51 protein-coding genes (2 of these 51 running past the window's edge) are annotated in these 56791 nt (G+C 71.5%); 29 read left to right on the top strand and 22 right to left on the bottom strand.

The features are described 5' to 3' along the window. The 4 genes from GA0070619_RS18460 to GA0070619_RS18445 all read left to right on the top strand — a co-directional run. Positions 1-166 carry the end of a DUF742 domain-containing protein gene (locus GA0070619_RS18460; RefSeq protein ID WP_088949212.1) on the top strand. The gene continues 221 nt to the left of window position 1, outside the view, so the window shows 166 of its 387 coding nt (coding positions 222-387); its start codon lies beyond the left edge, outside the window; the stop codon is at positions 164-166. Next, positions 147-758, top strand: a complete 612-nt coding sequence (locus GA0070619_RS18455) for a GTP-binding protein (protein WP_088949211.1) — start codon at positions 147-149, stop codon at positions 756-758. The genes GA0070619_RS18460 and GA0070619_RS18455 overlap by 20 nt, the downstream gene beginning before the upstream one ends. Before the next feature lie 85 nt (positions 759-843). Next, entirely contained in the window at positions 844-1179 is a 336-nt protein-coding gene (locus tag GA0070619_RS18450) for a YciI family protein (protein ID WP_088949210.1), read from the top strand. A 4-nt stretch (positions 1180-1183) separates the two neighbouring features. After that, positions 1184-2452 (top strand): RNA polymerase sigma factor, encoded by a 1269-nt coding sequence (locus tag GA0070619_RS18445; RefSeq protein ID WP_412535384.1) that lies wholly within the window; start codon positions 1184-1186, stop codon positions 2450-2452. A gap of 10 nt (positions 2453-2462) precedes the next feature. On the opposite strand, the gene GA0070619_RS18440 is transcribed toward GA0070619_RS18445, so the two are convergent. Further along, positions 2463-2651 (bottom strand): DUF397 domain-containing protein, encoded by a 189-nt coding sequence (locus GA0070619_RS18440; RefSeq protein ID WP_088949209.1) that lies wholly within the window; start codon positions 2649-2651, stop codon positions 2463-2465. Then, the gene (locus GA0070619_RS18435) at positions 2642-3409 is read right to left on the bottom strand and encodes a DUF5753 domain-containing protein (protein WP_088949208.1); all 768 of its coding nucleotides are present in this window, start codon (positions 3407-3409) and stop codon (positions 2642-2644) included. The genes GA0070619_RS18440 and GA0070619_RS18435 overlap by 10 nt, the downstream gene beginning before the upstream one ends. A gap of 349 nt (positions 3410-3758) precedes the next feature. Here GA0070619_RS18435 and GA0070619_RS18430 point away from each other — a divergent pair, with 349 nt between their 5' ends. Together GA0070619_RS18430 and GA0070619_RS18425 are read left to right on the top strand one after the other, a co-directional pair. After that, the gene (locus GA0070619_RS18430) at positions 3759-3953 is read left to right on the top strand and encodes a hypothetical protein (RefSeq protein ID WP_231927096.1); all 195 of its coding nucleotides are present in this window, start codon (positions 3759-3761) and stop codon (positions 3951-3953) included. Positions 3954-4074: 121 nt separating this feature from the next. Then, positions 4075-4302 (top strand): hypothetical protein, encoded by a 228-nt coding sequence (locus GA0070619_RS18425; RefSeq protein WP_088949207.1) that lies wholly within the window; start codon positions 4075-4077, stop codon positions 4300-4302. 77 nt (positions 4303-4379) lie between these two features. Here GA0070619_RS18425 and GA0070619_RS18420 read toward each other — a convergent pair whose 3' ends face one another. Further along, complete coding sequence (locus GA0070619_RS18420; protein ID WP_088949206.1) at positions 4380-7232, bottom strand: aconitate hydratase; 2853 nt, start codon at positions 7230-7232, stop codon at positions 4380-4382. A 279-nt stretch (positions 7233-7511) separates the two neighbouring features. Between GA0070619_RS18420 and GA0070619_RS18415 the strand changes: the two genes are divergently transcribed. After that, positions 7512-8171 (top strand): DedA family protein, encoded by a 660-nt coding sequence (locus tag GA0070619_RS18415; RefSeq protein WP_088949205.1) that lies wholly within the window; start codon positions 7512-7514, stop codon positions 8169-8171. 65 nt (positions 8172-8236) lie between these two features. Here the strand turns inward: GA0070619_RS18415 and GA0070619_RS18410 are convergent, their stop codons facing one another. The 3 genes from GA0070619_RS18410 to GA0070619_RS18400 all read right to left on the bottom strand — a co-directional run bounded on the left by GA0070619_RS18410 (position 8237) and on the right by GA0070619_RS18400 (position 10721). After that, complete coding sequence (locus GA0070619_RS18410; RefSeq protein WP_088949204.1) at positions 8237-8899, bottom strand: C39 family peptidase; 663 nt, start codon at positions 8897-8899, stop codon at positions 8237-8239. Between the two features lie 846 nt (positions 8900-9745). Next, positions 9746-10468, bottom strand: a complete 723-nt coding sequence (locus GA0070619_RS18405; RefSeq protein ID WP_088949203.1) for a dienelactone hydrolase family protein — start codon at positions 10466-10468, stop codon at positions 9746-9748. Between the two features lie 64 nt (positions 10469-10532). Then, positions 10533-10721 (bottom strand): hypothetical protein, encoded by a 189-nt coding sequence (locus tag GA0070619_RS18400; protein WP_088949202.1) that lies wholly within the window; start codon positions 10719-10721, stop codon positions 10533-10535. Positions 10722-10740: 19 nt separating this feature from the next. On the opposite strand from GA0070619_RS18400, the gene GA0070619_RS18395 reads away from it, so the two are divergent. From GA0070619_RS18395 to pulA, 5 genes are all read left to right on the top strand, one after another. Continuing rightward, positions 10741-11472, top strand: coding sequence for a hypothetical protein (locus tag GA0070619_RS18395; protein ID WP_088949201.1), 732 nt, complete (start codon positions 10741-10743; stop codon positions 11470-11472). A 37-nt stretch (positions 11473-11509) separates the two neighbouring features. Then, a complete protein-coding gene (locus GA0070619_RS18390; RefSeq protein WP_088949200.1) occupies positions 11510-11899 on the top strand; it encodes a hypothetical protein in 390 nt (129 codons plus the stop codon). A 136-nt stretch (positions 11900-12035) separates the two neighbouring features. Continuing rightward, positions 12036-12716: a hypothetical protein gene (locus tag GA0070619_RS18385; RefSeq protein ID WP_088949199.1), complete on the top strand. Its 681-nt coding sequence runs from the start codon at positions 12036-12038 to the stop codon at positions 12714-12716. A gap of 89 nt (positions 12717-12805) precedes the next feature. Next, positions 12806-13495, top strand: coding sequence for a cellulose binding domain-containing protein (locus GA0070619_RS18380; RefSeq protein WP_088949198.1), 690 nt, complete (start codon positions 12806-12808; stop codon positions 13493-13495). Between the two features lie 110 nt (positions 13496-13605). After that, positions 13606-19101, top strand: coding sequence for a pullulanase-type alpha-1,6-glucosidase (gene pulA, locus GA0070619_RS18375; RefSeq protein ID WP_088949197.1), 5496 nt, complete (start codon positions 13606-13608; stop codon positions 19099-19101). 99 nt (positions 19102-19200) lie between these two features. Here the strand turns inward: pulA and GA0070619_RS18370 are convergent, their stop codons facing one another. The 3 genes from GA0070619_RS18370 to GA0070619_RS18355 all read right to left on the bottom strand — a co-directional run bounded on the left by GA0070619_RS18370 (position 19201) and on the right by GA0070619_RS18355 (position 25052). After that, entirely contained in the window at positions 19201-20847 is a 1647-nt protein-coding gene (locus GA0070619_RS18370; protein WP_088949196.1) for a hypothetical protein, read from the bottom strand. Between the two features lie 302 nt (positions 20848-21149). Next, positions 21150-23027, bottom strand: a complete 1878-nt coding sequence (locus GA0070619_RS32495) for a right-handed parallel beta-helix repeat-containing protein (protein ID WP_157744048.1) — start codon at positions 23025-23027, stop codon at positions 21150-21152. A gap of 543 nt (positions 23028-23570) precedes the next feature. Beyond that, the gene (locus tag GA0070619_RS18355; protein WP_088949194.1) at positions 23571-25052 is read right to left on the bottom strand and encodes an aminopeptidase P family protein; all 1482 of its coding nucleotides are present in this window, start codon (positions 25050-25052) and stop codon (positions 23571-23573) included. 128 nt (positions 25053-25180) lie between these two features. Here GA0070619_RS18355 and asnB point away from each other — a divergent pair, with 128 nt between their 5' ends. Further along, on the top strand, positions 25181-27142 hold the full coding sequence (asnB, locus tag GA0070619_RS18350; RefSeq protein ID WP_088951893.1) for an asparagine synthase (glutamine-hydrolyzing): 1962 nt from the start codon (positions 25181-25183) through the stop codon (positions 27140-27142). A 98-nt stretch (positions 27143-27240) separates the two neighbouring features. Here the strand turns inward: asnB and GA0070619_RS18345 are convergent, their stop codons facing one another. After that, positions 27241-28335 carry a lytic polysaccharide monooxygenase gene (locus GA0070619_RS18345; protein WP_088949193.1) on the bottom strand — a complete coding sequence of 365 codons (1095 nt, stop codon included), beginning with the start codon at positions 28333-28335 and terminating at the stop codon, positions 27241-27243. A 354-nt stretch (positions 28336-28689) separates the two neighbouring features. Between GA0070619_RS18345 and GA0070619_RS18340 the strand changes: the two genes are divergently transcribed. Then, a complete protein-coding gene (locus GA0070619_RS18340) occupies positions 28690-29880 on the top strand; it encodes an XdhC family protein (protein ID WP_088949192.1) in 1191 nt (396 codons plus the stop codon). Positions 29881-29993: 113 nt separating this feature from the next. Then, positions 29994-30950, top strand: coding sequence for a PfkB family carbohydrate kinase (locus GA0070619_RS18335; RefSeq protein ID WP_088951892.1), 957 nt, complete (start codon positions 29994-29996; stop codon positions 30948-30950). 1 nt (position 30951) lies between these two features. Here GA0070619_RS18335 and GA0070619_RS18330 read toward each other — a convergent pair whose 3' ends face one another. Continuing rightward, positions 30952-31782 carry an MBL fold metallo-hydrolase gene (locus GA0070619_RS18330; protein WP_088949191.1) on the bottom strand — a complete coding sequence of 277 codons (831 nt, stop codon included), beginning with the start codon at positions 31780-31782 and terminating at the stop codon, positions 30952-30954. Then, positions 31779-32183, bottom strand: coding sequence for a thioesterase family protein (locus tag GA0070619_RS18325; protein ID WP_088949190.1), 405 nt, complete (start codon positions 32181-32183; stop codon positions 31779-31781). Before GA0070619_RS18325 ends, GA0070619_RS18330 begins: the two co-directional genes overlap by 4 nt. 161 nt (positions 32184-32344) lie before the next feature. On the opposite strand from GA0070619_RS18325, the gene GA0070619_RS18320 reads away from it, so the two are divergent. After that, entirely contained in the window at positions 32345-33424 is a 1080-nt protein-coding gene (locus tag GA0070619_RS18320; protein WP_231927095.1) for a phosphatase PAP2 family protein, read from the top strand. A gap of 142 nt (positions 33425-33566) precedes the next feature. Here GA0070619_RS18320 and GA0070619_RS18315 read toward each other — a convergent pair whose 3' ends face one another. The 3 genes from GA0070619_RS18315 to GA0070619_RS18305 form a co-directional block, all read right to left on the bottom strand. After that, positions 33567-35048, bottom strand: a complete 1482-nt coding sequence (locus GA0070619_RS18315; RefSeq protein WP_414855607.1) for a PH domain-containing protein — start codon at positions 35046-35048, stop codon at positions 33567-33569. A 163-nt stretch (positions 35049-35211) separates the two neighbouring features. After that, the gene (locus GA0070619_RS18310; RefSeq protein ID WP_370453096.1) at positions 35212-35766 is read right to left on the bottom strand and encodes a PH domain-containing protein; all 555 of its coding nucleotides are present in this window, start codon (positions 35764-35766) and stop codon (positions 35212-35214) included. A gap of 224 nt (positions 35767-35990) precedes the next feature. Further along, positions 35991-36221 (bottom strand): hypothetical protein, encoded by a 231-nt coding sequence (locus GA0070619_RS18305; protein WP_088949188.1) that lies wholly within the window; start codon positions 36219-36221, stop codon positions 35991-35993. A 240-nt stretch (positions 36222-36461) separates the two neighbouring features. Between GA0070619_RS18305 and GA0070619_RS18300 the strand changes: the two genes are divergently transcribed. Genes GA0070619_RS18300 through GA0070619_RS18290 form a run of 3 tightly spaced genes read left to right on the top strand, consistent with a single transcriptional unit; the run spans position 36462 to position 39495 of the window. Beyond that, on the top strand, positions 36462-37568 hold the full coding sequence (locus GA0070619_RS18300; protein ID WP_088949187.1) for an AAA family ATPase: 1107 nt from the start codon (positions 36462-36464) through the stop codon (positions 37566-37568). Further along, the gene (locus tag GA0070619_RS18295; RefSeq protein ID WP_088949186.1) at positions 37547-38548 is read left to right on the top strand and encodes a DUF58 domain-containing protein; all 1002 of its coding nucleotides are present in this window, start codon (positions 37547-37549) and stop codon (positions 38546-38548) included. Before GA0070619_RS18300 ends, GA0070619_RS18295 begins: the two co-directional genes overlap by 22 nt. After that, complete coding sequence (locus GA0070619_RS18290; RefSeq protein WP_088949185.1) at positions 38545-39495, top strand: VWA domain-containing protein; 951 nt, start codon at positions 38545-38547, stop codon at positions 39493-39495. Before GA0070619_RS18295 ends, GA0070619_RS18290 begins: the two co-directional genes overlap by 4 nt. Before the next feature lie 358 nt (positions 39496-39853). On the opposite strand, the gene GA0070619_RS18285 is transcribed toward GA0070619_RS18290, so the two are convergent. From GA0070619_RS18285 to GA0070619_RS18270, 4 genes are all read right to left on the bottom strand, one after another. Beyond that, on the bottom strand, positions 39854-41086 hold the full coding sequence (locus GA0070619_RS18285; protein WP_088949184.1) for an acyltransferase family protein: 1233 nt from the start codon (positions 41084-41086) through the stop codon (positions 39854-39856). Further along, on the bottom strand, positions 41083-41979 hold the full coding sequence (locus GA0070619_RS18280; protein ID WP_088949183.1) for an alpha/beta hydrolase: 897 nt from the start codon (positions 41977-41979) through the stop codon (positions 41083-41085). The genes GA0070619_RS18285 and GA0070619_RS18280 overlap by 4 nt, the downstream gene beginning before the upstream one ends. Positions 41980-42078: 99 nt before the next feature. Continuing rightward, positions 42079-42741, bottom strand: coding sequence for a response regulator (locus GA0070619_RS18275; RefSeq protein WP_088949182.1), 663 nt, complete (start codon positions 42739-42741; stop codon positions 42079-42081). Next, positions 42738-43967 (bottom strand): sensor histidine kinase, encoded by a 1230-nt coding sequence (locus GA0070619_RS18270; protein ID WP_157744047.1) that lies wholly within the window; start codon positions 43965-43967, stop codon positions 42738-42740. Before GA0070619_RS18270 ends, GA0070619_RS18275 begins: the two co-directional genes overlap by 4 nt. A gap of 154 nt (positions 43968-44121) precedes the next feature. Between GA0070619_RS18270 and fabG the strand changes: the two genes are divergently transcribed. The 4 genes from fabG (at position 44122) to GA0070619_RS18250 (ending at position 47628) form a co-directional block, all read left to right on the top strand. After that, positions 44122-44877: a 3-oxoacyl-ACP reductase FabG gene (gene fabG / locus GA0070619_RS18265; protein ID WP_088949180.1), complete on the top strand. Its 756-nt coding sequence runs from the start codon at positions 44122-44124 to the stop codon at positions 44875-44877. A gap of 36 nt (positions 44878-44913) precedes the next feature. Beyond that, positions 44914-45681, top strand: a complete 768-nt coding sequence (fabI, locus tag GA0070619_RS18260; protein WP_088949179.1) for an enoyl-ACP reductase FabI — start codon at positions 44914-44916, stop codon at positions 45679-45681. A gap of 123 nt (positions 45682-45804) precedes the next feature. After that, on the top strand, positions 45805-46833 hold the full coding sequence (locus tag GA0070619_RS18255; protein ID WP_088949178.1) for a ferrochelatase: 1029 nt from the start codon (positions 45805-45807) through the stop codon (positions 46831-46833). Between the two features lie 15 nt (positions 46834-46848). Then, positions 46849-47628: an HAD-IIA family hydrolase gene (locus tag GA0070619_RS18250; protein WP_088949177.1), complete on the top strand. Its 780-nt coding sequence runs from the start codon at positions 46849-46851 to the stop codon at positions 47626-47628. A gap of 31 nt (positions 47629-47659) precedes the next feature. Here the strand turns inward: GA0070619_RS18250 and GA0070619_RS18245 are convergent, their stop codons facing one another. Then, positions 47660-48454, bottom strand: coding sequence for a hypothetical protein (locus GA0070619_RS18245; protein WP_088949176.1), 795 nt, complete (start codon positions 48452-48454; stop codon positions 47660-47662). Between the two features lie 128 nt (positions 48455-48582). After that, entirely contained in the window at positions 48583-49158 is a 576-nt protein-coding gene (locus tag GA0070619_RS18240; protein ID WP_231927094.1) for a TetR/AcrR family transcriptional regulator, read from the bottom strand. A gap of 122 nt (positions 49159-49280) precedes the next feature. Between GA0070619_RS18240 and GA0070619_RS18235 the strand changes: the two genes are divergently transcribed. Then, on the top strand, positions 49281-50183 hold the full coding sequence (locus tag GA0070619_RS18235) for an alpha/beta hydrolase family protein (RefSeq protein WP_088949174.1): 903 nt from the start codon (positions 49281-49283) through the stop codon (positions 50181-50183). A gap of 75 nt (positions 50184-50258) precedes the next feature. After that, positions 50259-51071, top strand: a complete 813-nt coding sequence (locus tag GA0070619_RS18230; RefSeq protein WP_088949173.1) for a DUF3097 domain-containing protein — start codon at positions 50259-50261, stop codon at positions 51069-51071. A gap of 22 nt (positions 51072-51093) precedes the next feature. On the opposite strand, the gene GA0070619_RS18225 is transcribed toward GA0070619_RS18230, so the two are convergent. Next, positions 51094-52395 carry a serine hydrolase domain-containing protein gene (locus GA0070619_RS18225; protein ID WP_088949172.1) on the bottom strand — a complete coding sequence of 434 codons (1302 nt, stop codon included), beginning with the start codon at positions 52393-52395 and terminating at the stop codon, positions 51094-51096. A 131-nt stretch (positions 52396-52526) separates the two neighbouring features. Between GA0070619_RS18225 and GA0070619_RS18220 the strand changes: the two genes are divergently transcribed. The 4 genes from GA0070619_RS18220 to GA0070619_RS18205 all read left to right on the top strand — a co-directional run. Next, a complete protein-coding gene (locus GA0070619_RS18220) occupies positions 52527-53000 on the top strand; it encodes an NfeD family protein (RefSeq protein WP_088949171.1) in 474 nt (157 codons plus the stop codon). A gap of 5 nt (positions 53001-53005) precedes the next feature. After that, entirely contained in the window at positions 53006-54112 is a 1107-nt protein-coding gene (locus GA0070619_RS18215; protein WP_088949170.1) for an SPFH domain-containing protein, read from the top strand. A gap of 133 nt (positions 54113-54245) precedes the next feature. Then, entirely contained in the window at positions 54246-55013 is a 768-nt protein-coding gene (locus GA0070619_RS18210) for a hypothetical protein (RefSeq protein WP_088949169.1), read from the top strand. Between the two features lie 196 nt (positions 55014-55209). Beyond that, a protein-coding gene (locus GA0070619_RS18205) for a transglycosylase domain-containing protein (protein ID WP_231927093.1) crosses the window boundary here: on the top strand, positions 55210-56791 show its 5' portion. It continues 617 nt past the right edge of the window; only the first 1582 of its 2199 coding nucleotides appear in the window; it begins with the start codon at positions 55210-55212; its stop codon lies off the right edge, out of view.

Raw genomic sequence — 56791 nt, 5'->3', positions numbered from 1 at the left:
CGCCGAGATAGCCGCCCATCTCGACCTGCCGGTGGGCACCATTCGGGTGCTCCTCGGTGATCTGGCGGCCCGCAGCCTGGTCCAGGTCCGCGAGCCGCAGACCACGGCCGGTCTTCCCGACAACAGCATCTTCGAGGCGGTAATCAATGGACTACGGGCACTCTGACCGGCCGGCGGGAGCCCCCCCACTGCCCACCGCGATCAAGATCCTGGTGGCAGGTGGATTCGGCGTGGGTAAGACCACGATGGTCGGCGCGGTCAGCGAGACCCGACCGTTGCGCACCGAGGAGGTGCTGACGGAGTCGGGGGTCGGCATCGACGACCTGTCCGGGGTGGAAGGCAAGACCACCACCACGGTGGCCATGGACTTCGGCCGCATCACCATCAGCGACGACCTGGTGCTGTACCTGTTCGGCACACCCGGCCAGGACCGGTTCTGGTTCGTCTGGGACGAGTTGGCACTGGGGGCGATCGGCGCGGTGGTGCTGGCCGACACCCGTAGGCTCGCCGACTGCTTCCCGTCGATCGACTACTTCGAGGGCCGGGGCACGCCGTTCGTGGTCGCGGTGAACTGCTTCGAGGGCGCCCGGTCGTACCGGCTCGACGAGGTGCAGACCGCGCTGAACCTGGACCCGGGTGTGCCGGTGCTGCTCTGCGACGCCCGGCAGCGGGAGTCCAGCAAGGAGGTGCTCGTCACGCTGATGGAGCACGCCATGAAGACCCGCGAGGCCCGCCGCCGTGCCGCCGGAGGAAACTGACCGAGATTTTTTGCGGAAGGGTGTCCGGAACGCTCCCGCCCGAACGTCATGCTGGCGACACCCCGAGAAACCAGGGAGCGACCAGATGAAGTACATGATGTTCGTTTGCAGCGACACCGAGCCGGACAACGACCCGACGGAACTCCCCGACATCCACAAGTGGGTGGCGGAGAACGACGCCCGTGGTCGCCGCCTCACCGGCAACGTGCTGGCTCCGACCACCGCGGCCACCACGGTCCGGGTACGCGGCGGTGAACTGCTCGTCTCCGAGGGGCCGTTCGCGGAGACCATGGAGGTGATCGTGGGCTTCGACCTGCTCGACTGCGCGGACCTGGACGAGGCGATCGAGGTGGCGCGGACGCACCCGATGGCCCACGAAGGGCGGCTGGAACTGCGCCCGTTCGCGGACCTGTCCGCCTGACGAGTTGTCCACACCGCAGCCCCGGCCGGTACGCCCGCCCGCACCGGCCGGCGCGGTGGCGGCTGCGGCGGCGCAGGCCGTCGGCGACGCCAGCGTCGAGGCGTACCCCCGGATCGTCGCGACCCTGATCCGGGTTACCGGGGACTGGGCGCTGGCCGAGGACTGCGCCCAGGAGGCGCTGGCCGTCGCACTGGAGCGCTGGCCCGCCGACGGTGTGCCGGGCAACCCGGGCGGCTGGCTCATGACGGTGGCTCGCAACCGGGCGCTCGACGTGCTGCGGCGGGCCACTGTGGAACGCCGCAAGCTGCACGACCTGGCGCTGCTCACGCCGCCTGAGGGGCAGCCCGACCCGGAGGTCCCGGAGGACGTGGTGGACGACCGACTGCGCCTGATCTTCACCTGCTGCCACCCTGCGCTGGCGATCGACGCCCGGGTGGCGCTGACGCTGCGAACCGTCTGCGGTGTGCCGACCGGCGACATCGCTCGACTCCTGCTGGTCAACGAGTCGACAATGACCCGACGGCTGACCCGGGCCAGGACCCGCATAGCGCAGGCCGGTATTCCATACCGGGTGCCCAGCGGGCCGGCGCTGACCGAGCGGCTGCCCGGCGTCCTCGCCGTGTTGTACCTGCTGTTCACCCGGGGCTACGTCGTCGACGGCGAGCCGGCCTTCGCCGACGAGGCGGTCCGGCTGGCCCGGCTGCTCGACCGGTTGATGCCGAAGCAGTCCGAGGTGGCCGCGCTGCTGGCACTGTTCCTGTTCCAGCACTCCCGCCGCGACGCCCGTCGGGACGCCGCAGGCAACCTGCTCACCCTGGAACGGCAGGACCGCGCGCGGTGGGACCGTGCGGCCATCGCCGAGGGCCTGGACGCCCTTTCTCGGGTACGCCACGACGGGCCGTACGCCTGGCAGGCCCGGATCGCCGCCTGCCACGCCACCGCACCGTCCGCCGACGCCACCGACTGGCCTGCGATCGCACGGGCCTACGACGCGCTGATCGGCATCCGGCCCTCACCGGTGATCGCGCTCAACCGCGCGGTCGCGCACGGCTACGCGTACGGGCCGTACGCCGGGTTGGGCCTGCTCGACGCGGCGCAGGCCGGGGGAGGGCTGGACGGCAACCCGCTCGCCGTGGCGGTGCGGGCCGATCTGGTCGCCCGGCAGGGTGACCGGCTGCGGGCCGCCGCGCTCTTCAGGGAGGCCGCGGCGATGGTCGGCTCGGACGCCGAACGCCGTGCGCTGCTCGACCGGGCCAACGAACTCGCCGGGTAGGGCAGTGGGGTCAGCCCCGCTTGGCCATAGCCAGGAATCGGGCCCAGGCCGTCGGGTCGAAGGCGAGCGTCGGACCGGCCGGGTCTTTGGAGTCACGTACGCCGATGACGCCCGCGAGGTTGTCGGCCACCTCGACACAGTTTCCGCCGTTGTTGCCACTCTTGGTGCTCTTGCGCCACCGAGCGCCGGTCAGGTCCATGATGCCGCCGCTTCTCTGATGAAATTGAGGGACTGCGCACGCGACAGGGCTCCGTCGCGAATGCGCTCCCACCGTCGATCCAGGCTAGCAAGATCGGCGGTCTTGTCGATGAGCTGCGCCTGCGCCTGGCTGTCGACGTGCGCGACCCGCCCTCCGTCCGGCATCTCCGCCACCGTGAACGGCCCACCGAGGCCCGGGTACATGCCGACGTCGGTGGGCACGACGAACAGCGACACGTTCGGCAGGGCTGCCTGTTCGGCCAGCCGCTCGCACTGCTCGCGCATCATGGCCCGGTCACCGTCGAGGGTGCGCCGGAGAATTCCCTCGTCGAGGACCGCGACGATTCGCAGTGGGCGTTCCCGCCGCAGGATGGCCTGCCGGCTCAGCCGAGCCTCGGCGAGATCATCGGCCTCGGCCGGCGTCAACGCCTCGCCGACAAGCGTCGCCAGCGCGTACGCCTTGGTCTGAAAGAGACCCGGTATCCACGCGAACTCGAACCACCGCAGCGACACCGCCTCACGCTCGATCTCGGCCCAGGGCCGGAACCAGGCCGGCGTCCGGCGCTTCAACACGTCCGGCCACAGCTCTTCAACGTTCCTACCGAGCACCTCGGCAACCCGGGCGCGATGACGCGTCTGGGGAACTCGTCCCGTGCTCGCCCACTTCGCGGCCGTCTTCGGATCGACACCAATCTCAGCAGCAAGACTGTCCGCTGTGTGGCCCCTCTCGACCATCGCCGCCTGTACGACTCGATTCATTCCCAGACCCTTCAGAACGTTCCAGACGTCGGAAGGAAATAGTTCTACGCGGTGTGATGGCTTGGCAACTCTCGGCAGGGTGTGTTGAGACAGCGTCGAGGAGGGAGCACGAATGCCCGAGGACAGGCCCCGGAACCACCCGAAGCCGACGGGCGGCCCGCCACCGGTCAGGCCGAGCCTGCCCCGCCCGACCGGGCCACGGCACCCTCCGTACCGTGGCCCTGGTCGCGCGCCGAACGTCGTACCCGAATCACGCTGGCGCTCCCGGTGCGGCCCGCCGGTCGCGCACACCGCCGACGGCCCACTCTGGACGTGCGACGCCTGCGGTCAGGACTGGCCCTGCCCCACAATGCGAGCGACCCCGACGGACTTCGCCCGCCGAGCGACCCTGATCCCCGAGTTCTCGCGGATCACCCGCCGGGCGATCCGCGACCTGCGCGGCCAGCCGGGCGGCCCCGATCCGGTCGCCATCGTCCGCCGTTTCCTCTGGTTCCTGCCCCTCACCGACGAGGAGGCCCGTGCGGTCGCGCTGCGGCTGCGCTGAGGGCCCACCCCGTCGGGCGCCGGGCCGTGATCGACCGGGCCGACGACCTCATCCGCGAGCGGATGAGAGTCCCTGTCGCGCATCCCTGTTGGGCGCAGCCGGCGACCGATATGGTCGCCACATGGAATTGCCGTTCGTCGTTGCTCTGCGCGGTTATGACATGCGTCAGGTCGAGAACCTCTTTGCCGAGGTCGATGGGGCTCTGGCTACTGACAGCGCTGTGTCACGGGCTGCCGCGCGAGACGCGCTGCGGGCGGCCAGCCTGCGACGGCGGCTACGTGGCTACGATGTCCGGGAAGTGGATGCGGCGATAGACCAACGGCTGGCTGCCCTCGCGCTCCCGCTCTGACCGCGAGCCTTCCTCGACTTGAACGGCGAAGGCCGCCCCCGCCGGAGCGGGAGCGGCCCTCGACCAGCCGTACGCGATCAGTTGGCGATCATGCGGCGCAGCACGTACTGCAGGATGCCGCCGTGCCGGTAGTAGTCCGCCTCACCGGGGGTGTCGATCCGCACCACGGCGTCGAACTCCACGCCGGTGTCGGTGCTGACCTGCACGGTGCGCGGGGTCTCGCCGTCGTTGAGCGCGGTCACCCCGGTGATGGTGAACGTCTCGGTGCCGGTGAGGCCGAGCGACTCGGCGGTGACGTCCACCGGGAACTGCAGCGGCAGCACGCCCATGCCGATGAGGTTGGAGCGGTGGATCCGCTCGTACGACTCGGCGATGACCGCCCGGACGCCCAGCAGCATCGTGCCCTTGGCCGCCCAGTCCCGCGACGAGCCCGAGCCGTACTCCTTGCCGGCCAGCACGACCAGCGGGATGCCGGCCTCCTGGTAGGCCACGGAGGCGTCGTAGATCGAGGTCTGCTCGCCGGTGAGGTGGTTGACGGTGAAGCCGCCCTCCACCCCGGGCACCAGCTGGTTGCGCAGCCGGATGTTGGCGAAGGTGCCCCGGATCATCACCTCGTGGTTGCCCCGGCGGGAGCCGTACGAGTTGAACTCGTGGCGCGGTACGCCGTGCTCGGCGAGGTACGTGCCGGCAGGGGAGTCGGCCTTGATCGAGCCGGCCGGCGAGATGTGGTCGGTGGTCACCGAGTCACCCAGCTTGGCCAGCACGCGGGCACCGGCGATGTCGACGACCGGGCTCGGCTCCTGCTGCATGCCCTCGAAGTACGGGGGCTTGCGCACGTAGGTGGAGTCGTTCTCCCAGGCGAAGGTGTCACCGGTCGGGGTGGGCAGCGACTGCCACCGCTCGTCGCCGGCGAAGACGTCGGCGTACGCGGCGCTGAACCCGGTGGCGCCGATCGCTTGGGCGATGACGTCCTGGATCTCGGCGCTGTTCGGCCAGATCTCACGCAGGTAGACCGGGTTGCCCTCGGTGTCCTCACCGATCGGCTCGTTGGCCAGGTCGATGTCCATCGTGCCGGCGAGGGCGTAGGCGACCACCAGCGGCGGGGACGCCAGGTAGTTCATCTTGACGTCCGGGTTGATCCGGCCCTCGAAGTTCCGGTTGCCGGAGAGCACCGAGACCACCGACAGGTCGTGTTCGTTGACCGCGGCGGACACCTCCTCGGGCAGCGGGCCCGAGTTGCCGATGCACGTGGTGCAGCCGTAGCCGACCAGGTTGAAGCCGAGCTTGTTCAGGTACGGCGTGAGGCCGGCCCGCTCGTAGTAGTCCATGACGACCTTCGAGCCGGGCGCCAGGGTGGTCTTCACCCACGGCTTGCTGGTCAGGCCCTTGTCGACGGCATTACGGGCCAGCAGCGCGGCACCGATCATCACCTGCGGGTTGGACGTGTTGGTGCACGAGGTGATCGCGGCGATCACCACGGCGCCGTGGTCCAGCTCGTACTCGACACCGTCGGCACCGGTGACCCGGACCGGGTTGCTGGCGCGACCGCCGGCACCGACCGCGGCGGTCTCCAGGTCGCGCGGCTCGTCGGCCGGGTCGCTGAACTCGTTGGCCGGCGGGTCGCTGGCCGGGAACGACTCGGCGCTGGCCTCGTCGGCCGGGCCATTCGCGCCGCGCGGAAGCTCCTCGCGGGGTACGCCCGGCTTGAGGTCACGCTCACCGACGGAGTCGTCCGCGACGTAGTCGGTCAGCGCGGAGCGGAACAGCGTCTTGGCGGCGCCCAGCGGCACCCGGTCCTGCGGGCGCTTCGGGCCGGCGAGCGACGGCTCGATGGAGCCCAGGTCCAGCTCCAGGCGCTCGGAGTAGTCCGGCTCGGCGTCCGGGTCGTGCCAGAGGCCCTGCTCCTTGGCGTACGCCTCGACGAGCGCGACCTGAGCGGCGTCGCGGCCGGTCAGCTCCAGGTAGCGGATCGTCTCCGCGTCGATCGGGAAGATCGCCACGGTGGAGCCGTACTCCGGGGACATGTTGCCGATGGTGGCCCGGTTGGCCAGCGGCACGGCGCCCACGCCGGGGCCGTAGAACTCCACGAACTTGCCGACCACACCGTGCTTGCGCAGCATCTCGGTGATGGTCAGCACCAGGTCGGTGGCGGTGGTGCCGGCCGGCATCTCGCCGGACAGCTTGAAGCCCACCACCCGGGGAATCAGCATGCTGACCGGCTGGCCGAGCATCGCGGCCTCGGCCTCGATGCCACCGACGCCCCAGCCCAGCACACCCAGGCCGTTGACCATCGTGGTGTGCGAGTCGGTGCCGACCACGGTGTCCGGGTAGGCCTGGCCGTTGCGCTCCATGATGGTGCGGGCCAGGTACTCGATGTTGACCTGGTGCACGATGCCGGTGCCCGGCGGGACGACCTTGAACTCGTTGAACGCGGTCTGGCCCCAGCGCAGGAACTGGTAACGCTCCTTGTTGCGCTCGTACTCCAGCTCGACGTTGCGGGCGAACGCGTCCTCGCGGCCGAACAGGTCGGCGATCACCGAGTGGTCGATGACCAGCTCGGCCGGGGCGAGGGGGTTGACCTTGCTGGCGTCGCCGCCCAGGTCTCGCACCGCCTCGCGCATGGTGGCCAGGTCGACCACGCAGGGCACGCCGGTGAAGTCCTGCATGAGCACCCGCGCCGGGGTGAACTGGATCTCCACGCTCGGGGCGGCGGTGGAGTCCCACGCGCCGAGCTGACGGATGTGGTCGGCGGTGATGTTCGCGCCGTCCTCGGTCCGCAGCAGGTTTTCCAGCAGGACCTTCAAGCTGTACGGCAGCCGGGCGTGGCCGTCCACCTTGTCGATCTTGAAAATCTCGTAGCTCGCGTCTCCGACGCGTAGCTGGGTCTTCGCACCGAAGGTGTCGAGGCTCGCCACGTCGTACTCCTTCACACCAGCGACCGTGAGTAGTCCTGAGCAGTCTGTCGCACCGGTCGGGGGGCCGCCGAGGTTAGGTGACACTTACCGCCGATTCCGCTCTCAACAAAACCGTACGTCCGTCTTGCTAGTTCTGCAACCCGGCTGGCGCCTTCCACGGTTCACCACCACCCCTAGCCTCCTAGGACGCCCTACGGGGCGTGGGTCGTGCCACCTGAACCGGACCGCTGCCGCGGTGCACCCTGCGATCGGGCCGCCACAGGTAGGGTTCGAGGCCGGCCGGAAGGGGTCACCGTGTTCGATGTCCAGCACTGGCTCGAGTCGCTGCCGCCGATCGCGGTCTACCTGCTCGTCGGCGGGGTGATCGGCGTGGAAAGCATGGGCGTGCCCCTGCCGGGCGAGATCGTCCTGGTCAGCTCCGCCCTGCTCGCCGCCACCGGCGTGGTGGAACCGGAGTGGGTGGCCACCGCCGCGGCCACCGGCGCGATCGTCGGTGACTCCATCGGGTACGCCGTGGGCCGCCGGGGTGGCCGTCCACTACTCGCCCGACTGGGTCGCCGCTTCCCCCGCCATCTCGGCCCCGCCCAACTTGCCCGCGCGGAACAGAGCTTCGCCCGGTACGGAGTCTGGGCCGTGTTCTTCGGTCGCTTCGTGGCACTCCTGCGGATCCTGGCCGGGCCGCTCGCCGGGGCGCTGCACGTGCCGTACCGGCGGTTCCTGCTGGCCAACGCGGCCGGAGGGCTGGTCTGGGCGTTCGGCACCACCTACCTGCTGTTCACCGTGGGCCGGGCGGCCGAGCACTGGCTCAAGGACATCTCCTGGGCCGGGCTGGTCCTCGCCGTGCTCGCCGGCCTCGCCAGCACCTGGTGGCTGCGCCGACGAGCCCATCGGCTGGAGGCCGCCGAGCCCCCGGCGCCCGACACCGAGCCGGCGCGCGCCCACAGCGACACCTGACCTGGACGTGCCGAAGGGCCGGGCCCCGTGGTGGGGTCCGGCCCTTCGCTTCGTGTCAGTCGCGGTCAGCTGGTGGCGTAGCCGCGGGTGGCGATCCAGTCGGCGAGGTGTTCGACGGTGACCTCGTAGGAGGCGGTGTTCGGGTTGGCGGAGTCGGCGATCTTCACGATCTGACCGTTGTCGCGGTAGCCGACGACGCTGATGTAGTGCCCGCCCTCGAAGGAGTGGATAGCACCGTCGGTGTCGGTGGTGGTGCCGGCGATGTTGGCGACTACTGCCCGGCCGTCGTCAACGGTGCGGACGATGTCGGCGCGCAGCTTGTCGGTCTGCTTGGCGTCAGCATCCGGGGTGCTGATCTCCACGGACCGGTAGGCGTCGTTCTTGCCGGTCTCCTTGTTCAGCACGGGGGTGATGTCGTTGATGGAGTTGGTGCCGGCCTCGGTGGTGCCCATCTCCTTGGCCATGGCGTCGACGCTGATGTCCTTGCCCTGCACACTCAGGGCGTTACGGGCGGCGGCGGGTCCGCAGTAGTAGAAGTTCGGCTGGGCCTCGTAGCGCACGCCCAGCTGACGCTCACCAGACGGCTTGCGGTCAGACTGCGTCTGCGACGCCGGCTTGCTGGTGTTCGGGGCGGCAAAGGCGGTGGTGACGGGTCCGACGATGGCGCCGCCGGTGAAGGCCAGGCCAGCAGCGGTCAGAGCGGTCTTACGAATCAGATCGGTACGCATGATGGCGTGCTCCTCTGCGATTGGGGGTGCACGGCACGCCCGGGGGGTGGGCGTGCCGTACGTGCAAGGGGGGAAAGTTTTGGAGGTTCTTGCCCGGCGGCCATGGGGGGCCGGCGTCGGGGAAGGGTGTAACGGTGCGGGGCGGCGGGTCATTCCACCTGGCCCCGGCTTGTGGTGCTCGGGGGTGCGGGGTGTGTAACCGGCCGGGCCGGCGAGTCATTCCGCCGGGCTTCCGGCCTGCGTGCTCCGGGGGATGTAACCGGGGCGGCCGGTCGGGTGTTCCCGGCGGCTGCCGCGCCCCACGGCCCGAAGTCGCGGTGGCATGCCAGGTATAACGACCCCGCCCGGCCCACGATTCCGCCCCCAGGGTGGCCCCGACCACGGGACACCCACGCCGAACCGGACATCCACCCCACGGCCGGATCCGCCGAACCGGACACCACACCCCGCAACCCCGGGCGCCGACAATCCAAGATCCGCGCACTTTCGGGGAAAGTGCTGCCTCACGTCGCGGCGAGACAGCAAGTTCCCTGATGTTGCGCGGATCTTGACCGGGGTGGTGATCCGGACAGTCACGCCGGGGACGTCAAACGCGACGCATCACGCCAAGGTCGCGCTCGATCCAGGAAACAGGCCCCATTTGGCGCCGACGAGGCCACTACAACCTGGATCGAGCACGATCATGGGAGACCCAGAGGGCCGTTGACCGCGGACCGAGGACCGAGGGCCGCCGACCGAGGGCCCAGAGCCGTCGACCGAGGGCCCAGAGCCGTCGACCGAGGGCGGCCGACCGAGGGCGGAGAGCCGTCGACCGAGGTCCGCCGACCGACAGACCTGCGGAGTGGGTCAGGTCGCCTTCAGCAGGTCGAGGACTGCGTCTCGTGCGGTCACGACGGCGGCCTCCGACTGTGGGTTGTGGTCGAGGATGTCGAAGCTGTGCTGACCGTCCGGTATTTCGATCACCTGTATCGGCCAGCCGTGGGCGGTCGCCGCCGGGAGGAACGCTTCGATCCCGGCCAGGACCGGTGGGATGTCCCGTCCGGCCCGGGTCAGCACCAGAGGGACGTGCGCACCGGAGTCGAGTGCGTCGACGGGCAGGAACCGGGGGTCGACCTCCCAGCCGGGGAAGGGGACGAGCAGCGGGTAGGTGAGCGCGATCCCGCGTAGCCATGGTGGTGCCGCGCGCAGCCAGTCCGCTGCGAAGAGGCCTCCGCCGGAGAAGAACCACAGCACTACCCGCTCGGGGTCGACGCGCGGGTCGGCGCGGACCTGCTCGACCATCGCGGCGATGTCGTCGGCCGCGGCGGGGAGGGCTGACAGGTCGGTTACCTGGTAGCTGATCACTGCGGTGACCACGCCGCTGTCGGCGAGCAGTGCGCCGTAGCCGCGGTAGAGAAGCCAGTCGCGCGGGTCGGCTGCGTCGGGCGGCAGTGGGGCGCCGTGCACCACCACGACGGCGGGGGCGGGGTCGGTGCGGGTGGGCAGGTGCAGGTCGACGTTGCCGTGCCGTTCGACCGGCGCAGCAGGGGGGGACAGGACGAAGGGCCGTTGTGCGACAGGCGTCGTCATGCCCCGATGATATCGATCATGCGCCTGCTCAGGTGCCCCGTCGACGATCCACAGGGGTGGGTGGTCAGGCGGGGTCGCTGGGCTTCGTGGCGTCGCCGGCCTGGGCGTGTCGTTCCAGCAGCCGCTGCCGGATCTCCTCCGGGGTGTACGCGCGTCGGCGCCGTTCAGCGCGCGCGATGACCACGCCGGAAGCCGCGACGCCGGCGAGGCCGGCGAGCCCGAGAACCTTCCACCACCGCATTCGTTGCCGCATCGGCCTAGGCTAGACCCTCATGAGCATCAGCCTGGATGAGGCCGTCGAGTTGACCCGCACCGGTGACGTGTGGGTGTTCCGGGGTCGCAGCGTGCCGGACCGGGCGATCCAGTTCACCACCAACAGCCCGGTCAACCACGTCGGGATGGCGGTGGTGCTCGACGACATGCCGCCGTTGATGTGGCACGCGGAGCTGGGCAGGTCGCTGCCCGATCTGTGGTCGGGCACCCACCAGCGTGGGGTCCAGTTGCACGACCTGCGGGACGCGGTCGGCGTGTGGGCCAACCGGTACGGTCAACGGGCCTGGCTGCGGCAGCTCGACCCGCCGGCCGACGGGGAGATGGAGCGGGCGGTGCTGCGGACGATCGCGCGGTTGGACGGCACGCCGTTCCCGTCGACGGCCCAGTTGGCGTGGCGGTGGGTGCGTGGTCGGGTGCCGGCTCTGCCGCACCCCGGCAAGCTTGCGCTGCCGCAGCTCGGCCGCCTGGCGTTGTCGCACCTTGGCCGGCCGGCACCACAGTCGACGCCGACCGGATCGACCCCGTCCACCCCGGCGGAGCGGGATCGGGCACTGGAGACTGCGTACTGCGCCGAGGTGGTCGCGGTGACCTACGAGGCAATGGGGTTGTTGCCGGCGGGGCGGCGTCCGAACTGGTACGACCCGGGGCGGTTCTGGAGTGGGGACGACCTGGGTCTGGCCAACGATGCCAGGCTGGGTTCGGAGATCGAGGTACGTGTACCGCCTCGTTGAGGTTTGACCTGGCCGGTGACCGGCAATTGCCCTTGCCGTGAACGCTCCCACGAATCTCGACACGTTGGCCGACTTCTTCGACCGGTACGGCGTGGCGCTGACCTCCGGCGACCTGCCGGTTCTCGCCGGCTGTTATGCCCTGCCGGGGTTGGTGGTGGCCGACACCTACAGCTTCTCGTTCACGTCACCGGCGGCGGTGGCGTTGTCCTTCGTGGGCGCCGCACCCGACTACCAGGAGCGGGAGCTGATCGCGGCGCATGCCCGGATCGAGGACGTGCAGCCGCTGTCCGCGCTGTTGACGATGGTGGCGGTGGAGTGGGAGTTCCTGGACAGCCGGGGGCAGTCGGTGCCGGGGGAGCGGTATCGCTATCTGCTGCGGACCTCGGACGAGGGGCCGCTCATCTGCACTGTCGTCCGGACGGCCTGACCGAGCGGGAACGTCCGCCGGGGCGGGCCGTTTTCCGTGGCGCGTCGGCCGGTCGGCCGGATCCGTACCCGCCTGGTTTCCGGTCTGGCTGGTGCTGGCTACGCTGTCGCGTCTGTGGGGGACGAGGGGAGACCTGATGGCGGTGCGGCCGGACGGTGCGACGGGGACGCGGGCGGCTCGGGTGTTGGCATCGGTGCCGTGGATCGTGGTGCTGCTCGGTGTGTGTGCGCTGGTGGTGCTCCTGGTGATCGCGCTGCTGTCGTTCCGGACCAGGGAGCGGGACGCCAAACCGCAGGCCGCGCCTCCGGTGTTCCTGCCGACCGTGCCGGCTGCGGCGTCGGCGACGGGTGGGCCGAGTCCGGCTGGTGTGGAGCGGCGTTCGGCGTCGCCTCGGCCGTCGCGCAGCAGTCGGATGCCGTCGCCACGCGTCAGCGTGACCGGCTCCCCGACGCCGGGGCGGACGAGCGCCCCGGCGGTGTCGACGCCCCTGGTGGCGAAGACGGTCAGCGCCCGGTACGAGGTCGGCACGAACGGCCGGGACGGGGACGCGGCGGTGCTGTCGATCGCGAACGAGTCGAGCCGGTCGGTGGACTGGGTGGTGGAGTTGACGTTCGACGACGACCTGTGGGCACTGCGCATTTCTGACGACGAGGGGATCTCGGTGCGGGGGCGCGGCAACGGCGAGTTCGTGTTGCGGGGGACCCGTTCGCTGGACCCGGGTGGTTCGCGGACGCTGCGGCTGCGCCTCGGGTGGGGTGAGTCCGCCGAGCGGCCGCGCCGGTGCACGATCAACGGGATCGACTGCCGGCTCGGCTGAGCTGGTTTCGGGCCGTGGGTGCGGCGGCGGCGCTTCCCGGCCCGTCCGCCGGTCGCTACGCTGCCCGGACGGTCCGCTGAGGGAGGTACATGTCCGGCATGCGTCGCTTCCCGCGACTGTCGCCCGGTCCGGTCGCCATCGTGTCGTCGCCCTGGATCGTGGTGGGCGCCGGTGTCGTCGTGATGGTGGTCCTGCTCTTCGTGGCCCTGGGCACGTACCGGGGGCCTGATCCGGCCCCGGACGGCGCGTCGGCGCCGCCGGCGTTGCCGCTGCCGTCGGCGGAGGCCGCGCCGAGCGAACCCGCACCGGCGTCGTCGCCGGCAGGTGCGTTGCCGGGGTTGTCCGCGCGTGCGAGCGGGTTGCCCCCGAGCGCCGCGACGCCGTCACCGTCGGTGGCCCCGTCTGTCGGGCCGACGGGTCGGCCGACGGTGACGCGGTCGCCGAGTCGGGCGGCGCAGGTGCAGCCGGCGGTGACTGGCCGGTACCGGGTGGTGCAGAGCTTCGACGGGGGATTCATCGGCGAGGTGTCGATGGTCAACGCGTCGCCCCAGAGCCGTGGTTGGACGGTGCGGCTGGAGTTCTCCGGCGGACGGTTCGTGACCGCCTGGGTGGAGGGCGTTCCGCAGGGGACGGTGCGTCAGTCCGACGACGGCTTCACGTACGTCAGTGGGGTGGACGTGCGGCCCGGTGGGTCGGTGTCGTTGCGATTCCACATGGAGCGGACGTCGGGTACGCCACGGCTGTGCACTGTCGACGGGGTGCGCTGCGGCGGGCTCTGAGCCGCGTTTCCGCAAGGACTCTGCTGTGTTGCGACAGTGTTTGCAAGGTATTGCAGAATGTTTCGGCAAGGGTTAGCGTGCGGCCAATCAGCGACCAGAGGAAGGCGTCGATGACACCCCCGCCGAAACCGCGCACCACCCTGGCCCTCGTCTCCCTGCTCACCTTGACGCTCGTCGGCACCTCGGTCGCCGTGCCCCCGGCCGCCGCCGCGGCCCCTCGGACGTCCGCCGGTGTCCCCGTCGCCGTCGGCGGCGCCGCCCAGTGGAGCAACGAACCCTCCGCCGAGGCACTGCTGAAGGCCGGCGACAACTCCGCCCGGGCCGAGCAGTTCTACTTCGTCCTGCCGGACCGGTTCGCCAACGGTGACCCCCGCAACGACCGGGGCGGCCTCACCGGTGACCGGCTGCGGACCGGGCTCGACCCGGCCGACAAGGGCTTCTACCACGGCGGTGACCTCAAGGGCGTCATCGACAAGTTGGACTACATCCAGGGGATGGGCACCACGGCCATCTGGCTCGCCCCGATCTTCAAGAACCGGCCGGTGCAGGGCGCCGGCGACGACGTCTCGGCCGGTTACCACGGCTACTGGATCACCGACTTCACCCAGGTGGACCCGCACTTCGGCACCAACGAGGAGATGAAGCGCCTGGTCAAGCTCGCCCACCAGCGCGGCATCAAGATCTACCTCGACGTGATCGTCAACCACACCGCCGACGTCATCAAGTACGCCGAGGACAAGTACGCGTACGTGGACAAGGCGACCTCGCCGTACACCGACGCGCAGGGGCGGGCGTTCGAGGACCGCAACTACGCCGACGGCAGCCGCGCGTTCCCGTCGGTCGACCAGGAGTCGTTCCCGTACACCCCGACCTTCGCCGAGCCGAAGGACGCGACAGTCAAGGTCCCGGCCTGGCTGAACGACGCCACCATGTACCACAACCGGGGCGACTCCACGTTCGCCGGTGAGAACAGCGAGTACGGCGACTTCTTCGGCCTCGACGACCTGTGGACCGAGCGCCCCGAGGTGGTCCAGGGGCTGACCAGGGCGTACGGGGACTGGATCGGCGCGACTGGCGTCGACGGGTTCCGGCTGGACACCGTGAAGCACGTCAACATGGACTTCTGGCCGCAGTTCAGCCAGGGCATCGAGCGGGCCGCCGAAAAGGCCGGCAAGAAGGACTTCTTCATGTTCGGCGAGGTCTACAGCGCCGACCCGGAGATCAGCTCCAGCTACGTGCGGCAGGGTGGCCTGCCGGCGACCCTCGACTTCGCCTTCCAGGAGGCCGCGCGCGGTTACACCGCCGGTGCCGGCTCGGCGAAGGCGCTCGCCGACGTGTACGCCCGCGACGACCTCTACGCCGCCCGGGACACCGACGCCGGCCGGCTCACCACCTTCCTCGGCAACCACGACATGGGCCGGATCGGGTCGTTCGTCGCCGGTGGTGGCACCGACCCGGCCAGTCACCTGCGCCGCGACCAGCTCGCGCACCAGCTGATGTTCCTGACCCGTGGACAACCGGTCGTCTACTCCGGCGACGAGCAGGGCTTCACCGGCCCCGGTGGGGACAAGGACGCCCGGCAGGACATGTTCGCCTCGAAGACCCCCGACTATCTCGACGACGACCTGCTCGGCACCGACCGCACCCACGCCAGCGACCAGTTCGACACCAGCCACCCGCTGTACCGGACGATCGCCGAGCTGGGCCGGCTGCGCCAGGCGCACCCCGCGCTGCGCGACGGTGTGCAGGTCACCAGGTACGCCGCCGACGGCCCCGGCGTCTTCGCCGCCTCCCGGATCGCCCCCGCCGACCGGACCGAGTACGTCGTGGCGGTGAACAACGCCGACACCGCGCAGACTGTCACAGTGGACACCTGGTCGGCCGGCGTCACCTTCACCGGCATCTACGGCGGCAGCCAGACCGCCACGGCCGGCGCCGACGGCAAGCTGAGCCTGACCGTGCCCCCGCTGTCGGCGGTGGTGCACCGGGCCGGCACGCCCGTCGCGCGCCCGGTCGCCGCGCCGCGCATCACCATCACCAGCCCGGCTCCGGACGCGCTGGTCGCCACCCGGGCCGCCGTCACCGCCCAGGTGACCGGTGACCCGCTCGCCACCGTCACCGTCGCCGCCCGGGTCGCGGGTGGTCGGTGGACGTTGCTGGGCAGCGCCGACCACGCGCCGTACACCGTGCAGCACGACCTGACCGGCCTGGCCGGCGGCACCCGCGTCGAGTACAAGGCGGTGGTCCGCGACGGTCGGGGCCGCACCGCGACCGCCCGTTCCATGGCCATCGTGGGTACGCCGGCACAGGGCAAGTCCCGGGAGTGGGCGGTGGTGCACTACCAACGCCCCGCCGGTGGGTACGACGACTGGAGTTTGTATGCCTGGGGGGACATCGACCCGGCGTACGTCACCGAGTGGCCCAAGGGGCAGCCGTTCGCCGGGGAGGACGCCTACGGCCGGTTCGCCTGGGTGAAACTCAAGCCGGGCGCGAAGTCCGTGGGTTTCGTGGTGGTCGACTCCGACGGCAACAAGGACGTCGCCCAGGACCGCAGCGTCGACGTCACGGCAACCGGCGAGGTCTGGCTCAAACAGGGTGACCCGGTGGTCTACCCGAGCAGGCAGGCGGCCACCGGTGAACCGGATCCGGCGGTCGAGGAGGGCACCGCGGTGATCCACTATCGGAGGGCCGACGGCAACTACGACGGCTGGGGCCTGCACCTGTGGGACGGCGCGGCCAACCCGACCGAGTGGTCCGCGCCGCTGAAGCCCACAAGCACTGACGCGTTCGGGGCGGTGTTCCGGGTGCCGCTGGCCGCCGGCGCGACCGGGCTGAACTACGTCATCCACCAGGGCGACACCAAGGATCTGCCCGACGACCAGCGGCTCGACTTCGCCAGCGCGGGCCGGGAGGTGTGGCTGCTCGCCGCCACGCCGGGCCGGTTGCTGCCGTCCACGGCGACCAGCGTCAACGCGGACACCGACATCAGCAAGCAGAGGGCGCACTGGATCGACCGGTCCACAGTGGCGTGGCAGACCCCGCCGACCGACGGCAGGACGTACGCGCTCGTCGTCGCGCCCGAGGGCGGGGTCGGCGTGGTCGACGGGGAACTGACCGGGACGTACACCACGTTGCCGTTGCGGGCGCAGCGCAACGGGCTCACCGAAGCCCAGCGCACGACGTTCCCGCACCTGTGGTCGTACCGTAGCTTCGCGCTGGACCGGGGCGACCTGGCCAAGGTCCCGGCGGCGCTGCGGGGGCAGGTGCTGGTGACCGAACGCGACGCGGAGGGTGCCCTGCTCGCGGCGACCGGCGTGCAGATCCCCGGCGTTCTCGACGACGTGTACGCGCGGGCCACCGACGCCACCCTCGGGCCGACGTTCGCGGGCCGGACGCCGAGCGTCGCGCTGTGGGCGCCGACCGCGCGCACCGTGGCGTTGCAGCTGTTCGACTCGCCCAGCGCCGCGCCGAGGACCGTGCCGATGCGCCGCGACGACCGCACCGGTGTCTGGTCGGCGCGCGGCAACCAGAGTTGGGCCGGCAAGTACTACCGGTACCAGGTGCGGGCGTGGCAGCCGGCGGTGCAGAAGATGGTCACCGCGTCGGTGACCGACCCGTACTCGGTGGCTCTCGCCGCGGACTCCACGCACAGCCTGCTGGTCGACCTGAACGATGCGGCGCTGGCCCCGGCGGGTTGGCGGACGCTGCGCAAACCGGCGCCGGTGCCCCCGGCGAAGGCGCAGATCTCCGAACTGTCGATACGCGACTTCTCCATCGCCGACGAGACCGTGCCGGCCGAGCGGCGGGGAACGTTCCTCGCCTTCACCGACCCGAAGACCGCCGGCATGACCCACCTGCGCGCGCTCGGTGACGCCGGTGTCACCCACCTGCACCTGCTGCCGGCGTTCGACTTCGCGACGATCCCGGAGAAGCGGGCCGACCAGCGGCAGCCCGCCTGCGACCTGGCGGCGCTCCCGCCGGACTCCGCGGAACAGCAGAAGTGCGTGGCGGCGGTCGCCGAAACCGACGGCTACAACTGGGGGTACGACCCGCTGCACTACACCGTCCCGGAGGGCGGCTACGCCGTCGACCCGGCCGGTGCGGCGCGGACCACCGAGTTCCGGCGGATGGTCGCCGGGGTTAACGGCGCCGGGCTGCGGGTGGTGATGGACGTGGTCTACAACCACACCTCGGCCGCCGGTGTCGACGACAAGTCGGTGCTCGACCAGGTCGTGCCCGGCTACTACCACCGGTTGTTGGAGGACGGCACGGTAGCCAATTCGACCTGCTGCGCCAACACCGCGCCCGAGCACGCCATGATGGGCAAGCTGGTCGTCGACTCGCTGGTGACCTGGGCAAAGCAGTACAAGGTGGATGGTTTCCGGTTCGACCTGATGGGTCACCACCCGAAGGCGAACATCCTCGCCGTCCGCAGCGCCCTGGACCGGCTGACCGTCGCCCGCGACGGCGTCGACGGCAAGGCGATCATGCTCTACGGCGAGGGCTGGAACTTCGGCGAGGTTGCCAACGACGCCCGTTTCGTCCAGGCCACCCAGGCCAACATGGCCGGCACCGGCATCGGCACCTTCAACGACCGGCTGCGCGACGCGGTACGCGGCGGCGGACCGTTCGACACCAACCCCCGCGTGCAGGGCTTCGCGTCCGGGCTCTACACCGACCCCAACGGCGACGCGGTCAACGGGTCGGCGGCCGAGCAGAAGGCGCGCCTGCTGCACGCCCACGACCTGATCAAGGTGGGGCTCACCGGCAACCTGCGCGGGTACCGGTTCACCGACACCGCCGGACGGCAGATCACCGGCGCGCAGGTGGACTACAACGGCTCCCCGGCCGGCTACACCGCCGCTCCGGGGGAGGCCGTCACCTACGTCGACGCGCACGACAACGAGATCCTGTACGACGCGCTGGCCTACAAACTGCCGCAGGCCACCTCGGCGACCGACCGCTCCCGCATGCAGGTGCTGGCGCTGGGCACCGTGGTGCTGGGGCAGGGCACCGGGTTCGTCACCGCGGGCACCGAACGGCTGCGGTCGAAGTCACTGGACCGCAACTCGTACAACTCCGGAGACTGGTTCAACCAGATCCGGTGGGGCTGCGAGCGGGGCAACGGGTTCGGGGCCGGTCTGCCGCCCGCGCAGGACAACGAGGACAAGTGGTCGTACGCCAAGCCCTTGCTGGCGGACCCGGCGCTGGTGCCGGACTGCGCGGCCATCAACACCACCGACGCCCGGTACGCCGAGCTGCTGCGCATCCGGGCGTCGTCGCCGGTGTTCGGGCTGGCCACCGCCGAGCAGGTGCAGCAGCGGGTGGCGTTCCCGTTGTCCGGGGAGCAGGAGACGCCCGGCGTGCTGACCATGACGCTCGACGCCCGAGGGCTGGGCGGGTCGTGGAAGTCGCTGACCGTCGTCTTCAACAGCACCCCGGAGACGGCGAAGCAGACGGTGACCGACCTGCGCGGTGCGGACGTGGCGCTGCACCCGGTGCTGGTCGACTCGGCCGATCCGGCGCTGCGTACCGCCTCGTTCGACCGGGCGGCCGGCACGTTCAGCGTCCCGGCGCGCAGCGTGGCGGTGTTCGTCCAGAAGTAGTGACGTGAACGTGAACCGGCCCCCTTCCGCGTGGTGCGGAAGGGGGCCGGTCCGTGGTGCTGTCACCCCTGCTGCTGTGCCATCGTCACCCAAGGGTGATCAGGCGAAGCAGTTCTCGATGGTGCCGCCCGGGATGGCCAGGCAGTTGGTCGGACGGTTGGCGGTGATGGCGGACTTCTCGTCCACGTTCACCTCTCCGAAGAAGCTGAAGACACCGCCCGGCTCGAAGGTGGAGAAGTTGTGGGCGACCGTCGTCTTCGACAGGTTGACCTCGCCGAAGATGTTGAAGATGCCGCCGCCGACCCCGATCGGGCCCACGGCCCGGTTGCCGACAACCTCGCTGTCGCGCAGCGTGGTCACGCTGCCGACGTTGAAGAGCCCGCCGCCGAAGAACCCGGCGGTGTTGTCCTTGATGCTGCTCTTCTCGAACGTGACCGCGCTGTCGAAGACGATGGCCACACCGCCACCGACACCAGCGGTGCTGTTCTTCTCGATCGCGACGTGGTGCAGGTTCAGCTGGCTGTCTGCCGCAACGAGACCGCCACCGGCGAGGACTGCGGTGTTCGAGACGAACTTGGTCTCGTACGCCGTGGTGTTGCCCTCGATGTCGAGGAGGCCACCGCCGAAGCCGAGCGTCTCGTTGTCGCTGATCTCACCCTTCTTGATCTCGACGGTCCCGCCGTTGACGTCGTCGGTGAAGATCCGCGCGGCGCCGTTCGAGATACCGCCACCACCGATGACGGCGGTGTTGTCCTTGATCTTCGACTCCTCGACCTTGAGCAGGCCGGCGTTGAAGACACCACCACCGAAGAAGAAGGCGGTGTTACGGGCGACGGTGCTGTGCCAGATCTTCGTGGTGCCGAAGTTGGCCACGCCACCGCCGTTGCCGCCCGACTGGTTGAGGACGACCTCGGACTCCAGGATCTCGGCGGTGCCACCCGGCTGGACCAGGATGCCGGCGCCGTCGTTCTCCTCCGGCTGCTGGACGAGCGGCGTCACGACGCCCGCCTGAGCCTTCGGGGTGACCTTCGGCGCGGCCTTCAGGCCCGCCTTCGGGTTGGCCTGCCGCGCGGTGAGCGCCTGGGCCAGCGGGGTGCCGGCCTTCACCTGGGCGGCGAGCGCCTCGGAGTCCGAGTAGGCCGCCCAGACCGCAGCCGCCTCGACGCCGTTCTCCAGTTCGAGGGTCTGGCCACCCTTGATGGTCAGGCCCTTGACGGTGAGGTGACCACCAGCGCCGACGTTCAGGATGCGGAAGTAGTCCGCGGTGGCTTCCCGGGAGATCGTCGTGTGCTCACCCTTGAGCGTGATGTGCTCGGTGATCACCGGAAGGCCGTTGCCCTCGTAGTCGTTGCGGGTCAGGTTGTAGGTGCAGCCCTTGGCCAGCTCCAGCACACCGCCGTTCTTGCTGTTGGCGAACACGATCGCCTGGATCAGCTTGTCGGTGTCGCAGGGCACCTCCCTCCCGCGCTCGTGGTCCTTGTCCTTGTCCTTGTCCTTGTCCTTGTTCCGGTCCTCGCCCTTGTCCTTGTCCCAGTCGCGTCCCTCGTCACCCCGCTGGTCGCCGTCCTTGCTGACCTGCGCGGTGTTCCAGTTCAGGCCGACGGCTCCGGCGCTGCCCGCGACGCCAACCGCCGCGAGACTGATCACGCCCGTCAAACCGGCTACGCCACTGGCGAGCCAGAGCTTGCGGCGGCGCTTGGCCGTCGCCCGCCCGGAGGCTTCGTTGTTCGTTAGGTAGTTGGACATCGGAGCTCTCTGCCCTCTCCTCGTACCAGACAGGGTCGCCGCCGTCAGACGGGCGTCCCCTGCTACAAATCGGTTGTAGCTCCCAAAACCACCGTATGAGAAGGTTCCTCGCCTCGCGGGCTTATCCGAAAGAAGCCCACATTCGGTTCATGTTGCCCCCGGAAAGGCCGGGACACCCCGCCGCGCCCACTGCCGCCCAGCACGGCCGTAGACCCCTCTTGACCTGCCAAACAGGTACGCCCCTCCGAGCCGGTGACGGCGCGGAGAGGCGTACCTCTTCTATGTGGTTCAGCCCCACCCGATCAGGCGAAGCAGTCCGCAACGTTGAAGCAGTTGTTCGGACGGTTGGCCGTGACCGCGGACTCGTCGTCCAGCGTCACGGTGCCGCCGATGCTGTTGAAGATGCCCCCCGGCGGAAGGGTGGAGAAGTTGTGCGCCACCTTCGTGCGGTGGAGCGTGACCTGGCTCCCCTCGCCGTTGACGATGCCGCCGCCACGGCCGAACGGACCGACGGCCCGGTTGCCCACCACCTCGCTGTCGCGCAGCGTGGTGACGCTGTCGTCGTTGAAGAGGCCGCCGCCGGAGAAGCCCGCAGTGTTGTCCTTGATCCTGCTGTTCTCGACTGTCGCGACGCTGTCGGAGGTCACCGCCAGGCCGCCACCGTCGCGAGCGGCGGTGTTCTTGGCCACCGTGGCGTCCTTGAGGGTGAGCTGGCTGTCCGCCACCGCGACGCCACCACCGTCGAGCACTGCGGTGTTGTCACTGACCGTCGTCTGGTGCAGCGTCGTGGTGCCCCCGACATCCAGCACGCCGCCGCCGAAGCCGAGCGTCTCGTTGTCGGTGATCTCGCTCTTGTAGACCCAGACCGAGCCACCGTCGACGCTGTCGGTGAAGATCCCGGCCGCGCCGTTGGCGATACCGCCGCCGCCGATGATCCCGGTGTTGTCGTTGACCTTCGACTCGTCGACCTGGAGCACCCCGACGTTGAAGATGCCGCCGCCGAAGAAGAAGGCGGTGTTGTGCGCCACTGTCGTCTTGCTGAGCCTGGTGCTGCCGAAGTTGGCCAGGCCGCCGCCGTTGCCGCCGGACTGGTTGTAGAGCAACTCGCTGTCCAGGATCTCCGCGCGGCCACCGGGCTGCACCAGCACCCCGGCTCCGTCGGTGAACCCGGGCTGCTCGACCAGCGGCACCGCGGTTCCGGCCCCCGCCGGCTTTGCCTCCGCGGCGATCGGCTTGGCGGCTGCCGCCTTCGCCGTCGCTTTCGCTGCGGGCTTGGCTGTGGGCTTCGCTGCCGCCTTGGCCGCCGCGGGCTTCGCTGCCGCCTTGGCCGCCGAGGGCTTCGCCGCCGCTTTGGCCGCCGAGGGCTTCGCTGCCGTTGTCGCCGCAGGCTTGGCCGCCGTTGTCGCTGCCGGCTTCGCCGCCTTTGTTGCTGCCGGCTTCGCCGCCTTTGTTGCTGCCGGCTTCGCCGCCGGGTCGGCCACGGTGGACCGGTCCAGGGTCGAGTACGGCGCCCAGACCGTCGCGGGGTCGGCGGCCATCGAGGACTGAAGGGTCTGACCACCCCTGATGCTCAGACCCTTGAGGGTGAGGTTCCCCCCGGGGCCGACGTTGAGGATCCGGAAGTAGTCGGCGGTGGCCTCACGGCCGATGGTCGTGTGCTCGCCCTTCAGGGTGATGGGCTGGGTGATCACCGGCAGGCCGTTGCCGTCCTGGTTGCGGGTCAGGGTGTAGGTGCAGCCCTTGGCCAACTCCAGTACGCCGCCATCTTCGTTGTTCGCGAACGTGATGGCCTGGATCAGCTTGTCCGTGTCGCACGGGACCTGCTTGGTGCGGTCCTTCTCGTCGCGCTTGTCGTCCTGGCGCTTGTCGTCTTTGCCGGACCGGTCGTCGAAGCCGCTCCAGTCGTCGCCGCTCCACTCGTCGTCCCGAGCGTCGGCTTCCTTGGCGCCGCCTTCGTCCGCGCCACCAGCGTCACTGACGTTCTGCCGGTTGGTCGACGGCTGCGCGTCGGAGACCTGGTCGGATTTGGGCTTGTCATCCCTGGCGGCCACGCCGCCGAGGGCCGCCAGACCGACCACACCGGTCAGCCCGGCCACGCCGGCGACCCACAGCGCCCGCCGTCGTCGTGTCGGCGGAGCTGTCGAGGCCCCGCCGTCGGTACTCGTTACGTCGTTGGACATCAGAGCCTTCCGCCCTTTCCTGCTACCAGACGGGGTCGCACCGCCTGAGGCGCCACGACCAGCTACAAATCGGTTGCAGCCTCTGATCCCCACCGTATGAGAACCATCTTCGCGATGCGGACGTATCCGAGATAACCCCGCATTCGGCGCAGGTCGGATGACGGCGGGCAAGCGGTCCGGGTTGGTGAAAAGGGTGTGAGCAGCGCAAACGCCGACTCGGGCGGGTGAACGTCACCACCGTCGCGGGAACGGACGTTGCTCACTTGACCTGCGTGCCGCCCGCCGTCCGTGCGGCAGGCGCGCCGAGGGGTTGATCCACTCGGGTTCACGGAAGACGCGGTGTCCGCGCGCCCTGGACAGCCCGGTTTCCGTGAAGGCGAGTGGATCACGAGAGGTGAGTCTGGGTCGGGCGGCGCCGGGACCGGCGCTCGGCCCGGGCCGGAGGGCCTGGTCGACAACGGCACACCGGCGCCGCCGGGCCGTTGGTCGGCTGGCGGCGACGCCGGTGCGTGAGGGCTGGTGCGGTGAGGGCTGGTGCGGCGGTCAGCCGGGCAGGCGGGGGCCCGCCTCGCGCTGCTCGGCCAGCCAGGTCTCCACCTCGTCGGAGGTGCGCGGCAGCCCGGCGGAGAGGTTCACCGCGCCGGTCGCCGTGACCAGAACGTCGTCCTCGATCCGGACGCCCACGCCGCGCAGCTCGGCGGGGACCAGCTCGTCCTCCGGCTGGAAGTACAGCCCCGGCTCGACGGTGAGGACGTAGCCCTCGCCGAGCGCGCCGTCGCGGTACGTCTCCTTGCGGGCGTTCGAGCAGTCGTGCACGTCGATGCCGAGCATGTGGCCGAAGCCGTGCAGCGTCCACCGCCGGTAGACCGTCGACTTCTCGTCCATCGCCTCGTCCACGCTCACCGGCAGCAGACCCAGCTCGGACAGGCCCTCGGCGAGCACCCGCATGCAGGTCAGGTGGACGTCTTTGAACTTCACCCCGGGGCGGATGGCCTCGATGCCGGCCTGCTGCGAGGCGTACACGATGTCGTAGACCTGGCGTTGCAGGGCGGTGAACCGCCCGCTCACCGGCAGCACCCGGGTCACGTCGGCGGTGTAGAGGTTTCGGCCCTCGACACCCATGTCCATCAGCAGCAGGTCACCCGGCCGGGTGACGCCGTGGTTGTGCACCCAGTGCAGGATCGTGGCGTGCTCGCCGGCGCCGACGATCGAGCTGTACCCGACGTCGTTGCCGTCGTGCCGGGCCCTCAGCGCGAAGACACCCTCCAGGAGGCGCTCGGAGACCGCGCGGTCCGCCGGGAGGATCCGGGCGACGTCCTCGAAGCCGCGTACGGTGGCGTCGATAGCGTCCTGGAGTTGGCTGATCTCCCACTCGTCCTTGACCAGCTTCATCTCCGAGATGGCGATCGCCAGCTCCCGGTCGCGGGCCGGCTGCCCCTGGCCGCGCGGGCCGTCGTAGGCGCGGACGGCCGCGTCCACCTGGGCGTCGAAGCCGCGCAACACCCGGGTACGCCCCGGCGCCAGGTCGGCGAGAGTCGCCTCCAGGCCGGTCAGGTCGGCGGTGGGCAGGCCCAGCTCGGTCGACTTCTCGCTGAGCGTGTGCCGCCGGCCCACCCACAGCTCGCCGTTGCGGCTGCGGAAGAACTCGTCGGTCTCCCGGGACGACCGGGGTCGCATGTACAGCGTCGCGTCGTGCCCTGAGCCGTTCGGGCGCAGCACCAGCACGCTGTCGGCGTCGTGGTCGCCGGTCAGGTAGGCGAAGTCACTGCCCGGCCGGAACGGGTGGTCGGTGTCGTTGGCCCGGACCTTCTCGGTGCCGGTGGGGATGACCAGTGTCTCGCCGGGGAAGGCCGCGGAGAGCGCGGCACGCCTCTTGGCGTAGTTGGGCGTCTCCGGCCGGGGCGCCACGGGGAGCGCGGTGTCGCTCCAGCCCTGCCGCATGAAGGACAGGAAGGCCTCCGGGAAGTCCGGATCGTGCGATTCCGTGCCGTCCGTCGGCGTACCGTCGGTTTGTCCCTCGGTCATTGCGCCGCTCCCTCCGCTTCGTTGCTGATCCCGACGGTACCGCGCGCCCGGTTCGTGGCGACGCCCCCGGCGGGCGGATCGACGGACGGCTGCGACGGGCCGACAGCGCGCGTGGAAAGATGACCACCATGTGCGGACTTCTGGCCTTCTTCAGCGCGAACGGTAACGCCGCCGCGCATCGCGACCACATCGCCGGAGCGTTGGAATGCCTGCACCACCGCGGCCCCGACGAGACCGGGGTCGAGGTGGTCGGCGACGCTTCCGGCCGGTACGCGGACGGCGTGTTCGCCCACAAGCGGCTGGCCATCATCGACGTCGCGTCGAGCCACGAGCCGCTGCCCTACGCGAACGGCCGTTACCTGCTCACCTTCAACGGTGAGATCTACAACTACATCGAGCTGCGCGAGGAGTTGATCAGGAACTTCGGCGCGCAGTTCGCCACCGCCGGCGACGGCGAGGTGATCGTGGCGGGCTACCACTTCTGGGGCGAGCAGGTGCTCACCCGGCTGCGGGGGATGTTCGCCTTCGTCATCTGGGACCGGCAGGAGCGGCGCGCGTTCGGTGCCCGCGACTACTTCGGCATCAAGCCCATGCACTACCTGGAGACCGCCGACGGCCTCTACCTGGCGTCGGAGAAGAAGGCGCTGCTGCCGTTCGCGCACAGCAACTACCAGGGCGACGCGGGCGTCGACACGGCCAACCTGAGCCACTACCTGACGCTGCAGTACGTCCCGGAGCCCGGCACCCTGCACAAGGGCATCAGCCGGATCGGCTCGGGAGAATACCTGAACTGGACGCCGGGTGGGCGCATCGACGTGCGTAGGTGGTACAGGCCGGTGTTCCGGCCGGCGCCGGTCGACGACGAGCAGAAGCTCTACCACGAGATCCGGGAGACGCTGCGGGAGAGCGTGCGCATGCACATGCGCTCCGACGTGCCGGTCGGCTCGTTCCTGTCCAGTGGCATCGACTCGACAGCGGTGGTGGCGCTGGCCCGGGAGTTCAACCCGAACATCCTCACGTTCACCGTCGGCTACGACGTACCGGGGTATTCGGAGATCGACGTCGCCCAGGAGTCGGCGCGGCACCTGGACGTCACCACCATCCCCACCAAGATCGGTCCGCAGGACATGATCGACGCGCTGCCGAAGATCGTCTGGCACCTGGACGACCCGGTGGCCGACCCGGCGCTGGTGCCGCTCTACTTCGTGGCCAAGAAGGCCGCCGAGCACGTCACTGTGGTGCTCTCCGGTGAGGGCGCCGACGAGTTCTTCGGCGGCTACACGATCTACCGCGAGCCGCTGTCGCTGGGGACCGTCAACGGCCTGCCCGGCGGGGTGCAGAAGGGCCTGCGCGCGGTCTCCAAGGCGATCCCGCAGGGCGTCAAGGGCAAGAGCTTCCTGGAGCGTGGCACCACCCCGATCGAGGAGCGCTACTACGGCAACGCCCGGATGTTCACCGAGGAGGAGAAGCAGCACCTGATGCGCCGCTACGACCCCTCGGTGCGCTACACCGACGTCACCGCCCCGATCTACGCCGAGTGCACCGAGCTGGACGACGTCACCAAGATGCAGTACGTCGACCTCTACACCTGGCTGCGCGGCGACATCCTGGTCAAGGCCGACCGGATCTCGATGTCGCACTCGCTGGAGGTGCGGGTGCCGTTCCTCGACCGCGAGGTGTTCGACGTCGCGGCGAAGATCCCGGTGGACCTGAAGCTGCCGCCGCGTTCCGACGCGACGAAGTACGCGATGCGCCAGGCGTTGCAGGGTGTCGTGCCGCCGGCCATCGTCAACCGCAAGAAGCTGGGCTTCCCGACCCCGACCCGGGTCTGGCTGCGCGGCGAGATGTACGAGTGGGCCCGGCACGTGCTGAGCACCTCGGGCGCGGGCGACCTGCTCGACCTGTCGTACGCGCTGCGGCTGCTCGACGAGCACAAGCGGGAGGAGGCCGACCACTCCCGCAAGGTGTGGACGGTGCTGATCTTCTGCATCTGGCACGCGATCTTCGTGGCGAAGACCCTCGACCCGGGCATCCAGCGAAACCAGTCCGCCCTGCTCACGAAGCCGGTGGTGGGCTCCATGGTCCGCTGACCCTGGCCCGACCCTGTTGATCAAGAGGTTTGCGTCATCCGGAGCGGTTCCGGTGACGCAAACCTCTTGATCATTTCAGGGGGTGGTGGTGGTAGTGGTTAGCGGCGGGCGCAGGTGACTGTGGGGAGGCCGTTCGTTCCTGTGGTGCTGCCCAGGAAGCCGAACGTCGTGGTGCCTTCCGGTGCGACAGTGCCGTTGTAGGCCACATTTGTCGCCGTCACCGACGAGCCGGACGACGTTTGTGTCGCGCCCCAGATCTGACTGATCGACTGCCCGTTGGGCCAGGTCCAGCTCGCGGTCCAGCCGTTGAACGGCGTGCTGCCGTGGTTCATGATCGTGACTTCACCCTGGAAGCCACCCTGCCAGGCGCTGCTCACCTTGTAGACGGCCATGCAGTCGCCACCCGCCGGCGGCGGGGTGGTCGTCGGCGGCGGGTCGGTCGGCCCGGGCGTCGGGGTGGTCGGCGTCGGGGTCGGCGTCGAGCCGCCGTCCTTCACGCCGGTCACCTGGCCGTTGCCGCCGTCGAAGACGACGTCGGAGCAGCCGAAGAAGTTCTCCTGCGAGTCCGAGCGGACCCAGCGGGAGTAGATGATGTGCTGGCCGCTCTTGCCCGACGGCAGGTTGCCGCTGAAGTAGTAGTGCCCCTCGTTGGTGCCGACCGACCCGCGCTGCGGCGGGTTGGTCACCGTGAGGAACGGCTCCTCCAGGTCACTCCAGGCCAGGGCCCGGGTCGGGCTCCAGCTGTTCTTGGTCACGTAGAAGTAGAACGTGCCCGGGTGGTGTGCCCAGTTGCTGTAGCGGAAGTCCAGCCGTGCCCCGGCGGTCAGGTGGGTCAGCGGCCAGTCGGTGCGGGCCAGGTCGAAGCCGCGGTAACCGGAGTTGCCGCCGCTGCAGAGCTGCCCGTCCGGGATGAAGCCGGTGGTCCGGCCACCGGCGTCGGAGCGCAGCACGCTGAACCAGTTGTAGAGCGAGTTCGCCCCGCTCTGCGCCACGGCAGCGGAACACGCGGGGTTGGTCGGCGTGATCTGACCGGTCGAACTGAGGCCGTCCTGCCAGCACAGGTAGGTCCGGCTGCCCGGGGTCATCGCCGTGCCGTGCGCGGCAGCCGGTTGTGGACTGGACGCCAGGGCGACGGCGCCCAGCGCGAGGGTCAGGGCCGCGGTGAGCAGTGCGGCCGTACGGGAACGGTTCACGGGTTCTCCTGACTCGCGAGGCGCGCAGCCCAGGCCGCCCCGCCGAAATCGGGTGGGATGTGGCGTGATCGCACCGCCGTCGTGCGCGGTGCGACGGTCACGGCGACCTGCCCCGGCGGGAATCGGCCGGTGGACGTGCGCCGTCGACGGTCCTGTCCTGGACCGTTGCCCTCGCGTCTGACGAACCCGGCAACCGGTGGTGCCGCAGCCCTCGCACCGCCCGGTACGCGTCATCCCATCACGCCCCGCCGCCACAATGCAATAGTCGTTCCTCGATGCATCAAAAGACCCGTCGGCGGTCGGTGCACGCCATATCCTGCGTACGGAAACGACGCGACGGAGAGGCGGCAGCGGGTGCCGGACGTGTTCGACGAGGCACACCGCCGTTGCCACGCCGGCGAGCCGGTCGCCCTGGCCACCGTCGTGGCCACCTGGCACTCCGCGCCGCAGCCGCCCGGCGCGACCATGCTGGTCGCGGCCGACGGCACTGTCACCGGCAGCGTGTCCGGCGGCTGCGTCGAGGCGGATCTCTACGAACGGGCCCGCCGGGTGCTCGCCACCGGAGCACCCGAGCTGATCCGGTACGGAATCAGCGACGACGACGCGTACGCGGTCGGCCTGACCTGCGGCGGTGTCCTCGACGTGTTCGTGGAGCGCGTCGACCCCGGTGCCCTGCCCGGGCTGGACGCGGTCGCCGCCGCCCGCCGGGCCGCCCAACCGGCGGCGGTGGTCACTTGCGTGGCGGCCGATGCCGGCGGCGCACCAAACGATGCCGAGAACCCACTGGGCGGCAACTCACCGGGCACGCCGCCGACCGATCCGGCCCGGCGACTTGGCCGGCGGCTGGTGCTGACCGGCGGCCAGCACTCGATCGGTTCGCTCGGCGACGATCGGCTCGACGACGCCGCCAGCGCCGACGCCCTCGGACTGCTCGCCGCCGGGCACAGCGGGATGCTCCGGTACGGATACTCCGGGCAGCGCCGGGGCTCCGGCGTCAGCCTCTTCGTGACCGCGTACGCCACCCCGCCCCGGATGATCGTCTTCGGGGCCATCGACTTCGCCGCCGCCGTCGCCCGGATCGGCGCGTTCCTCGGCTACCGGGTCACCGTCTGCGACGCCCGGCCGGTCTTCACCACCGTGCGACGCTTCCCCGAGGCGGACGAGGTGGTGGTGCAGTGGCCGCACCGCTACCTGCGTACCGAGGTGGACGCCGGTCGGGTCGACGAGCGGACGGTGGTGTGCGTGCTCACCCACGACCCGAGGTTCGACGTGCCGCTGCTGGAGTTGGCGCTGCGCCACCCGCTGGCGTACGTCGGCGCGATGGGCTCGCGCCGCACCCACGACGACAGGCTCAAGCTGCTGGGCGAGGCAGGGCTCACCGATGCGCAGCTCGCCCGGCTCGCCTCGCCGATCGGGTTGGACCTCGGTGGTCGTACACCCGAGGAGACCGCGGTGAGTGTGGCCGCGCAGATCGTCGCGGCCCGGTGGGGCGGCACCGGCCGCCCACTGGCGGCGCTCGACGGGCCGATCCACCGGCCGGGGTAGCCGTTGCGTCGCCTTCGCCGCCCGCCGGGTGGCCCGCTGTGCCAGCCTGATGCCACGGCGGTCGGCCCGGCGGACGACGCCCGGTGGCGATTGGCGACGACGAGAGGATCGGCATGGGATACGCGGTGGTGCTCGGCGAGGCGCTCGTCGACCTGCTCGACAGCGAGCGTGACGGGGAGCGCGTCTACCGGCAGGCGATCGGCGGTGGTCCGCTCAACGTCGCAGTGGGCGTGGCCCGTCTCGGCGGCGCGGCGCAGTTCGTCGGCTCGCTCGGCGACGACGTGCTGGGCGGTCGGATTCGCGCCTTCCTGAGCGCTGTCGACGTCGGGGTGGCCGGCGCGGTCACGGTGGCGGCGCCGACCACTCTCGCGGTGGTCACGTACGCCGGACCGGAACCCGACTTCCGCTTCTACGGCGAGCCGGTCTCCTACGGTCTACTCGGCCCCGACGACCTGGATCTCGCGCAGTTGGAGGGCGCGGACGTGCTCTACTGCGGCTCCGTCGTGCTGCTGCAACAACGCACGCTCGCCGCCGCCCGACACGCCTGGTCGCTCGCCACCGGTCTGCGGGTCTTCGACCCGAACGTGCGTCCCCGGCTGTTGGACGGGCCGGCCGCGCTGGAAGGGTTGCGCGAGGTGGTGGCCGAGTTCGCTGCCGGCGCGCACCTGGTCAAGTTGAGCGCCGCCGACGCCGGGCTGCTCTACCCGGGTGAACCGGTCGAGGGGGTGGCGGCGTACCTGCGTGAGTTGGGCGCCGCCACGGTGGTGGTGACCCTCGGCGCGGCCGGTGCGGTGCTGGCCGCCGCCGACGCCGACCCGGTGAGGGTGCCGGCCCCCAAGGTCGACGCGATCGACGCCACCGGTGCCGGTGACTCGGTCATGGCCGCGCTGATCGCCGACCTGCTCGTCGGCGGCGAACCGGACTCCCCGGCAGGCTGGGTCGAGCGGGTCGCGTTCGCGCTGCGGGTGGCGGGCCTGGTCTGCGAATCACCCGGTGGCGCCACCGCCATGCCCACCCGCGCCGACGTCGAACGCCGCTTCCCGAGCCAGGCCTCGCCGTCGATTTTTTGAGCTAGGCCTCGCCGTCGAGCTCGCGGTAGCCGCGCCGGGCGGCGATCAGGGCGGCGCGCGCACCGAAGGGAGCCTCGGCGGCCACCCGTTCCGGAGGTGCGCTGCCGGTGTGCGCGGCCCGGATCAGCCAGGCCAGCTTCGCCAGCTCGGCGTGCTGGGCGCGGACGAAATCGACGTCCACCGGGTCGCCGTGGCCCGGCACCACCACCGTGCGCGCGGTCGTCAGCCGCAGCAGGTCCGCGACCGCGTCCGGCCACCGCAGAGGGTACGAGTCCTCGAAGGCGGGCGGGCCACTCTGCTCCACCAGGTCCCCGGCGATCAACACGTCGGCGTCCGGCACGTGCACCACCAGGTCGGCCTCGGTGTGCCCCCGCCCCGGGTGCCGCAGCAGCACCCGCCGGCCACCCAGGTCGAGTGCCGTCTCCGTCTGCACGGTGTGCGTCGGGGCGAGCAGCGGGGTGTCGGCCAGCTCGGCGGCGAGCGCCGGGTGCTCGGTGCGCACCTCTTCGTACGCCTCCCGGCGCAGCCGCTCCGGGTCCTGGCGCAGGGCCGCGGCGGCCAGCTCGTGCGCGTACACCGGACGGGGTGGGTCGCCGGCCAGGACGGCGTTGCCGAAGCAGTGGTCGTAGTGGTGGTGGGTGTTGACCAGCGTCAACGGGCGGTCGGTGACCGCCCGGACGGCGGCGGCGAGGTCGGTGGCCTGGGCGGCCGACGAGAGAGTGTCCACCAGGAGGGCCTCGTCATCGCCCACGACCAGGGTGACGTTGACCCGCAGCAGCGGCTCGGCCAGCACGTGCACCCGGTCGGCGACCTCGACGAAACCGGCGTTCACGACGCACGCCCGGCGCGCTCGACGAAACGTTGCCGGTCCACCATGATCCGGTCCACCCGGCCCCGGGCCACCGTCTGGTCGCCGTCGCTGACCGTGACCTCGAACGACAGCCGGCGACCGTCGACGGTCGCCAACAGCGCCTGCGCCCGGACCGTCCGACCGACCACGGTCGGCGCCAGGTGCTCCAGCTCGACCCGGGTGCCCACTGTCGTCGACCCGGGCGGCATCTCGACAGCTGTCGCCGCGACGGTGGCCGCCTCGGCCAGCGCGAGCACCCGGGGAGTGCCCAGCACCGGTACGTCCCCGGAACCGACCGCCTGGGCGGTGTCCGCGTCGGTGACGGTCAACTCGACCTGGGCGGTCAGACCCGGCGCGAAGGCCGGCTCGGGCTGCTCCTGCATGGTCGTCAGCCTAGGTGCTCGCCGAGCCCGCCGAGCACCCGCCCGGGGATCCCGCCGGGCCCCTGCCCGGGCATCCGGCGTCGACCGCCGCCCACCTGTGCACGGCTTCGCCGGGTGGTCCCCGTCGGTCGATGCCGCGACCGTCGTTAACCTTGACGACGATGGCCGTCGTGACTGACCCCCAGCCCCCCGCCCGGACCGACCCGCCCGCGTCCCCGGACGGGGGTCGTCGTCGTGTCGTCGCGATGACCGTCTGGGCGGTCACCTTCGTGGCCGCGTGGCTGGCCATCGGGCTGCCCACCGACCCCGCGTACGCCTTCGTCTGGATCTGGCTCGCGACCATCGCCTGGAACAGCGACCGGCCGTGGCGCAGTCACCTGCGCTTCGCCCGGGACTGGGTGCCGGTGGTGCTGCTGTTCGTCGTGTACAACCTGTCGCGCGGCTTCGCCGACAACGGGGCCACCCCGCACGCGATGGAGCTGATCGTCGCCGACCGGTTCATGTTCGGCTGGGCCACCGGCGGCGAGGTGCCGACCGTCTGGTTGCAGCAGCACCTGTACCACCCGCAGGTGCACTGGTGGGACGTCGCGGCGAGCTGGGTGTACTTCTCGCACTTCGTGGTGGCGTTGGCCGCCGCCGCGGTGCTCTGGCTACGCGACCGGCACCGCTGGGCCGCGTACATGCGGCGTTGGGGTTTCCTCTGCGCCGCCGGCCTGGTCACCTACTTCATCTACCCGGCCGCCCCGCCGTGGTGGGCAGCACAGAACGGGCTGCTCACCGAGGTCGCCCGGATCTCCACCCGGGGCTGGAAGGCGTTCGGCATGCACGGTGCCGGCAACGTCCTCAACGCCGGCCAGATCGCCTCCAACCCGGTCGCCGCGATGCCGTCGCTGCACACCGCGTGGGCGCTGTTCGTGGTGCTGTTCTTCCTGACCAGCACCCGCCGTCGCTGGTGGCCGCTGCTGCTCGCGTACCCGCTGGCGATGACCTTCACCCTGGTCTACTCGGGTGAGCACTACGTGATCGACGTGCTGGTCGGCTGGGCGTACGTGGGGCTGACCTTCCTGGTGGTCGGTCTGGCCGAGCGCGGCTGGGCTGCGTGGCGCATCCGCCACCCGAAGGCCGGACCCCCACCGCCCCGCACGGAACCACCAAGGCAGGCCACCGCCCCCGACGACGACGCCGAACACCCACCCACCACCCAGCGCCCCCCACGCGAACCCACAAAGACCGACCACTGACCCACCCCGGCCCGGCCCGGGGTCGGCGTACGGCCCCGCCAGCTCCCGTTGATCATGAAGTTAGCGCTCGCCCCGACGGCGTGTCGCGGCTATAACTTCATGATCAACCGAGGTGCGGCGGGGGTGGGGGTGGGTGCGGGGGTCAGGTGGGGTTGCGGGCCTGGTGGGCTCTTGTGGTCAGGTCTGCGGCCAGGGCCCAGGCTTCTGCCAGGTCGCGGTCCTGGGCGGTGGCACCGGAACCGCCCGCGGTGTCGGCGTGCACGGAGGCCAACCCGAGTCGGCGTTGGATCGGCCCCTGCACCACCCGCACGCTCTGGATGCGGGCGTACGGCACGATCACCACCTGCCGGGTGACCCGCCCGGAGCGGGTGACGAAGACCTCGTCGAAGAGCCCGGCGCCGAACGCGCGACGGCCCAGCGGGTGCAGCCACCGGGTCCGGGTCGGCGGAGGGCTCAGCGCCAGCGCGTCGAGGCGTACCCCCGGAAGCACCTCCGCGACGATCATCGTCGCGGTCGGCAGGTCACCGACCGGCAGCAGCCGGTCGGGCCGGTTGCGGTCGTCAGCCTCCGCGACGGAGTAGCCGGCCACCTCCAGGCGCAGCCGCAGCCAGCCCTTCATCCGCCAGAGCAGCGGCCAGGTGGCCCGTACGGTCTGCACCCGCGCCAGCGGCACGGTCTGCGCCCGCGTCTCCAGCAGGCCGTTGTGCACCCGCAGCGTGCCGCCGTCGCGGGCCAGCCGGAAGTTCCAGTCGTCGAGCACCCGCCGCACCGGTTGCAGCAGCACGCCGGCCATCGCGGTCAGCGTGCTCGCCACCGCGACGAACGACCACGACCCGGCGGTGAGGAACTGCACCACGACGAAGGCCACACCGAACGGGAGCAGGAACGCCTGCGGGGTGAGCAGTTGGCTGATCAGCAGGCTCTCGTTGCGTACCGCGTGCAGTGGCCGGCCCGGCGCGGCCGCCGTCGGCGCCGCCGCTCCCGGGAGCACCACGGCGCCCGCGTGCTCCGGGGCGGGTGCCTGCGCGACCCGCCCGGCCAGTGCCAGCAGCCGCTCGCGCAGCCGGGCCGCGTCGGCCACCCCGAGGTACGCCAGCGGCGCCTCGGTCTTGCCCCCGCCGACCACCTCCAGGCGCAGCTCGGCCAGACCGGTGAGCTGGGCGAGCAGCGGTCGGACCACCTCCACGGCCTGCAGTCGTTCCAACGGGATGGCCCGGGTACGACGCCAGAGCAGCCCCTCGTACACCCGTAGTTCGCGGCCGACCACGTGGTAGCCGGTGTTGTACCAGCTCACCACCGACAGCACGGTCGCGCCGAGAGCCAGCACCGCCACCATGGCGGCGAACCAGCCGAAGCCCACCCGGGACAGCGTCGACCAGGACAACCCGGCGATCACCACGACCAGTGACTTGGCACCGTGCAGGACCGGGCTGAGCGGGTGCAGTCGCTGCCTGGGCTCACCGTCGGCACCGCCGGCCGGTGCCGGCCACGGCGCGGGCGCCCCCGGCGGCATCGACCCCGGCGGTGCCGCGCCAGTAGTTGGCGCGCCAGCGGGCAGCACCGGGCCCGGTGGCGTCGGGCCGGTGGGTGGCACGGTGCTCGGCTCGGCGGGCCCGTCACTCATCGGAGCGGCCCTCGGCGCGGTCGGCGGCTGCGGGCGCGGGCGCTGACAGGGTCGCCTTTCGTTCGCGACTGCGGGGCTCGCAACCCCGGCTCACTCCTCGCGCTCACAGAGTCGCCTTTCGTTCGCGACTGCGGGGCTCGCAACCCCGGCTCACTCCTCGCGCTCACAGGCCCTCGGCCCGGTCCTCGCCGAGCGCGGTGAGCCGGTCGCGCAGCCGGGACGCCTCCGCCGGGCGCAGCCCGGGCACCCGGGCGTCGCTCGCCGCCGCGGCGGTGTGCAGTTGCACGGTGGCCAGGTCGAAGGCGCGTTCCAACGGCCCGGCGCTGACGTCGACGAACTGCATCCGCGAGTACGGGACGATGGAGAGCCGCCGGACCAGCAGCCCGTGCCGGACCAGCAGGTCGTTCTCCCGCTCGGCGTACCCCCAGGCTCGCACCGCCCGGACGATCGCGATGGCCCGCCACACGCCGAGCAGCACGACGACGGCGACGGCGAGCCCGAACAGCCAGTGGCCGCTCAACGCCCAGCCCACTCCCGTCACCGCCAGCCCGATGGCGACCACGACCCCCAGCCGGATCAGCTCCACCCAGATCAGGTCGGTGCAGATCGGCTGCCAGTTGACCGTGTCCGGCCAGGGCTCCAGCGGCCCTCGCCCCACCGGCGCACCAGTGGACAGCGGGCCGGAGGGGGCGGGTGGCAGGAGGCCGGGTGCCGGCAGGTCCGGCGCGCGCTGGTCGGCGCCGGGCTGCGGCCGGTGGTCGGGTGGTGGCAGAGCCGCCGGTGGCAGTGGGGCGGGCCAGGAGACGTCGGGCGCGGCGGGCTCCGGGCCGAGCGTGCCGGGTGCGGGGAACGCACCGGGCGGCGGCTCGACGCCGGGTTCGGGGGCCGGGGTGGGCGGCCAGGACGGGGAGGTGGGGCCGGGGGAAGCCGGTGGGTCGCCGCTCACACGTCGAGCGTAGGCGATCCGGGCACCGGAGTGACGGCACGCAGGAAGCCGCGAGCGTCCAGGAAGCCCCCGAGAGTGCTCCGGTGCTCGTCGCAGGCCAGCCAGGTCTTGCGCCGATCGGCGTCGTGCAGCCGCGGATTGTTCCACTCAAGGGCCCAGACGGCAGCGGCGCGGCAGCCCCGGGCCGAGCAGACCAGGGCCTCGTCGGCGGGGGAGGGGATGCTCATCCCGGCCAGTCTAGGGCGGCGGGAGAGAAAGTTTGATCGCCGGGCGACCACGGGGGGAGCCGCCCGGCGACGGGGTGAATCGTACACGCGGCGGGCCGGTCCGTGCACGCCCGCGACGCACGATTCGGCCGCCGGGGACGGCGCGGCAAAAATCGGCTTCTCCCCACCTCGACACTCAGCAAGGCGTGCGAGTCTTGATACCGCACGAGCCGCGACGACGACCAACGCTGTGGAGGACCGGTGGCCCAGCCGACCATGCCCGACGCCCCGACGCCGAACGGGGCGGCACCGCAGACGCCTGCGCCGGTGACCACGCCCGCGCAGGACGCCACTCTGCTGGAGAAGGCGCTGTTCGAGATCAAACGCGTGATCGTCGGGCAGGACCGGATGGTGGAGCGGATGTTCGTCGCGTTGCTCGCCCGGGGCCACTGCCTGATCGAAGGGGTGCCCGGGGTCGCCAAGACGCTCGCCGTGGAGACTCTCGCCAAGGTCGTCGGCGGGTCCTTCGCCCGGGTGCAGTTCACCCCGGACCTGGTGCCGGCCGACATCATGGGCACCCGGATCTACCGGCAGTCGAGTGAGAAGTTCGACGTCGAGCTGGGCCCGGTCTTCGTCAACTTCCTGCTCGCCGACGAGATCAACCGCGCTCCGGCGAAGGTGCAGTCGGCGCTGCTGGAGGTGATGAGCGAGCGGCAGGTGTCCATCGGCGGGGAGACCCACCGGGTGCCCGACCCGTTCCTGGTGATGGCCACCCAGAACCCGATCGAGCAGGAGGGCGTCTATCCGCTGCCGGAGGCGCAGCGGGACCGGTTCCTCATGAAGATCGTGGTGGGCTACCCGACCGACGCGGAGGAACGGGAGATCGTCTACCGGATGGGCGTGTCCCCGCCGGAGCCGACCGCGGTGTTCGACACCCCCGAGCTGATCGCCCTGCAACGCAAGGCGGACCAGGTCTTCGTGCACAACGCCCTGGTCGACTACGCGGTCCGGTTGGTGTTGGCCACCCGCGCCCCGGCCGAGCACGGGATGCCCGACGTCGCGCAACTGATCCAGTACGGGGCCAGCCCGCGCGCCTCACTGGGCCTGGTCCGGGCCACCCGCGCCCTGGCGCTGCTGCGGGGACGCGACTACGCCCTGCCGCAGGACGTGCAGGACATCGCACCGGACATCCTGCGGCACAGGTTGGTGCTCAGCTACGACGCGCTGGCCGACGACGTGCCCGCCGACCACATCGTGCACCGGGTGATGTCGACGATCCCTCTCCCGGCCGTCGCCCCCCGCCAGCAGGCCACCCCGTCGTCGACCGCGCCGCCGCCGGGCGCTGGCTGGCCCGGGCAGCGGCCGTGACCTCACCCACCCCTCGTCCCGCCCCCCTCGCCGACCGCAGCGAGGCCGTGCTGTCCCGGCTGCAACTGCTCGTCACCCGCAAGCTCGACGGTCTGCTCCAGGGCGACTACGCCGGCCTGCTGCCCGGACCGGGCAGCGAGGCGGGGGAGTCACGGGAGTACCGCCCCGGCGACGACGTGCGCCGGATGGACTGGCCGGTCACCGCACGCACCACGACTCCGCACGTCCGGCGTACGGTCGCTGACCGGGAGCTGGAGACCTGGCTGGCTCTGGACCTGTCCGCCAGCCTGGACTTCGGCACCGGGCAGTGGCTCAAGCGCGAGGTGGTGGTCGCCGCCGCGGCTGCCATCACCCACCTGACGGTGCGTGGCGGCAACCGGATCGGCGCCGTGATCGGCACCGGCGGCGGCGCGTCCGCCCCGGCCCGACGCTGGCGGGGCACGCCGCCACCGGCCGGGCCGGGGGTGCTCACCCGCCTGCCGGCCCGTTCCGGTCGCAAGGAGGCGCAGGGCCTGTTGCGTACGGTCGCCGGCACCACCATCCAGCCCGGTCGTGGTGATCTGGGCGCCCTGATCGAGATGCTCAACCGTCCGCCCCGTCGACGCGGGGTGGCCGTGGTGGTGTCGGACTTCCTCTCGCCGGCCGAGCAGTGGGCCCGTCCGTTGCGCAAGCTCCGGGTCCGCCACGACGTGCTGGCGATTGAGGTGATCGACCCTCGGGAGCTGGAGTTGCCCGACGTGGGCGTGCTGCCGGTGGTCGACCCGGAGACCGGCGAGCTGCACGAGGTGCAGACCGCCGACCCTCGACTGCGGCAGCGCTACGCTGATGCCGCCGCCGCCCAACGGGCCACGATCGCCGCCGCACTGCGTGGCGCCGGCGCGGCCCACCTGCGTCTGCGTACCGACCGAGACTGGCTGCTGGACATGGTGCGATTCGTGGCCGCGCAGCGGCACGCCCGCACCCGGGGGACGACACGATGATCCGTTTCATGCAACCGTGGTGGCTGCTGGCCGTGCTGCCGGTGTTCGCGCTCGCCGCGTTCTACATCTGGCGGCAGCTGCACCGCCGGGCGTACGCGATGCGGTTCACCAACGTGGACCTGCTGCGTACGGTGGCGCCGAAGGGGCTCGGCTGGCGACGGCACGTCCCGGCCACCGCGTTCCTGCTCTGCCTGCTGGTGCTGGCCACCGCGCTGGCCCGGCCGGCGGTGGACACCAAGGAGCCGCTGGAGCGGGCCACGGTGATGCTCGCCATCGACGTGTCGTTGTCGATGCAGGCCGACGACGTGGCGCCGAACCGGTTGGAGGCGGCCCAGGAGGCGGCCAAGCAGTTCGTCGGTGAGCTGCCGGAGAGCTACAACCTGGGCCTCGTGTCGTTCGCCAAGGCGGCCAACGTGCTGGTGCCGCCGGGCAAGGACCGGGACGCGGTGACCAGTGCCATCGACGGGCTGGTGCTGGCCGAGGCGACCGCGACCGGCGAGGCGGTGTTCACGTGCCTGGAGGCGATCCGGTCGGTGCCGGCCGATGGCGCGGCGGGCATCCCACCGGCACGGATCGTGCTGCTCTCCGACGGTTTCCGCACCTCCGGTCGCGCGGTGGAGGAGGCGGCGGCCGCCGCGCAGGCGGCCAACGTCCCGGTCTCCACCATCGCCTTCGGCACCGACACGGGCCAGGTCGACATCGGCGGGCAGTTGCAGCGGGTGCCGGTGGACCGGATGGCGCTCGCCGAGCTTGCCGAGACCACCGAGGGTTACTTCTACGAGGCGGCCTCGGTGAGCGAGCTGAAGCAGGTCTACCAGGACATGGGCAGCTCGATCGGGTTCCGCACCGAGCCGCGTGAGGTGACCCAGTGGTACGCGGGGTTCGCGTTGCTGTTGGCGCTCTGCGCGGGCGCGCTCAGCCTGCTGTGGTCGTCCCGGATGCTCTGAACGACGGGCCGGCGGTGGTCAGCGACCGCCGCCGGCACCAGCACGGGGCAGCTCCAGCCGCCGCCGATCCGGAGCGGTCAGTGACCGCCACCGGCGAGCACGAAGACGATGGCCACCCAGACGGCGGCGAGGGTGAAGCCCAGCGGGGCGACGTAGCGGCTCATGGACGGCTCCGGGTGGCGGCTGGACGGTCCGCGTGCGGGGGCGGACCGCAGGGGGTGGGGACGCGCACACGAAGTCGTGACCGGGCGGCTCCCGGCGACCGTCGGCGAACCGGACGGCGCGGCACACGCGCCTCGGCGTCGGCCGAAGCGGTGGGGGAGCGGAGCTGGGTCAGCTCACCAGACTGAGTCGTGGCTCAGCGGGGCTGACCATCGGCCCGGCCACGACTGGGAGGATCGCTATCTCGCACAGCGATCACCTCCTGCAGGTCGGGCGGGCCGGAACGTCGATGATCGTACACCCGCGGTGTCGGCCGGACGCACTCGGCCGACCGGCCGGCGACCCCTCCACCGCCCGGGTGGCGCCGCGCCCGCGGCTGGCCGGTCCGCACCACCGTGACCAGCACCGCGGCCAGGAGCGGCAACCAGCAGAGCCGCGCCAGCACCCAGCCCGGGCCGTCCGGAGGGGTGTGCAGACCCGGCAGGGTCAGCCCGCTGCGGGCGGTGAGCGCGGTCACCGCCACCAGCACCGGCTGATGCCACAGATAGATCCGGACCGCCTGCCGGTTCACCTCGGTCGCCGCCCGGCCCGGCAGTGGCCGGTCCAGCAGCCGTTCCAGCGCCGGCCGGGCGAGCAGCCCCAGCCCGACCTGGGTGACCGCCAGCACCACTGCCAGCAGCGACGGCGGGTTCAGGTTGGACACACCGGCCCCGGGCACTCCGACCGCGCTCACCGGGTAGCCCAGCGCCAGCAGCGCCCCCAGCGCGACGGCTCCGCCGCCCGCCACCATGCCCGCGGCCCGCCGCCCGTCCAACTGCCCGTCGGCGTGCGCCACGCCCAGCAGGTACGGCACCGCCCAGGCCGCCAGCACGGTGACCGGTGGCACGTCGGTGCCGGCCGGAAGCAGGCGGACGGCCAGGTCGACAGCCGCTACTGCGGCCACCGCCGGCGCGACGCACCGGGCCACACCCCAGCGGCGTACGGCGGCGCGCAGTGGGCTGGTCACCGCGACCAGGAACACCAACGGCACCAGGAACCACAGTGGACTGATCGCCAGCCGCAACGCCACGGTGAGCGTGTCGTCCGGGGTGCCGGCGACGGTGGCGGCGAGCAGCACGGCGGCGCCCACCCCCAGCAGCGCCACAGTGGGCAGGAGCAGCCGGCGCAGCCGACGGGCCAGCCAACCGCCCGCACCTCCCCGGTGGTGCGCGAGGGACCGGGTCGAGCCGAACCCGGCGGTGAAGAAGAACAATCCGAGCGTCTGCAACGCCCAGGTCAGCGGCGCCAGACCGGGCAGGGCGGTCAGCGGGCTGGCCTGGTGCAGCCCACCGTCGCCGGTCAGCACCAGCCCGGTGACCAACCAGTGCCCCAGCACCACCCCGCCGATGGCGTACGCCCGCAACGCGTCGACGGCACGGTCCCGGCTCATCGGGCGTCCCCGACCCCGACGCCGCCCAGCACCACCGCCGCCACCGCGACCAGCGCGGCGCTGCCCGGCACCAGGTAGCCGTCGTGCCCGTCCACCCCACCCGCCGGTAGGGGGCGGGCACCGAACGCCGGGTCGCCGGGGCGACGGCCGAAGCCCAGGCCGAGCAGTCGCACCGACGGCACCCGACGAACCCAGTCGCTGGGCGCCTCGGCCGCCCAGAACCGCCGCCCGCCGGGCAGGTCGTCGGCGCGCTGCACCCCGGCGCCCACGCCACCGAGGCTGACCACGTCGGTGATCTGGGCCGGAGCGTCCGCCGCTGCCAGCGACACCACCAACGCCCCGTAGCTGTGCCCGACCAGCGTGATCGTCGCCGCCGGACGCCGTACGGCCAGCTCCCGCAGCAGCGCGGCCAGCCCGTCCGCGCCGCGCCGGGCGCTGACGCCACCGGCGGCGGTCAGCACCCCGTCGGGCGGGTCGTAGCCGAGCCAGGCCAGCACCGCGACCCGCGCCGCCGGCTCGGTCGCCCGCAGCTCCTGGTAGAGCTGCCCGGCCTGCACCGCTGGCGCCCGGCGGGCCACCCCGCCCAACCCCCGGTCGAAGTCGGCCAGGGTGCTCCCCACCCCCGGCACCAGCACCGCGATCCGGTCCGCACCGGCCAGGTCGCCGAGCACCTCGACGGCCCGGCCGTCGCCGCGTGGGTCGAACGTCAGGAACCGGCGTCCGTCGGCCGCCCAGTCCGCGTACGGCGGCCCGGCCGCGCGCATCGCCGCCGCCATGACCGGGTACGCCTCGACGAACCCCGCCGTAGCAACCGGCTCGGGTCGGGTCGGCAGGACCAGGTTCACGCCGAGCAGCGCGGCCACCGCCACCCGGCTGGCACCTCGTCGTCGCATCACGTTCTCCCTCCGGAATGTCGTCCGGAGGGAGAGTGCGCGGGTGGGCGGTGCTCGGTCGTCGTCCCGGGGAGCCGTCTGCGGGCTGGCTCCGCGGGGCTACTCGCCGGCGGCCACCAGACCCGTCTCGTACGCCAGCACCACGGCCTGGGCCCGGTCGCGCAGCCCCAGCTTGGCCAGGATCCGCCCGATGTGCGTCTTCACTGTCTGCTCGGCCACCACCAGGTCAGCGGCGATCTCCGCGTTGTTGCGACCCCGGGCGATCAACCGCAGCACCTCGGTCTCCCGTGGGGTGAGCCCGGCCAGGTCGGTGGGGCGCGGACGGTGGCGGTCCGGGCGGGCCGCGAACTCGGCGATCAGCCGGCGGGTCACCGCGGGGGCGAGCAGCGCGTCCCCGGCCGCCACGACCCGCACCGCCTGCACCAGATCGGCCGCCGGCGCGTCCTTGAGCAGGAAGCCGCTGGCCCCGGCGCGCAGCGCCTCGTACACGTAGTCGTCCAGGTCGAAGGTGGTGAGGATGAGCACCCGGGGCCGCTGCGCCGAACGGTCACCGAGCAGCTTGCGGGTGGCCTCCAACCCGTCCATGACCGGCATCCGCACGTCCATCAGCACGACGTCCGGGTCGAGCCGGCGGGCGGCGGCGACGGCCTGCGCCCCGTCGGCGGCGTCACCCACCACCAGCAGGTCCGGTTGGGCGGCGAGCAGCGCGCCGAAGCCCTGCCGGACCATCGCCTGGTCGTCGGCGATCAGCACCTTGATCACGCGTCCCCGCCCTCCGCGTCGTACGGCAGTTCGGCTGCCACCGCGTAACCCCCGTCGGGCAGCGGCCCGGCGGTGAACGTACCGCCCAGCGAGGTGGCCCGCTCCCGCATGCCGGTCAGCCCGTGCCCGGGGCTGCCGTCGGCGGTCGGTCGGACGTCGGCCGGGGAGTTCTCGACGCGTACCTCCAGACCGGAGCGACCGGCGCGGACGGTGACCCGCACCGCGGCGCCGCTTGCGTGCCGGGCCGCGTTGGCGAGGCCTTCCTGCACGATGCGGTACGCGGCCAGCCCGACCGGCGCGGGCACCTGCCCTTCGTCCACCGGCCCGGCGTCCAGGGTCACTGGCAGCCCGGCCCGGCGTGCCGCGTCCACCATGGCGTCCAGGTCGGCCAGGTCCGGCTGCGGCGCGGTCTGCGGCCCGGACGACTCGCTGCGCAACACCCCCAGCAACCGTCGCATGTCGGTCAGCGCGTCGCGGGCCGAGGCGGCGATGGCGACGAACTCCGCGGCGGCCGGCGCGGGCACGTCCGTCAGCCGGTACGGGGCGGTCTCCGCCTGCACCGCGATCAGCGACATGTGGTGGGCCACCACGTCGTGCATCTCCCGGGCGATCCGGGTGCGTTCCTCCAGCACCGCGCGGCGCTCCTGCTCCCGCTCGCTCTGCTCGGTCTGCGCGGCCAGGGCGTGCCGGGACAACCGGTTGCGTCGGATCAGGTCGCCGACGATCGCCAGCGCGCCGAGCAGGAGCAGGACGGGCACCCGGTTGTCCGGGTCGACCAGGCCGAGCACCGGCACCGTGCTGATCGCCACCACCCAGACCAGCACCGGCCGGTCGACCCGGGCGACGACCACCGCAAGCACCGCGATCGACCCGAGCGCCAGCGGCGGGGTCCACGGCCAGGCCTGGTCGGCCGGCGCGTTGAACGTGCAGATCGACAGGGCCAGCACGGTCAGTCGCCAGGCCAGCAGCGGACGCCGGGGCAACGCCAGCAGCGGCGCCACGGTCATCGCCGCGAACAGCAGGGCGATCGGCGTCGACAGGCCCCACTCGCTCTCCACCGTCAGCGTGATCAGGAAGAGGCCGAGTACGGCGAGCAACCCGACCGGGGTGGCGTACCGGTCCAGCCCGGGCCAGCGGGCCAGCAGCCGTCGGCCGGGCGGGACATCGCGGCCCAGCACTGTGTGCCGCAGGGCCCGCAGGGCCACGGCGATCGGTTGCCGGTTCACCACCGGAAGGCTACGGTTCGGCTGCCTCCAGGGCGTGCCACCAGGGGTTGATCCCGGTGTCGTACCCCGGTGTGACGCGACTCCCGTTAGCGCTTACCTGCCGGTAACGCCTAGGCTCCGACGCGTCCGTGCTGACCATTCGCAAGGGGGAACAGTGGCCCGTACCGTGCTGGTGACCGGGGGCAACCGGGGAATCGGCCTGGCCATCGCGCAGGCCTTCGCCAAGCAGGGCGACCGGGTGGCGGTCACCCACCGGGGTGGGGGAGTGCCCGGCGCAGGCGGAGCCGAGCCGGGGTTTGGCGCAGGCGGAGCCGGCCAGCATGGCAGCCTGTTCGCCGTCCGCGCCGACGTCACCGACGCCGCCTCGATCGACGCCGCGTTCACCGCCGTCGAGGCCGAGCTGGGCCCGGTCGAGGTGCTGGTCGCCAACGCCGGCATGACCGCCGACACGCTGCTGCTGCGGATGACCGAGGAGCAGTTCACCGACGTGGTGGACACCAACCTCACCGGCGCGTTCCGGGTCGCCAAGCGGGCCTCCGGCAAGATGCTCCGCGCCAAGTGGGGCCGCATGATCTTTATCTCCTCGGTGGTCGGCCTCGCCGGCGGCGCCGGGCAGGTCAACTACGCCGCCAGCAAGGCCGGTCTGGTCGGCGTGGCCCGCTCGATCACCCGGGAGCTGGGCAGCCGCAACATCACCGCGAACGTGGTGGCGCCCGGCTTCATCGACACCGACATGACCGCGGGTCTGTCCGACGACCGCAAGGCGGAGATCCGCAAGTCGATCCCGGCCGGCCGGATGGCCAGCCCGGACGAGGTCGCCGGGGTGGTCACCTGGCTGGCCTCCGACAGCGCCGGGTACGTCTCCGGCGCCGTCATCCCGGTCGACGGCGGCCTCGGCATGGGCCACTGATCAGCGCTTCTCGACAACGTACGGAGGAAACCCTGCATGTCCGGACTGCTCGCCGGTAAGCGGCTGCTCGTCACCGGTGTCATCACCGACGCCTCGATCGCCTTCTCGGTGGCGAAGCTCGCCCAGGAGAACGGCGCGCAGGTCGTGCTCACCGGCTACGGCCGGCTTTCCCTGGTCGAGCGGATCGCCAAGCGGCTGCCCGAGCCCGCCCCGGTCATCGAGGTGGACGTCACCAACACCGAGCACCTGGCCGGCCTCGCCGACCGGGTACGCGAGCACGTCGACGGCCTCGACGGTGTGGTGCACTCGATCGGCTTTGCCCCGCAGAGCTGCCTCGGCGGCGGCTTCCTCGACGCTCCGTGGGAGGACGTGGCGACCGCCCTGCACGTCTCCACCTTCTCGTACAAGTCGCTGGCCATGGCCGCGCTGCCGCTGATGTCGCCCGGCGGCGCGGTGGTCGGTCTGACCTTCGACGCGACGAAGGCGTGGCCGGTCTACGACTGGATGGGCGTGGCCAAGGCCGGCCTGGAGTCGGCGTCGCGCTACCTGGCCATGCACCTGGGCAAGCAGGGCATCCGCAGCAACCTGGTCGCCGCCGGGCCGCTGCGGACCATCGCCGCCAAGTCGATCCCCGGCTTCGACCAGTTCGAGGACGCCTGGGCCGAGCGGGCCCCGCTGGGCTGGAGCCTCACCGACCAGGAGCCCGCCGCCAAGGCCTGCCTGGCGCTGCTCTCCGACTGGTTCCCGGCCACCACCGGCGAGATCGTCCACGTCGACGGCGGCTACCACGCCATCGGCTCCTGACGATACCTGCCGGCGTTCCCTGGTGCTCGACCGGCGACGCTCCCGACAGCCGTTCGCGTGATCTGCGCGGCCGGACCAGGGGGCGTCGCCGGGCGGTCCAGGCCGAGGGGCGAGAATGACCCCATGTCCTACGACGCGGTGGTGCTGGTGTCCTTCGGTGGGCCGGAGCGGCCCGAGGACGTGATGCCGTTCCTGCAGAACGTGACCCGCGGCCGAGGCGTGCCGCCCGAGCGGCTGACCGAGGTCGCCGAGCACTACCAGCACTTCGGTGGGGTGTCCCCGATCAACCAGCAGTGCCGTGACCTGCTGGCCGCCGTCCGCGCCGACTTCGCCGCGCACGGTCTCGACCTGCCCGTCTACTGGGGCAACCGCAACTGGGACCCGATGCTCGCCGACACGGTGACCCAGATGCGCGACGACGGGGTCACCCGGGCGCTGGCCTTCGTCACCAGCGCGTACGGCGGCTACTCCTCCTGCCGGCAGTACCAGGAGGACATCGCCGCCGCCCGGGCCGCAGTCGGCGCGGACGCGCCGGTGATCGAGAAGCTGCGCCAGTTCTGGGACCACCCCGGTTTCGTCGAGCCGCACACCGACGCGGTCCGGGCGGCCCTGGGCAAGCTCGACCCGGCGAAGCGGGACACCACCCGGCTGGTCTTCACCGCCCACTCCATCCCCAGTTCGATGGCTGCCAACGCCGGCCCGCACGGCGGCCGGTACGAGGCGCAGCTGCGCGAGACCGCCCGCCTCGTCGCCGCTGCCGCCGCGCCCGAGCTGGAGTACGACCTGGTCTGGCAGAGCCGCTCCGGCCCCCCGCAGGTGCCGTGGCTGGAACCGGACATCAACGACCACCTGGCCACCCTCGCCCAGAGCGGCACCACCAGCGTGGTGGTCAGCCCGATCGGGTTCGTCTCCGATCACCTGGAGGTCGTGTGGGACCTGGACACCGAGGCACTGGAGACGGCCAAGCAGCTCGGCCTGGACTTCGTCCGGGCCGACACCCCCGGCACCGACCCGCGTTTCGTGACCATGGTGCGTGAGCTGGTCACCGAACGGACGGACCCGGACGGTGCGCAGCTGCGCCGCCGCCTGGGCGAGCTGCCGATGTGGGACACCTGCGCCACCGTCTGTTGCGTGCCGACCCGCCGCCCCTGACCTCTGAGGATCATCATGCATGACCGCAAGCCCGTGCAGAGTTGGCTGACCGACATGGACGGCGTGCTGGTGCACGAGGGCCAGCCGGTGCCCGGCGCACCGGAGTTCATCAACCGGCTGCGCACCTCCGGCAAGCCGTTCCTGGTGCTGACCAACAACTCGATCTACACCCCGCGCGACCTGACGGCCCGGCTGAGCCGGATGGGACTGGACGTGCCGGAGGAGTCGATCTGGTCGTCGGCACTGGCCACCGGGCAGTTCCTCGCCGACCAGCGGCCGGGCGGCACCGCGTACGTCATCGGTGAGGCCGGGCTGACCACGGCGCTGCACGCGGTCGGCTACGTGCTCACCGACTTCGCCCCCGACTACGTGGTGCTCGGCGAGACCCGCACCTACAGCTTCGAGGCGATCACCAAGGCCGTCCGACTGATCAACGACGGAGCCCGGTTCATCTGCACCAACCCCGACGTGACCGGCCCTTCCGTGGAGGGCGCCCTGCCCGCCGCCGGCTCGGTCGCCGCCATGATCTCCAAGGCGACGGGGGTGGAGCCGTACTTCGTCGGCAAGCCGAACCCGATGATGATGCGCTCGGCGCTCAACACGATCAACGCTCACTCGGAGAGCACCGCGATGATCGGCGACCGGATGGACACCGACATCCTGTGCGGCCTGGAGGCCGGGCTGGAGACCATCCTGGTGCTCACCGGCATCAGCAGCCGCACTGAGGCGGAGCGCTACCCGTACCGCCCGTCCCGGATCATCAACTCGGTCGCGGACCTGCTCGACGAGGTCTGACCAAATTCCAACCGGTGTTGCGGGGCTCCGGTCAGGGGCGCAGGGGGGCGTTGCAGGCGGCCACCAGCGCCTGCCGGCAGGCCGCGGTCAACGGGCGAAGAGCCGCGTCCCGTTGCTGCGCCTCGTAGTTGTTGATCGCCCCGCCCGGGGCGGCGTGCCCGGCCAGCGCGAGCACCCGGTCGAGGACCGCGGCCCGGGCGAAGAGCCGACGGGCCCGCGGGTCGAAGCCCGGTGGCAGGTCGGTGGCGCCGTCGGGCCGGCGCAGCGCGGCCAGCGCACCGGCCAGCTCGGGCCGCCACTGGGCCACGTCGAGGCGGGTCAGCGCGGCGGTCGTCTCGGCCAGCGCGGCGGCCAGCTCGGCCTCCGCCTCGGCGGCGCCGGGCAATGAGAGTGACGCGGCGGGCGCGTTGGCCGGCAGCGGGTAGACCCGCCACAGCACCGTCTCGAAGCAGTCCCCGGAGCCGGAGGTGTGCGAGCGGACCTCCGGGATCAACCCGAGCCCGCCGGCCACCACCGCCTCACCCGTGACCAGCGCCGCGCCGGCGAAGTCACCGGGGCCGGGCAGCCCCCGGGGGTCGCCCGGCGCGGGCAGCACCAGGCGGATCTCGTCCGGTGAGAGCTTGGCCAGAGTCGGAAGCGCGGCGCCCAGCGGGACGTCGGTCCAGGTGCCCGGGGCGTCCGCAACGAGATGTTCCTCGTTGCCGGCGATGGCGTCGGCGACCTCGTCGTACGGCACCAGCCCGGCGCGCCACGCGCGCACCCAGGCAACGAACCGGCTCGACCGGCGCGGCGCGACTGTGGCCGCGCCCGTTGCGGGGGTGGACATGCCGAAAGGGTACGTGGTCACGACCGGCTCTGTCTCGGCTGCCGCTCCCGCCGCCCGGCCTGCCCCGAACTGCCCCCTTCGCCCGATCCCCGGCTGTGGCGCGCCGCTGCGACCCGGCCCGCGTACCGCTAACGCAGCCGCAGGCCCTCGATGACCAGTCCGACCATGAGGCGCGCGTCGTAGGCAGGGCTGTCGGCGCCGATGCAGAGGTTGCCGATGCCGTGCATCAGGACGAGGGCGTCCATGCCGGGAATGATCTCGTCCGCCGTGCTGGCGGCGTCGAGCAGTTCGGCGCAGACCGGGACGAGCCGGTCGAGGAAGTAGGCGTGCAGCGTCTGGAAGGCGGCGTCGTCGGACCGCATCGCCTCGGCCAGGCCGTGCTTGGTGACCAGGAAGTCGACGAAGAGGTGGATCCAGCTCGCCAGTGCGGCGTGCGGTGTGGCGCTCTCGGCCAGGAGCACCGGGCCCGCCTCGGCGCATGCCTCGACCTGGTGTCGGTACACCGCGACGATCAGATCGGCCCGGGTCGGAAAGTGGCGGTAGATCGTCCCGACGCCGACGCCCGCCCTGGCGGCGATGTCGCGCACCGGCGCATTGACTCCGGAGACGACGAATGCCGCAGCGGCCGCCTCCAGCAGCGCCGTCTCGTTGCGCCGCGAATCAGCCCGCTGCTTGCGCGGGGCACCCGACTCCGTGCCGGCCACCGTTACCCCCGTCACATCCCTTGAAAAAACGGAACCGTGTTCCGTATGTTTTAGCGGAACCAAGTTCCGCATATGCAGCATGCCAGAACGGCAGGCCAATCCCAAGTCACGGAGGAACGACCATGCACGCGATGCCAGAGCCCACGCCAGTCGTCACGGTCCACCCCATCACGTTGCCGACCCCGGATCGCGGTAACGATCTGCACGTACGCGTCTCCGCACCCACGACCGGCCATGAGCTGCCCGTCATCGTCTTCTCGCACGGCTTCGGCTCTGCGGCCACCAACTACGGTCCGCTGGTTGACTTCTGGGCCTCGCACGGTTTCGTCGTCATCCAGCCCACCCACCTCGACTCACGGCGCCTGAACCTTCCGCCCGACGACACCCGCACACCGCGGATCTGGCGAATCCGGGTGGACGACCTGAAGCGCACCCTCGACCAGCTCGACCTGCTGGAGTCGTCCGTTCCCAGCCTCGCTGGACGTCTCGACCGCACCCGAATCGCCGTGGCCGGCCACTCCTGGGGCGCCCAGACGGCGAGCACCCTGCTGGGTGCCCGAGTCCTCGACGCCGACGGGAACCCCGGAGAGGACATGTCCGACCAACGGATCGGGGCAGGCGTCCTCCTGGCCGTGACCGGCCGGGGCGGAGGCGATCTTTCCCCGTTCGCTGCCGAACACTTTCCCTTCATGAGCCCGAGCTTCGCGGACATGAACACCCCGACCCTCGTCGTCGCGGGCGATCGGGACGACTCCCCGTTGTCGGTCCGTGGGCCGGGCTGGTTCACCGACGCGTACCACCTGAGCCCGGGGAGCAAGAGCCTGCTCACGCTGTTCGGAGCGGAGCACTCGCTCGGCGGCATCTCCGACTACGAGGCCAGGGAGACGACTGACGAGAACCCCGAGAGGGTTGCTCTGATCCAGCGGCTCACGTGGGCCTACCTCCGCGACGCCCTCGGCCTCAAGGACTCCGTCTGGCCGGCACCGGTCGAGAGCACCCTGGGCCGCCTCGAATCCACTCCATGATCGACTGAGTGGTGAGGTGGGGTGAGGCGGTGTGTCGGGGCGCGGGGTGCTGGTGGGGGAGTTAGCGTGATCGACATGGCGGGGCGATACGGCGAGGACGTGTTGGCGGGGGACTGGCGGCGGCGGAAGGTCACCCCCGAGGTGGACGCCGAACCGGATCTCGTGGTCGAGGACGCCGACTCCGGGTTCTGCGGAGCGGTGGTGGGCTTCGAGGCCGGCGCGGTCGTGCTGGAGGACCGGCATGGCCGACGGCGCAACTTCCCGCTGCTGCCGGCGGCGTTCCTGCTCGACGGCCGCCCGGTGACGTTGCGCCGCCCCACCCGCGCGCCGGTGCCGGCGGCCCGTCGACGCACCGCGTCCGGTTCGGTGGCGGTGGACAACGTCCGCGCCCAGGTGGCCAAGGCGAGCCGGATCTGGGTGGAGGGCATCCACGACGCCGCGCTGGTCGAGCGGATCTGGGGCGACGACCTGCGGATCGAGGGTGTCGTCGTGGAGCCGCTGGACGGCATCGACGCCCTCGACGCCGACGTACGCGACTTCGGCCCCGGCCCGACCCGACGACTCGGCGTGCTCGTCGACCACCTCGTGCCGGGCAGCAAGGAGAGCCGGATCGTGGCCCGGGTGAACTCGCCCTACGTGCTGGTGACCGGCCACCCGTACGTGGACGTCTGGCAGGCGGTCAAACCGGCGGCGTTGGGTATCGCGGCGTGGCCGGTCGTGCCGCCGGGGCGGCCGTGGAAGGAGGGGGTCTGCGCGGCCCTCGGCGTGGCCGAGCCGGCGGACATGTGGCGGCACATCCTGTCCCGGGTGAACAGCTTCGCCAACGTGGAGACTCCCCTGATCAACGCCATGGAACGCCTCATCGATTTCGTCACCGAAGCCCCCTGAGCCGGCTGACCCGTCCGGTGGGTCAGGGGATCTCGTCGGGGCTGCGCGTGAAGACGAACGTGGCGATGTCGACGGCCACCGCCCGCCCGCTGTCGTCGCGCCGCACCGTCAGGATCTCGCCGTTCTCCGGGCCGGAGCGTCCCCGCCAGCGGTCCGTTCCCTCGGCGGTGAACCGGCTCACCCGCTCACCGCGGACGTGGGCCACCAGGTCACCCGCGTCCCAGCACAGGTCCAGCGAGGTGCCCATCCACCACCAGCGGCCGGTCAGCTCTGCCAGCTCGGCCGTGGGCGTGGCGGTGGCCGGCCGCCACCGCTGCGGGAACGCCGGCTCGGCGTCCAACACTGTGGTCAGCAGTCGGCGGCCGAGCCCGGTGATCGGGAAGCCGTACGAGTTGGCGAAGCCGACCACGGCGGTACGGGTCGGCCGGTGCACCACGAGGGCGGCCACGTACCCGGGCATCGAGCCGCCGTGCCCGACGTACACGCGCTCGCCGTCCCGGTAGAGCTCCAGCCCCAGGCCGTGCCCGCCGGTCCAGGAGTCGAGATCGCTGATCACCACGGGCGCGCACATCTCGGTGAGCGTCCCGGCAGCCAGCACCGACGGGTCGGGGTCGGCGAGGAAGGCGGCCCAGCGGCCGAGGTCCTCGATCGTCGACCAGAGCTGCCCGGCGGGGGCCATCGCGCCGGTGTCGGTGCGGGGCTCCTCGCGCAGCGTGCCGTGCCAGGGGTGTACGACGTAGCCGCGGGCGTACGGCTCGGTGGCCGCGTACGTGGTGCGGCGCATTCCGAGCGGGCCGAGCAGCCGGTCGTTGAGCAGGTCGGCCCAGGGCGTTCCGGTGAGCCGTTCGAGCACCCCGCCGAGCAGCGCGTACGCCAGGTTGGAGTAGTGGTACGCGGTGTGCGGCGGATAGGCGACCTTGTCGGCGGTCAGGCCGGCGAGCAGCGTGGCCAGGTCGGTGCCCGCTGCCCGTTCCCACCATTCGCCCTCAGGTTCGCGTTGCATGCCGCTCGCGTGCCCGAGCAGCTGACGCAGGGTGAGCGAGCCGACAACGGTGCCCGGCAGGTGCTTCTCCAGCTTGTCGTCGACGCTGAGCCGGCCGGCGTCGCGCAGCTGCATGATCAGGGACGCGGTCATCGTCTTGCTGATCGAGCCGACCCGGTACTGCAGGTTGGCGTCCGGGCGGGGCTGCTCGCCTGCGGCGGCCAGGTGGACGAGCGCGCCGTCACGGACCACGCCCAGCACCAGTGACGGGGTGCGACCGTCGATCTGCGCCTGGGTGACCTGGGTGTCGATCTGTCGGGCGGTCGCGGGCAGCAGGGTCAAGAGAATCTCTCCTCGATCGGTGGCTCGGACCGGACCCTAGCCGGGGGTGTTTCGGCCGGCCAGTCCATTTCGGCGAGCCTGCTGATCATGAGAGGTGGGCTGTTCGTGCATTCGCGTGTCACGATCAGGGGGTGGACGCGGTGGTGTGGATCGTATTAGGTGTGGTGCTGGCGGTCGCCGAGATCTTCACGACGACGCTCTTTCTCATCATGTTCGGGGCCGGGGCGTTCGCCGCCGCCGGTGCCGCCGCCCTGGGTGCTCCGGTTGCGGTGCAGGCGCTGGTCTTCGCTGTGGTGTCGGCGTTGAGCGTGGTGGTGGTCCGGCCGGTCATCCGGCGGCACAGCCGTTCCGCGCTCGACAGCGGCGAGCAGCCGTTCGGCGTGGAGGCGATCGAGGGCTCCACGGCGCTGGTGCTGGAACGGGTCGACGCTGAGCACGGCCTCGTCAAGATCGACGGCGAGCTGTGGACCGCCCGCTCATATGACACGACGCAATTTTACGAACCTGGTCAACGGGTTCGAGTGATCAAGGTTCGGGGCGCGACCGCCCTGGTCTGGCAGGACGATGTTTCTTCCGCCGGCGAGCTGCCGGAAGCGAGAGGGTGAACTGAATGACCATAATCGGGGTGCTGGTGATCGCGGTGGCGCTGATCGCCGTGATAACGCTGGCGAAGGCGGTGCGGATCGTGCCGCAGCAGCGCCAGGACGTGGTGGAACGGCTCGGCAAGTACAAGCGCACCCTCAGCCCCGGCCTCAACCTGCTGGTGCCGTTCGTCGACGCGGTGCGCACCAAGGTCGACATGCGGGAGCAGGTGGTCAGCTTTCCGCCGCAGCCGGTGATCACCTCGGACAACCTGGTGGTCTCGATCGACACCGTTCTCTACTTCAAGGTGGTCGACTCGGTCCGGGCGACCTATGAGATCTCCAGCTTCCTCCAGGCCATCGAGCAGCTGACCGTCACCACGCTGCGTAACGTGATCGGCTCGCTGGACCTGGAGCGCGCGCTGACCAGCCGGGACGAGATCAACCGGCACCTCTCCGGCGTGCTGGACGAGACCACCGGCCGCTGGGGCATCAAGGTGACCCGGGTCGAGATCAAGGCGATCGAGCCGCCGGCCAGCATCCGCGACTCCATGGAGAAGCAGATGCGCGCTGAGCGTGACCGTCGCGCGGCGATCCTCACCGCCGAGGGCCACAAGCAGTCGGTGATCCTCACCGCCGAGGGTGACAAGCAGTCGGCGGTGCTGCGGGCCGACGGTGACCGGCAGGCCCAGATCCTGAAGGCCGAGGGTCAGGCGAAGGCGATTCGGACGGTCTTCGACGCGATCCACCAGGCGAACCCGAGCCAGAAGGTGCTCGCCTACCAGTACCTGCAGGCCCTGCCGCAGATCGCCCAGGGCAGCGCCAACAAGGTCTGGATCGTCCCGGCCGAGCTGACCAAGGCCCTGGAGGGCATGGGTGGCGCGCTCGGCGGGCTGAGCCAGATGGTGGGGGACCTGCCCGCACCGGAGGCGGCCGAACACGCGAGCCAGGTCCAGCGCGAGGCCGCGGAGGCGGCGCAGGCCGCTGCGGATGCCGCCCAGCAGATCCACGACGAGGTACGCGTCGCCGAGGCGCAGGCCACCGGCGGCAACAAGCCGCAGGGGCTGCCCGCCCCGGAGCCGGTGTCCCCGGCCAGCCTGACCGAGGACCCGGCCGACCAGCGGGAACGCGGCTGATCACGGCCTTAATACGAGAAAGTCTCATGGGGCGCTCCGACGCCTGCCACGATCGGTCCTAGGACGGGTGGTGACCAGGCAATCGGGGCGCCCCGGCGCGTCTCGCACCGCTCGTGGACGAGCGAGGTGACGCATGAAGGATCCGGCGAATCGGATGTGGTCCTCGGCCCCGGTGCCCGGCGCGCACGACCCGGTCGCCCCGCTGGGCTCCAGGCGCAGCGGAGGCGGGTTCGGCGTACTGCCGTTCGTGGGCGAGCCCAGCCCGGGCGCTCCGGCCACGAACGCCACCTGGGCCTGGTCGATACGTCGGTTCGCGCGGGCCGCGGTGTGGCTGCTGCCCGCGTACGCCATCCTCTACGGCGCGGTGGCGATGGCCAGTGACGGAGGGGTGGGCAACGACCCTTATCCGGCCGACGGCCAGGCGGTGTACCTGATCGGTTGGGTGGCCGCGGTCTGGCTCGGCCTGCTCGCGCTGCTGGCCCTCACCGGTCTGCTGGCCGCGACCCGCAGCCGCCGGGTGGCCGCCGCTGGGCTACTGGTCAGCATCGCCGGCACCGTGCTGATGCTGCCGTTCGCCGGGCTCGCCGAGCAGACACCGGTCTTCGGCACCACCGCGCGGTCGCTGGTCCTGCTCGGCGCGACGTTCTACAGCGTCGGCTGGTTCCTCACCGGATGGGCGGTGGCCCGCTCGGGCACCTTCAGTCTCGGCGACGGCGTCATGTTGATCATCGCCGCGCCGCTGCTCGGCCTCGGTGGCGCCCTGATCGGTTCCCTGCAGACGTTCGGCGCGATCTTCGTGCTGATCGCCGGCATCGGCATCGGCTACCGCTCCGGCCGCCTGATGCCCCGTGAAACCGCGAGAGATGCCGCCAGCGCCAGCCTGAGCACCCCAAACCCCTAACGCACCCACCGGGCCCTCGGCCCTCGCCCAGCTCCGGTGATCAAGAGGTTTGCGTCAGAAATGGTGCCTCGGCTGACGCAAACCTCTTGATCACCGGGCAGAGGGGTGGGGGTTGGCTGGTTGGGGGGCGTGAAGTTGCTGACAATCGCGGGTCGGGGGTGGTCGGTTGGCGGCTTTCGTGGCAATCCTGGGGAGCATGGCCGCCCCCCGCTCGCCGCTGTCGCGGCTGTTCACCGTGCTGCTCGCCGGCGTGTTGGCCGGGCTTGTCCTGGCAGTCGCCGCGCTGCCCGGCAACCTGCTGCTCGGGCTCGGCGCCCGCGCCGCGCTCGGGTCGTACGCCGCGCTGCCCGCCTCGCTGAAGACCCCCGCCACGCCGCAGCGTTCGTACCTGTACGCCAACGACGGCAAGACGCTGATCACCACGTTCTACGACGTGAACCGCACCGACGTGCCGTTGTCGGAGATCGCCCCGGTGATGCGGCAGGCGATCGTGGCGGCCGAGGACCGGCGCTTCTACGACCACGGCGGCGCGGACCTGCGCGGCCTCGCCCGGGCACTGGTGGCCAACGTCAAGGGCGGCGGCACCGAGCAGGGCGGCTCGACGCTGACCATGCAGTACGTCCGTAACGTCCTCAAGACCGACCCCACCCGCACCGCCGAGGAGCGCGCCGCCGCCACCGACCCCACCTTCGGGCGCAAGATCCAGGAGATCCGGTACGCGAGTGCGCTGGACAAGAGCCTCGGCAAGGACGAGATCCTCGACCGGTACCTGAACATCGCCTACTTCGGCTCCGGCGCGTACGGAATCGCGGCGGCCAGCCAGCGTTACTTCGGCAAACCGCCGGCGCAGTTGACCCTCGCCGAGTCGGCCCTGCTCGCCGGCCTGGTGCAGTCCCCGGACGCGTACAGTCCGATCAGCGGCGACAAGGACGCGGCGCTGGCCCGCCGGTCGTACGTGCTGGACTCGATGGTCGCCACCAACGCGATCACCGCCGCGCAGGCCGCCCAGGCCAAGGCCGAGCCGCTGACCCTGCACCCCACCGCCCAGCCCAACGGCTGCACGGCGGTCTCCCAGGGCCACGACGACTGGGGCTACTTCTGCGACTACCTGCGGCAGTGGTGGCTGACCCAGCCGGCGTTCGGCGCCACCGTCGCCGAGCGCGAGCAGGCCCTGCGGTCGGGGGGCTACACCGTGGTCACCTCGCTGGACCCGAAGATCCAGGCCACCGCGCAGCAGCAGGCCACCAAGGTCTACGGATACGACAACAAGCGCGCCCTGCCGATCGCGGCGGTCCAGCCGGGCACCGGGCAGGTGCTGGCCATGGCGGTCAACCGGCACTACAGCCTGGCCGACAACCCGGCCGGGCAGGCGAACCACCCGAACACCGTCAACCCGTTGATCTCCGGCGGGGCCAGCGTCGACGGGTACCAGGCGGGCTCGACGTTCAAGCTGTTCACCATGCTCGCCGCGCTGGAGTCGGGCCGTACCCTCTCCACCGGCTTCGACGCGCCCGCCAAGCTGCCCACCCGGTACGCGGCCGAGGGGCCGGGCAGCTGTGAGGGCCGCTGGTGCCCGGCGAACGCCAACCCGGACTGGATGGACGGGTACCGGATGATGTGGGACGGCTTCGGCCGCTCGGTGAACACCTACTTCGTGTGGTTGGCCGAGCAGGTCGGCCAGGACAAGGTGGTCGAGATGGCGCAGCGCCTCGGCATCACCTTCCGGGCCGACACGGACGCCGCCTTCGCCAAGGACAACGCCGCGAACTGGGGATCGT

Origin of the sequence: Micromonospora zamorensis (assembly GCF_900090275.1) — a bacterium.
In the GTDB taxonomy this organism is placed as follows: domain Bacteria; phylum Actinomycetota; class Actinomycetes; order Mycobacteriales; family Micromonosporaceae; genus Micromonospora; species Micromonospora zamorensis.
Note: the sequence above shows the minus strand (reverse complement) of the source record. Positions and strands in the feature narration are given on the sequence as shown.

Excerpts from the sequence above, each read along its gene's own strand:
- GA0070619_RS18455 (WP_088949211.1), top strand. The coding sequence starts at position 147 with ATGGACTACGGGCACTCTGACCGGCCGGCGGGAGCCCCCCCACTGCCC.
- GA0070619_RS18450 (WP_088949210.1), top strand. The coding sequence starts at position 844 with ATGAAGTACATGATGTTCGTTTGCAGCGACACCGAGCCGGACAACGAC.
- GA0070619_RS18440 (WP_088949209.1), bottom strand. The coding sequence starts at position 2,651 with ATGGACCTGACCGGCGCTCGGTGGCGCAAGAGCACCAAGAGTGGCAAC.
- GA0070619_RS18435 (WP_088949208.1), bottom strand. The coding sequence starts at position 3,409 with ATGAATCGAGTCGTACAGGCGGCGATGGTCGAGAGGGGCCACACAGCG.
- GA0070619_RS18430 (WP_231927096.1), top strand. The coding sequence starts at position 3,759 with ATGCGAGCGACCCCGACGGACTTCGCCCGCCGAGCGACCCTGATCCCC.
- GA0070619_RS18425 (WP_088949207.1), top strand. The coding sequence starts at position 4,075 with ATGGAATTGCCGTTCGTCGTTGCTCTGCGCGGTTATGACATGCGTCAG.
- GA0070619_RS18410 (WP_088949204.1), bottom strand. The coding sequence starts at position 8,899 with ATGCGTACCGATCTGATTCGTAAGACCGCTCTGACCGCTGCTGGCCTG.
- GA0070619_RS18405 (WP_088949203.1), bottom strand. The coding sequence starts at position 10,468 with ATGACGACGCCTGTCGCACAACGGCCCTTCGTCCTGTCCCCCCCTGCT.
- GA0070619_RS18400 (WP_088949202.1), bottom strand. The coding sequence starts at position 10,721 with ATGCGGCAACGAATGCGGTGGTGGAAGGTTCTCGGGCTCGCCGGCCTC.
- GA0070619_RS18395 (WP_088949201.1), top strand. The coding sequence starts at position 10,741 with ATGAGCATCAGCCTGGATGAGGCCGTCGAGTTGACCCGCACCGGTGAC.
- GA0070619_RS18385 (WP_088949199.1), top strand. The coding sequence starts at position 12,036 with ATGGCGGTGCGGCCGGACGGTGCGACGGGGACGCGGGCGGCTCGGGTG.
- GA0070619_RS18380 (WP_088949198.1), top strand. The coding sequence starts at position 12,806 with ATGTCCGGCATGCGTCGCTTCCCGCGACTGTCGCCCGGTCCGGTCGCC.
- pulA (WP_088949197.1), top strand. The coding sequence starts at position 13,606 with ATGACACCCCCGCCGAAACCGCGCACCACCCTGGCCCTCGTCTCCCTG.
- GA0070619_RS18370 (WP_088949196.1), bottom strand. The coding sequence starts at position 20,847 with ATGTCCAACTACCTAACGAACAACGAAGCCTCCGGGCGGGCGACGGCC.
- GA0070619_RS32495 (WP_157744048.1), bottom strand. The coding sequence starts at position 23,027 with ATGTCCAACGACGTAACGAGTACCGACGGCGGGGCCTCGACAGCTCCG.
- GA0070619_RS18355 (WP_088949194.1), bottom strand. The coding sequence starts at position 25,052 with ATGACCGAGGGACAAACCGACGGTACGCCGACGGACGGCACGGAATCG.
- asnB (WP_088951893.1), top strand. The coding sequence starts at position 25,181 with ATGTGCGGACTTCTGGCCTTCTTCAGCGCGAACGGTAACGCCGCCGCG.
- GA0070619_RS18335 (WP_088951892.1), top strand. The coding sequence starts at position 29,994 with ATGGGATACGCGGTGGTGCTCGGCGAGGCGCTCGTCGACCTGCTCGAC.
- GA0070619_RS18325 (WP_088949190.1), bottom strand. The coding sequence starts at position 32,183 with ATGCAGGAGCAGCCCGAGCCGGCCTTCGCGCCGGGTCTGACCGCCCAG.
- GA0070619_RS18320 (WP_231927095.1), top strand. The coding sequence starts at position 32,345 with ATGGCCGTCGTGACTGACCCCCAGCCCCCCGCCCGGACCGACCCGCCC.
- GA0070619_RS18315 (WP_414855607.1), bottom strand. The coding sequence starts at position 35,048 with ATGAGTGACGGGCCCGCCGAGCCGAGCACCGTGCCACCCACCGGCCCG.
- GA0070619_RS18305 (WP_088949188.1), bottom strand. The coding sequence starts at position 36,221 with ATGAGCATCCCCTCCCCCGCCGACGAGGCCCTGGTCTGCTCGGCCCGG.
- GA0070619_RS18290 (WP_088949185.1), top strand. The coding sequence starts at position 38,545 with ATGATCCGTTTCATGCAACCGTGGTGGCTGCTGGCCGTGCTGCCGGTG.
- GA0070619_RS18285 (WP_088949184.1), bottom strand. The coding sequence starts at position 41,086 with ATGAGCCGGGACCGTGCCGTCGACGCGTTGCGGGCGTACGCCATCGGC.
- GA0070619_RS18280 (WP_088949183.1), bottom strand. The coding sequence starts at position 41,979 with ATGCGACGACGAGGTGCCAGCCGGGTGGCGGTGGCCGCGCTGCTCGGC.
- fabI (WP_088949179.1), top strand. The coding sequence starts at position 44,914 with ATGTCCGGACTGCTCGCCGGTAAGCGGCTGCTCGTCACCGGTGTCATC.
- GA0070619_RS18255 (WP_088949178.1), top strand. The coding sequence starts at position 45,805 with ATGTCCTACGACGCGGTGGTGCTGGTGTCCTTCGGTGGGCCGGAGCGG.
- GA0070619_RS18250 (WP_088949177.1), top strand. The coding sequence starts at position 46,849 with ATGCATGACCGCAAGCCCGTGCAGAGTTGGCTGACCGACATGGACGGC.
- GA0070619_RS18245 (WP_088949176.1), bottom strand. The coding sequence starts at position 48,454 with ATGTCCACCCCCGCAACGGGCGCGGCCACAGTCGCGCCGCGCCGGTCG.
- GA0070619_RS18235 (WP_088949174.1), top strand. The coding sequence starts at position 49,281 with ATGCACGCGATGCCAGAGCCCACGCCAGTCGTCACGGTCCACCCCATC.
- GA0070619_RS18230 (WP_088949173.1), top strand. The coding sequence starts at position 50,259 with ATGGCGGGGCGATACGGCGAGGACGTGTTGGCGGGGGACTGGCGGCGG.
- GA0070619_RS18215 (WP_088949170.1), top strand. The coding sequence starts at position 53,006 with ATGACCATAATCGGGGTGCTGGTGATCGCGGTGGCGCTGATCGCCGTG.
- GA0070619_RS18210 (WP_088949169.1), top strand. The coding sequence starts at position 54,246 with ATGAAGGATCCGGCGAATCGGATGTGGTCCTCGGCCCCGGTGCCCGGC.